We start from the raw sequence: 57,081 nt of genomic DNA, 5'->3' as shown, positions 1-57,081 counted from the left end.
GGCGGCCGCGGTGCACAGGGCGAGGGCGGTCGCGGCCCTGAGGGGGCGGGGGAAGGAGAAGCGTCGCCTACCGGTCATACCCCTGCACCATTCCGCCCCACGGGTAACGCCGACGTGGCGGAGGTTCAACACAGGGTGACATCAAGGTGAATTACGGGGGCCCCGGATCACCCGACTGCGGAGAACGTACGATCGGGACCGCGCGAGCTTCGATACCGACCGTCCGCGGAGCTCGCCGGGATGCTCTGGAGGTGAACCGTCGATGGACTCTTCCCGCCGCGGCCGTCGCTCCACCACCATGGGCGACATGCCGCTCAACGACCTGCCCTGGTGGCGCTGGCGTGCCAACGTGCGCTCGGCGCTGCACATGTTCTCCGATCCCGTCTTCCAGCAGGAGACCTGGCTGGCCGGCCGCGAGGGGTACGGCGACGTCACCGACGCCGTCTACCGCCTCGTCGAGGACACCTGGCTGGACAACTGGTCCGCCGAGAAGTACGTCGGAACGATCTTCCGGGACTCCGGAGAGGCCGCGCTCGTCGACGTGGCCGTGCTGCGGGTGCTGCGGATCATGCACCAGGTCGGCGCGGACGCTCCGGTCTCGGCGTACCTGGAGCACCCCGCCTGGACCGACGCCGTGCAGGCCGCCCGGGACGCCCATGTACGGCTGGCGGCGAACGACGGGGACGACCCCGACGCACCGCCCCGCACCCTGGAAGTGCTGCGGATCATGACCCGTACCGCCTGACGGACGCGGATCGGCGTCGGCGCGGCGCTCCCGCGGCCTGCTGCGGCCCGCCCGCCGGGACCGCACCGCGCACGGCGGACCGCCCGAGGACGGCGCGGACCACGGCGCTCTGTCCGACATGCGGGGACCGCCGGGCCCCGGGCCGAGCACGGAGGTCCGCCTGACGGACGGGGCCCCGCCGCCCGCCCCGGGGTGTGGCACCCTACGGGGATGACCGACCAGTACGTCCTCACGCTCTCCTGCCCGGACAAGCAGGGCATCGTGCACGCGGTGTCCAGCTACCTCTTCATCACCGGCTGCAACATCGAGGACAGTCAGCAGTTCGGAGACCGGGACACCGGCCTGTTCTTCATGCGGGTGCACTTCTCGGCCGAGGAACCGGTGACCGTGGACAAGCTGCGGGCCAGCTTCACCGCGGTCGGCGACTCGTTCTCCATGGACTGGCGGATCCACCGCGCCGACGAGCGCATGCGCGTCGTGCTCATGGTCAGCAAGTTCGGCCACTGCCTGAACGACCTGCTGTTCCGGTCGCGGATCGGGGCCCTGCCGGTCGACATCGCGGCCGTGGTCTCGAACCACACCGACTTCGCGGAACTCGCCGCCTCCTACGACATCCCGTTCCGGCACATCCCCGCCACCAAGGACAACAGGCCGCAGGCGGAGGCGGAGCTGCTGGAACTGGTGCACGAGGAGAACGTCGAACTCATCGTGCTGGCACGCTATATGCAGGTCCTCTCCGACGACCTCTGCAAGCGGCTGAGCGGCCGGATCATCAACATCCACCACTCCTTCCTGCCGAGCTTCAAGGGCGCGAAGCCGTACCACCAGGCACACGCGCGCGGTGTGAAGCTGATCGGCGCCACGGCGCACTATGTGACGGCGGAACTGGACGAGGGCCCGATCATCGAGCAGGAAGTGGAGCGCGTCGGCCACGAGGTGACTCCGGAACAACTGGTCGCGGTCGGCCGCGACGTGGAGTGCCAGGCACTGGCCCGCGCCGTGAAGTGGCACGCCGAGCACCGGATCCTCCTCAACGGCCACCGCACCGTGGTGTTCGGGTAGTTCCTCCGGCCGGCGGCCACCACGCGGTGCGCCCCGGGCCCGCACGCGTTCGCCCCGCACGCATCGGAGCGCCGCTCGGCCGACGACCGATCCGCTCGGCCGGCGACCGATCCGCTCGGAGGTGCCCGCTCGGAGCTGCCCGCTCAGAGCTGCTCCGCGCTGCGCTCCGTCAGCTCGTGCTTGGCAGCGATCCGGTTCCACAGCGCCGCCGCCTCGCGCTTCGCCTTCGTCGCCACCCCGCTCTGTGCGTTTGCCTGGGCCGTCTGACCGGTGCTGCGCGCCTCGCCGCCCTTGCAGCCCTTCTTCTCCTTGACCTGGCCGGCCCAGGCCGCGTAGTGGTCGTCCGCCGAGGCCGACGCCTCCCACGCCTTCTTCAGCGAGGCGGTGAGCGCCTGGTGGTCCGGAAGCTCATCGACGGAGAGCTCCTGCAGGCGGGTCACCAGCCCGCGGCGCTGTTCCGCCGCGCCTCGCAGATCGGCCGCCGCCTGGTCCAGGTTCTCGCAGATTTTGATCGACTCAACGGATCGGATCACCGCGGCACGGCTGTCGTTGCTGTCCGCGAGCAGCTTGTCGAGCTCTGCGGCCTGTGCCCGCACCGGGTCCTCCCCGGCCTCCCCGGCCTCTCCGGCGGCCCCGGTCGCGGGGGAAGCCGCCGCAGCGACACTGGCACTGGCGCCCTGGCCGTCGTCACCGCCACTGCCGCCGAACATCAGCGCACTCGCACCGAGCCCGAGCACGGCGCAGCCGACCACGACCGCGCCGATCATCGGCAGCCGCGAAGTACTCCGTGCGGAGCTCCGCGAGCCGGGGCGGGACTCGGCGGATCGGCGGGCCGCGCGACGGCCCGGGGACGAGGGGGAAGCGTGAGAGGCGTTAGACGGCTGCGGAACGTGAGACGAGTGCGGGACGTGGGACGAGTGCGGGGCGTGGGACGAGTGCGGGGCGTGGGACGGCTGGGCCCCGTACGCCGGCTCCCGAACGGACGGCGGATGCGGCGTCGCCACCCGGCCTGCCGGGCCCGCATCACTGCGGAAGAGGTTGTCGAACTCGGCGGGAGGCTGCCGGTCTCCCGGTGCTCCGGGCCGGATGTCGTACGGGCCGCCGGCCGCCGGCGGGGTCCGCTGCCGCGAGGCGTTCGGGTCGGCCACGGGAGGCAGGTGCTGCGTCGCCTCCACGTCCGCTACAGAAGGCAGATGCTGCGTCGCCTCCACGTCCGCTACAGAAGGCAGATGCTGCGTCGCCTCCACGTCCGCCGCAGAGGGCAGGTGCTGCGTCGCCTCCACGTACCCCGTCGGAGCACCCGGAGCGCCGCCTGCCGGCCCTGCCCACCCTGCCCCGGGGAACGGCGCCGTCCCCGCCGGATTCTCCGGTGGCAACACCCCCGGCCCGGGGACGGCCGGTGTGCCGGACCGCATCGCGGCGGTCGCGTCGCCGGCACCCGGCGGGAGCGGCGCGATGTACTGGGTCGCGTCGGCGTCGGGCCCCGCGGGGGCCTGCCCGCCGGTGTGCCCGTAGCCGTACGGAGTTCGGGTCGGCTGGGGTGCCTGGTGAGGCGTGTGCGGCGGGAGCGGCGGAAGCGGCGGCGGGGTCCCTGCGGACACCGGCCGCGGATACGGATTGCCGGCGCCCGGCGGCGCCTCCTCCGGCAGCGGCTGCGCTCCCCGGCCCGGGTCCCAGGGGGTGCCGCCGGGTGGGACGGCCCGCTGTGCGCCGGCTCCCGGCGGGTAGGGCTCGCTACCGTCCGCGGGCGACCCGGCGCCTTCGTGCGCGGGCCGCGAGGCGGGATGCCACGACTCGTCACCCTGTCCGCTGTGCGTCACCGGGACTCCTACGTGTAAACCTATGGAATCGACGGTTCACGCTACCGGGTGACTCAGGGCGTCCGCACACGCCTGCGGCAGCCGTAACAAGAACGTCCTCGGAGACGCTGCTATGGCCTCCGGTACCGCGTCAGACGGGGTTCGCCCGGACGCGCGTTGCCTGACGCGGCACCGGATCCCCCGTCGGAGGCCGGCCGGCCCACCCGGCGCCGCGCACGCGGCACCGGGCCCCACGGCAACGGGAGGGACTCCCGCGGCGCCGTGACCGGGCCGGGAACACCGGGACATGCCGCCACCACACCGCGGACACCATGAAGTACCGGAGCACAGGGCGACCTCAGAACGTACCGGCGCAGCGAGAGACATCAGGGGCGGAGGTGCGTGTTCCGCCCCACCGGGACGGTCCCGGAAGGCGGACCGTCCCGGCCGGTCTCACGCGGCCTGCAGCTGGAGTCTCGCCCCGAACTCGCGTACCGCCGGCTCCGCCGCGAACGGTTCCAGCCGCTGGTGCAGGTCGTCCAGATACCCGGTGCCCCGGCTCGAGCGCAGAGTCCCGAGGAGTTCGATCGCCCGCGTGCCCGTGCGGCAGGCCTCCTCGACCTCGCGCTGCTGGAGCCGGGCCGTGGCGAGCAGGACGAGGCCGATACCGCGGCGCCGCGCACGCGACTCGGGATGGCCGTCCAGGGACTCCGTCGCCCGTCGTGCCGCCTGGTCGGCCTGGCCGAGGTCGCGGTGGCAGTGGGCCAGCTCGTCGGCGAGGTAGGCGTGGTCGAAGTGGGCGATCCAGTCGGGGTCGTCCCCCGATTCCGGGTCCGCCCGGTCCAGGGCGGCGACGGCCCGGCCGACCGCCTCCTGGCAGCTGCGGACGTCCCCGAGCAGCGCGTGCCCCCGTGCCTCAGCCGCGTGGAACATCGCCTCCGCACGGGGGGTGACCTGACCTCGGGCGCCCTCCTGCGCGGCCCGCGCGAGCTGTGCGATCTCCCGCGGGTTCCCGAGCTCCGCGGCGAGATGGCTCATCGACGCGGCCAGCACATATCCCCCGTACGCCCGGTCGCCGGCGGCCTGGGCGAGCCGCAGCGCCTGGATGTAGTAGCGCTGGGCGAGGCCCGGCTGGCCCGTGTCGACGGCCATGTACCCGGCCAGTTCGGTGAGTCGCGCCACCGCGGCGAAGAGCTGCCGCCCCACGGGTTCCCGGTATGAGCCGGAGACCAGCCCGGACACCACGCTGTTGAGGTAGTGGACGACGACCGGCCGCACATGCCCGGCGCCGAAGCGATGGTCGAGACCGGTGAGCGCCCTGGTCATCGCCCGTACCGCCGCGACGTCCGGGAGCCCCACCCGGGCCCCGGCCTGCCGGGCCACCTGGGCGTCCGCTCCGGTGATCAGCCAGTCCCTGCTGGGCTCGACGAGCGCCGAGGCGGCCACCGTCGAGCCGGTCAGGAAGTCCCGCCGGCCGACATCGCTGCGCCACAGCTCGCAGGCCTGCTCGATCGCTCCGAGCACGGTGGGGGCGAACTGCAGCCCCACACCGGACGCCAGGTTCTTGCCGTTGGCCATCCCGATCTCGTCGATCGTGACCGTGCGGCCGAGCTTGCGGCCCAGCGCCTCGGCGATGACGCCGGGCGCCCGGCCGCGCGGCTGCTGCCCGCGCAGCCAGCGCGCCACCGACGTCTTGTCGTAGCGGAGATCGAGGCCGCGTTCCGCCCCGACCATGTTGACCCTTCGGGCCAGACCGGCATTGGAGCATCCGGCTTCCTGGATCAGCGCCTGCAGCCGTTCGTTCGGCTGGCGGGCGACGAGTGGCCTCGCTGCCATCACTAACCCCCTGTGCCGGACCGCGCCGGTCGTGGTCTCGTGGTCTCGTGGTCTCGTGGTCTCCGCGGTGATCTGCCACCGATCACTTCCCGGCGCCATCCGGAGAATGCCCATGAGCTCGGCTGAACTCTGGTGAATTCGGACGAGTTCATATGAGTCGGGTTGAGTTCGGACGAGTATGGATGAATTGCGATGATTTGTGATGAGTTGGGCTGGGATGGGATGAGTTCGGACGATGACGGGTGAGTGACGCTCACCCGCAACTGGCTACCCGTCCGCCGGGCCCGGCCCTCATGCGCGCCCCCACCCGTGCACCCGTGCGCCCCGCAGGGGGGTTCGATGCTCCGCCGCCCGACTCCGCGCGCCCGTAACCCGTGCTGGTAGGAGGAGTTGTGTTTATCGTGGAAAACACGATCGAAGGTTCATTCGACCTCGCCGAACCAACGCGGATCCCCGCACCGCGCGGCACGCAACTGCTGGACAGCGCGGTCCGGTACGTGGAGGAGCGCCACTGGGAGGTGTTCCCCGGCACCTGGCTGGAGCCCGTCGAGGGCGGTGAACGGTGCTCCTGCGGCGCCTCCGTGTGCGATGCGCCGGGGGCGCACGCGGTCCGTTCGGACTGGTCGAGCCAGGCGACCGGCAGCCCCTCGGCCGTGCGCCGGCTGTGGGGCAGGCAGCCGAAGGCGTCGGTCCTGCTGCCCACCGGGAGGACCTTCGACGCCCTCGAGGTCCCGGAGTCGGCCGGTTTCCTCGCGCTGGCCCGGATGGAGCGGATGCGCACCGCCCTCGGGCCGGTGATGTGCGGCCCGGACCGGCGCATGCTGTTCCTGGTCCTGCCGGGCGCGGCCGCGAAGCTCCCGGAGCTGGTGCGCCGACTCGGCCGGATGCCCGGGGCGCTCGACCTGGCGGCACGCGGAGACGGGCAGTACGTGGCGGCGCCGCCGACCCGCGTCGGCGGCCGGGGCGGCGCCGTGCAGTGGGTACGCAGTCCGACGCCCGTGAACCGCTGGCTGCCGGACGCCGAGGAGCTGCTCAGCGCGCTGGCCTACGCATGCGGAAGGGAAGCCGCCGACGGACGGAGCCGCCGATCGTAGGGTGGTCCCCGTATACGGGGACGACGGAAGGCGGCACGGCATGCCGGACCAGGCATCAGAACAGGTATCGGACGAGGTACCGGACCAGGTATCGGACGAGGTACCGGACCAGGCGTCAGGGCCGGTGTCCGGGGTACCGGGGGACGTACCGGACCGTACCGCGGGCGAGGTCCCTGACCGCAGGGTGAACGCGGTGGACGGTGCGCCCGAGGCGGCGCCGTCCGCCGTCCGTGTCGAGGGGCTGTGGAAGCGGTTCGGTACGCAGGTCGCCGTCGCCGGCGTCGATCTCACCCTGCCCACCGGCAAGTTCATCGGCCTGGTCGGGCCCAACGGCGCCGGCAAGACCACCACGCTGTCGATGATCACCGGACTGCTCCGCCCCGACCAGGGCAGGATCGAGGTGGCCGGCCACGACGTCTGGAAGGACCCGGCCCAGGTGAAGGCCAGGATCGGCGTCCTGCCCGAGGGCCTTCGGCTCTTCGAGCGTCTGTCGGGCGGTGAACTCCTCTCCTACACCGGCCGGCTGCGCGGGCTCCCCGGCGAGGAGGTCGACAGACGGGCCGCCCAGCTGCTGGAGGTGCTCGACCTCTCCGGCGCGCGGCACAAGCTGGTCGTCGACTACTCCACCGGTATGCGCAAGAAGATCGGCCTGGCGGCTGCGCTGCTGCACAATCCGCAGGTGCTGTTCCTGGACGAGCCGTTCGAGGGCGTCGACCCGGTGTCCGCACAATCCATCCGCGGGGTCCTGGAGCGGTACACCGCGTCCGGGGCGACGGTCGTGTTCTCCAGCCATGTGATGGAGCTGGTGGAGTCGCTGTGCGACTGGGTCGCCGTGATGGCCGCGGGCCGGATCAGGGCGCAGGGCCCGCTCTCCGAAGTCCGCGGCGCGGCGGGATCGCTGCAGGACGCCTTCCTGGAACTCGTCGGCGCGCACGGCCGCGACGCAGGCGAGGCGCTGGACTGGCTCGGCGGCGGTGCGCGATGACGGCCTCCGCGCCCGCAACGGCGCCCGCCGCGGGACCCGCCACGGCGCCCGCATCGGGGCCCGCAACGGCGCCCTCGCTCATGTCCGTCTTCGTACGCCTCAAGCTGTCGCTGCTGACGAACGGACTGCGCCAGTCCACAGGCCGCACGGCCGCGTTCGTCGCCTCGGCCGTGCTGGCGCTGCTCGTCGCCGCCGGTCAGCTCATCGGCCTCGCGCTGCTCCGCGGCACGGCGTCCGCGGCCTCCCTGACGGTGCTGCTGATCGCGGTGGTGGCGCTGGGCTGGGCGTTTCTCCCGCTGTTCTTCCCGAGCGGCGACGAGACGCTGGACCCGACCCGGCTGGTGATGCTGCCGCTGCGCCCGGGGCCGATGGTGGCGTCGCTGCTGGTGGCGTCGCTGCTGGGCATCGGCCCGCTGTTCACGCTCTGCCTGGTGACCGGCGCCGCGCTGGCAGTGGCGCACGGGGCCGCCGGTGCGGCGGCAGCGGTGGTGGCGGTGCCGTTGGCGCTGCTGGTGTGCGTGGCACTGGCGCGGGCCGTCGCCGCCGCCAACATCCGGTTGCTGACCAGCCGCAAGGGCCGTGATCTGGCCGTGCTGAGCGGTCTGGTGATCGCGGTGGGGGTGCAGCTCGTGAGCTTCGCGGTGCAGCGCCTCGGTCAGGCGGGCGGCCTGGCGGCGCTGGATCCGGCCGCGGCCGTGCTGCGCTGGATCCCGCCGGCATCGGCGCTCGGCGCCGTCGACTCGGCGAGCAGCGGGGCGTACGGGGCGGCCGCCGTCCAGCTCGCCCTGTCCGCCGGCGCCCTGGCCGGGCTGCTGTACGGCTGGCAGCGCAGCCTGACCCGGCTGATGACCGCCCCGGACGGTTCGACACTCGCGGCGGCCTCGGAGCCGACCCGCCGCGACAGGCCCACAGGCCTGCACCGGATGCTGCCGGGCGGCCGCACCGGCACGGTCATGCAGCGCAGCCTCCGCTACGTCTGGCGTGATCCGAAGACCAAGATGGCGTGGGTGTCGGCCCTCGTGGTCGGGCTGATCGTTCCGCTGTTCAACGCCCTTCAGGGCACCGGCTCGATCTACTTCGCCTGCTTCGCTTCGGGGATGCTCGGCGTCCAGATGTACAACCAGTTCGGCCAGGACACGTCAGCGTTCTGGATGGTCGCGCAGACGATCGCCTCCCCCCGCGACGCGTTCTGCGAACTGCGCGCCCGCGCACTGGCGTTGCTGCTGATCACCCTGCCGTACACGGTGCTGGTGACGGCCGCCACGGCCGCTGTGCTGGGCGACTGGCGGGCGCTGCCCGAGGCGCTCGGGATCGCGCTGGGGCTGCTCGGCGCGCTGATGGCGACCGGTGCGGTGGCGTCGGCGCGCTTCCCCTACTCGATCCCGCAGGACAGCGCGTACAAGAACGTGGCTCCCGGCCAGGGCGGTCTCGCGTGGATCTCCATCTTCGGCGGGATGATCGCCTCGGCAGTGCTGTGCTCCCCGCTGATCGCGCTGACGATCTGGCTGAACGCGGCGAGCGCCGATTCCGCGATATGGGTGCTGCTGCCGCTGGGTGCCGGGTACGGCGCGCTGCTGGTCTGGGGCGGGCTGCGGCTGGCGGCCCCGCAGACGGCGGCGCGGCTGCCGGAGATCCTGGCGGCCGTCAGCAAGGGATGACCGTGGCCTGATCCTCGCGGTACGCCGGGCAATGCGGCCCCTCTCCTGCGGTACGGACCCGTCCGGCGCGGATGCCGAGGACCCCGTCGCCGAGCACCGGAAGCCGCGGTACGGGCCCACGGATGGCGTCCCACCGAGCGGTGTAGCCGATCAGGCTCACGAAATCCCCAGGTCACGGACCGAATCGCTCTCGTCGCAGGCCCTGTGCAGGCCCCCCGGGCCGGGACCGGCGGTGATCGCACGGCGGCTGGCCGCGCCGCGTGCCGGACCCTGCACGGCGGAAGCGACGGGCCGCGATGGCCGCGCCACGACCGGCTGCACCAGGACCGGGGACCCGGCCGGGACCCGACCGGCCGGCGCCCCGGGCGTCCGCGGACCCGCGAACTAGCAGACCCGCGAACCCGCGAACCCGCGAACCGAGCCTCCGGCCCACACCCCGGCCCGAGGCGACGGCCCGAAGCGGCGGCCCGGGGTTCGAGCGGATGGATCTCCGTATCGCGGTCGGCACTTCCCGCGTGCGCGGCGGGGCCGGCCAGTCCGACGGCCCTCTTCCGCTTGTGGGGGTCATGTGCAGGAAGCGCGGGCTCACGGCGACGGGCCGGTGGCGGGGCGGCGACAGGACGGGATCGCTCCGACCGCCGGCCCTTCGCCGTATACAAGCGCGCATGGCAGGACGGCCCGGACACCGGGGAGGCGCCTCCCCGGAGGCGCCGGATTCCGGCCGAAGGACACCCCGGAGCGGCATTCCACCGCCGAACCGTTTCCGCAACGCCACAGGCCAGACGTTCGTTTCGAGTTGGACCACCCATGTCCGTCCATATGGTGGACAGTCGTTCACGCATCCCGCACACCCCCACCGAGCTGCCCGAACGGCCATTCGGTAGGCATACCTTGAACGTACGCGGCCGGAATCAGGTGATGAATGTGCGATCACTGTGCGCATCAGCAAGACTCCCGAGCGCAACCGAACACACCGTCAAAGGGGTTCACTCATGCGTTACATCGTCCACACACTCGGCGCGACAGCCTCCGCCGCGGCGCTCGTGCTCAGCGGCCTGGCCGCAGGCACCGCGCAGGCCGATGCCGCCGGTGACACGGGGCTCTACACCCCGTCCGCCCTGGTGCTGACGGTCGGCAGGGGCGAGGCCGCAGAGACGGCGACCGTCGAGCGCGCGGTGACCCTGAACTGCGCCCCGACACCCGGCGGCACTCACCCGTCCGCCCGCTCCGCCTGCGCGGAAATCACCACCGTGAACGGCGAGTTCGCCAGGCTGACCCATACCTCTGACCGCCCCTGCACCCTGGAGTGGGACCCGGTCACGATCACCGCGGCCGGGGTCTGGGAGGGCAAGCGCGTCGACTGGTCGGCCACGTACGGCAACTCCTGCGAGATGAGGGAGAGCATGAACGGGTCCACGGTCTTCGCGTTCTGAGCGCCCTCGGCAGCGGCGGACCGGGGCACCGACGGCGGTCCCGGTCCGCCACACCACACGGGACCACACGGGACCGCACCGCACCGCACCCCACCGCACCGCACCACCGTGGACCGGATGGCCACCTCCCCGGCCATCCGGTCTGCCGCGGCCTCCGAGGCCGGGCTCCAGGCGCACGCAGGGCCGAGACGGGAGCCGAACACGGAGGCGAGCGCGGGGAGAAGCGAATCCGGAGGCCGAAAGCATGCGGCGGAACAGCGGAGCGCTGCGGAACGGAACGCATAGCGACGAGCAGAAAGCCAGGCGGGCGGGGCGGGCGGGGCGGGCGGGGCGGGCGGGGGGCGGACGCGGAGCCGCCCATGCCCTGTCACTCCGTCAGCACGTCCCTCAGGAAGGGTTCGACGACCGACCGCCAGGCATCAGGCTGGTCGTAGTGGACGAGATGCCCGGCGTCGGCCACTTCCGCGTACCGCCCGCGGGGCAGGACACGGACCATCTCCTGGGCCTCCGCCCGGCCCAGTTCGCCGTCGAGTCCGCGGACCACGAGCGCCGGGCACTCGACCTGGGCCAGCGAGTCCCAGTGCGCGTCGTGCACCCAGGTCGCCCGGGACCTCAGCATCTGGCGGCGCGAGAAGACGGGCCGCCAGCCGTCCGCCCGTTCGGCCATCACCTCGGCGAAGAACGCTCCGCGTGCGGGGCTGGGACGCTCCAGCCGGGGGTCGTCCTCGCCGAACCACCTGCGCACGTCCGCGAGGGTCGCGAAGGGCACCGGCCATGAACGGAACCAGTCCTCCCACTCGCGCTGGGAGGCCGCCCCGAGCGCCGAGGCACGCATATCGCAGATGACCACGGCCCGGACCAGGTCCGGGCGCTCGGCGGCGAGTTGCCAGGCGGTCAGCGCCCCCATCGAGTGGCCGATGAGGACGGCGGGAGCGAGCCCCAACTGCTCCACGGCCGCCGCCGCGTCGTCGATGTACGACTCGCGGGTGAACGCGCCGTCGGAGGGACGCTCGCTGCGGCCGTGCCCGCGCTGGTCGAGGGCGAAGGACCGGTGCCGCTCAGCCAGCCAGCGGGCGGTGGCGGCCCAGTGCGAACCCCGGCCCATCAGCCCGTGCAGGAGTAACACACCCGGGGCGCGGTCCACCTCACCGCACCCCTTGGGCGGGTCGGCGAACTCCCAGGCAGCGAGCCGTACACCGGCCGTACCGGTCACGTCGATGCGCCGCACCATGATCCTGGCACCCCCTTCTGGCCCTCGTGGATCCCCGGGCTCTCCGAAGTGATCGAACCCCGCCAGGCTATCGAACTTTCATTCGAAAACCGGCTTTCGACGAGCAACACCCCTCGTTCGAGTGACCACCTTCAAGGATTGACGGCCGTCGCCGAGGGGAGATCTTCAGCGGGAGGCGGGCCGCTCGGGGAAAACGGTCCGAGGGGAACGACCTTGAGAGCTCGGGGCTCCAGGTCGACAAGGGGGAGGACGGGCCCCGGCGCCCAAGGGCGCCGGGGCCTTTCGCGTGCGACAGGCGCATGGTCCGCTCCCTCCCCTGCGGCCGCCCGGGCCCGCTCCGGGCCGACCCGGTCATATGCCTCAGCCACAGAGTGGCACGCAGAGCGGCCCGGGCGCTGCCGTTCCGGCCGGAAGGCACGCTCACCAAGGGGCGCCACGGCGGGCGGAGGAGTTGCCCTTCGGCCTGGCGCTCGGCTCGGGGGCCCTGGACACCCGCCCCCGCAACCGGGACCGGTCACAAGCGCCTCCCGTGCGCCGCGGACGAACGGAGCGATCGCTCAGCGCTTGGCCACGAAGACATGAGAGGCGATGTCCGCCGCCAGCTCCGCGGCCTCGCCCCCGCTGCCCACCAGCACACCGCCGGCCGACTCGGTCACGCTCACCACCGATCCGGGCTGCACACCGGCACGCCGCAGGGTGTACATCAGCTGGGCGTCCGTCTGGATCGGCTCCCCGATCCGCCGGACGACCACCGTCTTGGCCTCAGCGCCGGCGTCGAGATCGGCCAGACTGACCATGCCTGCGTCGAGGAACGCCTCGGCCCCCGCCTTCTCGCCCAGCTCCTCCAGGCCCGGAATCGGGTTGCCGTACGGCGACTCGGTCGGGTGGCGCAGCAGCTCCAGCACACGCCGCTCCACCGCCTCGCTCATCACATGCTCCCAGCGGCACGCCTCGGCGTGCACCTGCTCCCACTCCAGGCCGATCACGTCGACCAGCAGACACTCGGCGAGCCGGTGCTTGCGCATCACCCGGGTGGCGAGGCGGCGGCCCTCCTCGGTCAGCTCGAGATGACGGTCGCCCGCGACCGTCACCAGCCCGTCGCGCTCCATCCGTGCGACGGTCTGGCTGACCGTGGGCCCGCTCTGGTCGAGCCGCTCCGCGATGCGGGCTCGCATCGGGACCACGCCTTCTTCCTCCAGCTCGAGGATGGTGCGGAGATACATCTCCGTGGTGTCGATCAGTCCGGACATATGTGCCCCTCGAAGAAGTCGTGCCGTGGCCCTGACCCAATTCTGACGCATGCCGCCGACAACCGGGCCGAGACTGCGTGGAACCCCTATTGACAGGGCGATGGTCCACACCTCAACGTGATCCGCGGCATGGCCGGAGCGGACGGACGGGACGGACGGGACGGACGGGACGGACGGACGGGACGGACGGAAGAGACGACCGGGAGGGATGGCGGCGATGGGCGGCGGCGAGCAGGCAGCCAGGTTCCTCGACGCCGCGATCGGCCTGCTGGAGCGCGTACGCGACGAGGAGGCGGCGAACATCGCGGCGGCCGGCAGGGCCATCGCGGACACCGTCGCCGAGGGCGGCCGGCTCTTCGCCTTCGGCGCGGGCCACTCCTCCCTCGCCGCGCAGGACGCGGTCTACCGGGCCGGCGGCCTGGCCGTGATGAACCTGCTCGCCGTCCCCGGCACCGTCGGTGTCGACGTGACGCCCGCGCCCCTCGGCTCCGCACTGGAGCACGTCCACGGACTCGCCGCTGCGGTGCTCGACGCAGGCCCCGCCCGCTCCGGCGACGTGCTGCTCGTCGTCTCCCTGTCCGGGCGCAACGCCCTGCCGGTCGAGATGGCCCTGAGCGCACGGGCTCGCGGTCTGAAGGTGATCGGGATGACGTCCGCGGCGTATGCGAGCGCCACGAAGTCCCGGCACGCCTCGGGCACCCACCTCAGGGACCACTGCGACATCGTCCTCGACTCCAAGATCGCGGTCGGCGACGCCGAGCTGACCTCGGAGGGCGTCGATGCGCCCTTCGCCCCCGCGTCCACCGTCGTCACCAGCGCCCTGATGCAGGCCACCGTCGCCGCGGCGGTCGGTGAACTGGCCGCGCGGGGCCTCCGGCCGCCGCTGCTGCGGTCGGGGAACGCGGACGGCGGCCGCGAGTGGAACGACCGGGTCATGACCGAGAACGCGGACCGGATCTTCTACCGCCGCTGAGACCCGTCGACGTTCTCCCCGCGGCCGCTCCCGGGCGAAGCACGGCCTCAGCACGGGGTCTGCACCGCCGCCGAGAACTGATCGCACTCCGGCGCCCGCCGGACCGAGTGCTGCCCGGGAAGGCCCGGGCCCCGTGGCCGCGTCGCCCTGCCGGGACGCCATCGTTCCCCCGCTCACCCGCCGGCCGGACCCGCCACCCGGGCCCGGCCGCCACCCGGGCCCGGCCACCGCTCGCCCGGACGGCCCGACGCCCCGACGCCCGGTCGTGGCCCCACTGCCCCGCCGGGCGGCCCCGCGCCCCGCCGGGCCGGCGCCGTCTATCCGCCGCGCACCCCTGCCAGGTCCAGAGCCGTGGCCAGGTGCGCCGCGACGCTCTCCGCGTACTCCACGTCGGGGCGCTCGAAGCGTGGGCGGTTCGCGGACCGGAGGAAGGTGACGACCCCGAGCGTGCGGCCGCGGCTGCGGAGCACCGTGCACAGGGCGTGCACCGTGTCGCGCGGCCAGCGGCGTTCCACGGCCCAGCCCTCCGTGCGGTCCGGCCCCCCGCCCGTGCTGGTGCGGACGGAGCCCGCCCGGTCCACCGCCTGGAGCGCCGGGTGCGCCCGGGGGTACCGGATCGGGATGCCGCCGCCCGTCGCCCGGGCGACCGGCCCCGGGGCGCCCTCCGGCGTCGCCGCCGCCCGCACCAGGCGGTCGCCGCCCTCCGGCAGGACGTCGAGGAGGGCATGGTCCGCGAAGCCGGCGAGGGCGAAGTCCAGCCGGGTGGTCGCCGCCTCCATCGGGTCCTCGCACTCGGCCGCCGCCCGGGCGGCCCGGTGCAGCTGGCTGAACCGGAAGCGCAGCCGGTCCGCCCCCTGCTCCGCGAGCCTGGCCTCCGTGACGTCCTGGAACAGCCAGCCGACGCCCAGCGGAACCGGCTCCTCGGCCAGCGGGGACGCGAGCCTGAGGAATCCGCTGCGCAAGCACCTGCGCCGTTCACCCTCCTCGGTACGCACCGTCAGCCAGAGCTCCACCAGCGCGCCCGGCGCACCGTCGGCGAGGACGTGGTGCAGCGCGGCCTCCACCTCCTCGACGCCCTGTACGACCAGTTCCCCGAGCGGGCGCCCGAGCACCGGCGTACGCCCGGCGGAGCCCAGCATCCGGGCCGCGTGCCGGTTCGCCACCGCGGGGCGCAGGTCCACGTCCACCAGTACGACGCCCCACGCCGCGTCCTCGAGCAGCGCCTCGCTCAGGGCGATCGAACGCTCCAGGTCGATCTGGGCGTGTACCTCGCTGAAGGCGCAGTACACCCCGGCGGGCCTGCCGTCGGCACCGCGCACACCGGCGGACTGCGTCCGCACCAGCACCCGCCCGCCGTCCTTGCGCAACAGCGCGAACTCGTGCACGTGACGGCCCGGCGCGGTCATGGCGGCCATCAGCCGGCCCCGTACCTCGTTCGCGTCCGCGGCCCGCGCCGCCCATCCGGCGAATCCCCGCCGCCCGACGGCCTCCCCCGGCGACCAGCCGAGGATCCGCTCGGCCTCGCGGTTCCAGTGCGTGACCACGCCGTCGGCATCGAACGCGCAGAGCGCGGCGTCCATACCGTCCAGCAGCGCCGCGAGCAGATCGGAACCGGGGCCGTCGCGCTCCGGCTCGTCCGGTCCCAGCGCGCTGGTGGCCCCCCTCCTGGAAGCACTCATCCCGGCACCCCCTGCAGGACGTCTCCTCGGCCGGTGCCGCCCTTCGCGAAGCGGCACCCCCGTCATTCAACTGGAACGTGACCCAGGGCACATCGTTTTCCCGGAAATCGTCACCCCTGCAGGTTGCCCCGGCAAGAACCGCCCGGCCGAAAAGGGGTTGATCCGCCCTCGCGCGGTTCCTAGTGTGGGACTCCTCGAGAAGGGAGGTGATTCGGAACATGAAGGCATTCCGGACGCGAGAGGTGGCTGCGGGCTAGGGCCCGTCGTCGCACCTGCGTGCACCTCGGCAGGGCCCCTGCCGAAATCCAAGCAGTCACCGACCCGCGGGCTCGCCGGTACGTCCGGCCGGCTTCCTCCTCGGAGGGACCCGAGCCCGCGGGTTTCCGCTTCCTCCCGGGCGTCGACGCGGCGTCCGGAGTCCCATCCCCGGGTAAACCCCACCTCCGGAGCTCCGACCTGCCGGAGCCCCCTGCCTGCCGGAGCCCCCTGCCTGCCGGAGCTCCGGTCGCCCGGGCCCGGGGCATCAGCGGCCCCGGCCGCCCGGCCCGGTCGTCAGGAGCCCAACCCGGGCAGGGACCCTGCGCGTCCGGCACCCGGCCGCCCGAAGCCCACCCCGGCCAGGGCCCGATCGCCTCGGGCGCACCGGACCCGCAGGACCCGCGGGACCCACCGGCTCAGGGTGCCAGCCGCTCCACGCGCCAGCCACCGGGCTCCCCGGGAACCCTCACGTACCGGAGCCGGTCGTGCAGCCGGTTCTCATGGCCCTGCCAGAACTCCACCGTCTCGGGCGCCACCCGGTAGCCGCCCCACTCGGGCGGCACCGGCACCTGCTCACCCGCCGGGTACCGGCCGGCCAGCTCCTCGTAGCGCCGCAGCAGCTCCCCGCGGGACGCCAGCACCGACGACTGGGGGCTCGCCCAGGCGCCGAGCTGGGAGCCGTGCGGCCGGGTCCGGAAGTACGCGGCCGTCTCGTCCCGGCCGACCCGCGCAGCGGTGCCGGTGACGACGACCTGGCGAGTCAGCGGATGCCAGGGGAAGAGCAGCGAGACATGGGGGTTGGCCTCGATTTCCCGGCCCTTGCGGGAGGCGTAGCTGGTGTAGAAGACGAAGCCGCGGTCGTCGAAGTGCTTCAGCAGCACGGTCCGGGAGGACGGCCGGCCGTCGGGGGTGGCGGTGGAGACGATCATGGCGTTCGGCTCGTGAAGCCGCCCGGACGCGGCGTCCTTGAACCAGTGGACGAACTGCTCCATCGGCTCGGCGGGCAGTTCCGCCTCGTCGAGCGGCGTCGAGCGGTAGTGCTCACGCATGGCGGCGGGGTCGAGGGGGTCGGTCACCAGACTTCTCCCGGAAGGCCCCGGCCTTCAGGGCGGGGAGGAATGGGTCCTTGGCGCGGAGGCGCGGAGCGCCGGAGTTCGCTGCGCATCTGTTCTGACCTGTGCTCTCTTCCGTTGTCAGTGGGGATTGTGAGGTTGCGGTTCATGACGAGGACACCGGTAGCCGCACGGGGGGCCGGTCATGCCCGGTACACCTTCCGGCTCCGTGTGTCGTCCGGCGCCCTCGCCCAGCTCGAAGACGAGTGGGCGCGCTGCCGCTGAACTACACGACCCGTGGTTTGCGGATCCGGGACGGGCGGCTGCACCTGGCCGGCGGGATCGTGCTGGCGGTGGTGTGGTCGCGGGAGCTGCCCGAGCCGCCGTCCTCGGTGCGCGTGTACCGGGACAGTCCCGGGCACTGGTACGCCGGCTTCGTCGTGGCCGCGGTGACCGAGCCGCTGCCGGAGACCGGCGCGGTCATCGGCATCGACTGGGGCGTGAAGGAGACCGCGGCCACGACCTCCGACGCCCACGACCTGCCGCACGCCCGGCATGGCAGGACGGCCGCCCGGAAGCTCGCGCACTATCAGCGGATGATGGCCCGGCGCCGCACCCCGAAGAACCGGCCCGGCACCAAGGGCTACAAGAAGGCGCGCCGGGCGGCGGCGAAGGTGTCGAAGAAGATCACACGGCAGCGGACCGACACCGGCCGCACATGGGCCAAATCGGTTGTCCGTGACTTCGATGCCCTGGCGGTGGAGGACTTCCGACCGAAGCTCCTCGCCAAGTCCACCATGGCCCGCAAGGCCGCCGACGCCGCCATCGGCGCCACCAAGACCGCACTGGTCGAGATGGCCCGCAAGCACGGCCGCACCGTGCACCTGGTCAACCCCGCGCACACCACGACGGACTGCGCGCACTGCGGGGCGAGAGCCAAGCACCGCATCCCCCTCTCCGAAAGAACGTACACGTGCACCGCGTGCGGAACCGTGTCCCCACGGGACAAGAACTCCGCCCGCGTGATGCTCGTCCGGGCTGGTCTCAACCCTGCTAGTGCCGATCTCGTAAGCCCTGCCCGTCGCTGACGGCCAGGCAGAGTGAGCGAGGAATCCCCCTCGTTTACGAGGGGGAGAAGTCAAAGGGTCATCCTGCCGCACGGGCCTCCCGCCTTCCCCTCCCTCCCCGCCCGTCCGAGGCCGCGCCTCGTCGGGCGGGCGGGCGGCCGGGGGCCGCCGTCGGCGTCGGCGTCGGCGTCGGCGGCCATCAACGGAACGGGAGAGTGCGGAGGCCGCTGGGCGCACGGTCCACGGTGGTCGGGCGGCGAGCTGCGGCACTCCCGTGCGGTGCGGTGCGGTGACGCAGCGGTCCCCGACCGTACGCGGAGGCCCGCGCGGGGGCGCGGAAGTCCACGACGGCTCACCGGCAGGGGGAGGGGCACCCGCCACTTGCTCGGGGCGCGGCGAAGTCTTCCCGGCACGGGGTGCCGCCAATCCTCCGGAGCGGATCGGCGACGTGTGCCGGATGTCACGCTTCCCCGCATCGGTGGGACCCGCCAAAATCGTGCGCTGGGCCGCTGTGGCCCTCCCACGACGCGAAGCGGGTGACCACACTCCGCGCGGGGCATCACCGTGTTGGTCGCCCCACCCGGGCCGAAGCCTGTCCCGCCACACATCTGAGGAGCCGCCTGATGTCCGACTTCGTACCCGGACTCGAGGGAGTCGTCGCGTTCGAGACGGAGATCGCCGAACCCGACAAGGAAGGCGGGGCGCTCCGCTACCGCGGTGTCGACATCGAGGACCTCGTCGGCCACGTCTCCTTCGGGAACGTGTGGGGGCTGCTGGTGGACGGGGCGTTCAACCCCGGCCTGCCGCCCGCCGAGCCGTTCCCGATCCCCGTGCACTCCGGCGACATCCGGGTCGACGTCCAGTCGGCGCTCGCCATGCTCGCCCCCGTATGGGGCATGAAACCGCTTCTGGACATCGACGAGACGCAGGCACGGGACGACCTGGCGCGGGCGGCCGTGATGGCACTGTCGTACGTGGCACAGAGTGCCCGGGGGCAGGGCCTGCCGATGGTCCCGCAGCGGGAGATCGACAAGGCCGAGTCGGTCGTCGAGCGCTTTATGATCCGCTGGCGCGGTGAGCCGGACCCCAGGCATGTGAAGGCCGTCGACGCCTACTGGACGTCGGCAGCGGAGCACGGCATGAACGCCTCCACGTTCACCGCCCGGGTCATCGCCTCGACGGGCGCCGACGTGGCGGCCGCGCTCTCCGGCGCCGTCGGCGCCATGTCCGGCCCGCTGCACGGCGGTGCCCCGTCCCGGGTGCTCGGCATGATCGAGGAGATCGAGCGCACCGGCGACGCGGTGTCGTATGTCAGGAAGGCCCTGGACAAGGGCGAGCGGCTGATGGGTTTCGGCCACCGCGTGTACCGGGCGGAGGACCCGCGCGCCCGGGTGCTGCGGCGGACGGCCAAGGAACTGGGCGCGCCCCGCTACGAGATCGCGGAGGCGCTGGAGAGGGCCGCGCTGGAGGAGCTGCACCATCGCCGCCCGGACCGGGTCCTGGCGACGAACGTGGAGTTCTGGGCGGCGATCATGCTGGACTTCGCCGAGGTGCCGGCGCACATGTTCACGTCGATGTTCACCTGTGCGCGTACGGCCGGCTGGTCGGCGCACATCCTGGAGCAGAAGCGCACCGGGCGGCTGGTACGCCCCTCCGCCCGCTACATCGGGCCGGGCCCGCGCGATCCTCGCTCGATCGAGGGCTACGCGGACATCGCGGCCATCGCCGGGCGGTAGGCGGCGGCCGCCGGGCCACCACCGCACCACCGCACCACCGCCGCACGTCGTCCCGGGCCCACCGCGGGGTCCCGGTACGCGCGGCGGTGGCCCCGGCCGACGGGGCCGGAGCCAGGCGACCGGCTCTCCGGGCCCCGCGGCAGTCCGGAGCCGCGGCGGAGCCGGAACCGGGCGGCGGGGCCGGAACCGGGCGGCGGTCCGGAGCCGGAACCTGAGCCGCGGTGTAGCCGGGCGGCGGGCCGGGGCCCGGCCGAGGGCCGTGCCGCCGGTCAGGCCGCCCGCTCCACCAGGTCCGCGTGGTGGCGGGCGGCGACCAGCGGATGCGCCCGCAGCTTGCCCTTCAGCTCGTTGCGCCCGTACTCCGCGAACAGCGGGTTGGCCGGGTCGGAGATGACGCCGGGGGCGTCCGCCGCGTGCGGGAAGGCCAGCGGGGCGACGCGGGCGTCGAGCCGCGGGTTGAAGAAGAACGGCGCGGAGAAGCGCTCGGTGGCACCGGGCGGGCTGACCACACGGTGGTTGGTGGCGACGAGGTAGCCGTTGGTGGCCACCTCCAGCAGCTCGCCGAGGTTGACGACGAACGCCCCGGGCAGCGGCGGTACGTCGTGGAAGAGCCCGTCCTCCCGCTGCACCTGGAGGCCGCCGATCCGGTCCTGGTGGAGCAGGGTGAGGAAGCCGTAGTCCTTGTGGGCGCCGACGCCCTGGTCGGCGCCGTCACCGGCGCTGCCCGGGTAGCGGACCAGCTTCAGGTGCAGATGGGCCCGGTCGCCGAAGATGTCGTCGTAGAAGTCCGGCGGGGCGCCGATGGCCGCCAGCAGCTCGTGGAGCAGCCGGTGCGCGACCGCGCTGAGCCGGTCGATCCAGCCGAGCGCGGCGGTGCGCAGCTCGGGCAGTGCGGCGGGCCACTGGTTGGGGCCTTCCAGCCACCAGTAGGCGGGCTCACCCGGCCCGGGTGTGTGCGCGGGACGCTCGGCGCCGATGTCGAGCTGGTCGCGCCAGTCGCGGCTGCCGCGGGTGCGCTCGTCGCCGACGCGGGTGTAGCCGCGGAAATGGGGCGAGTTGACGTTGTCGATGGCCTGCCGCTCAGCCTCGGGCAGGGCGAAGAACGCGCGTGTCGCGCGCATGAGGGCGTCGGTCTCGGCCGGAGTGACGCCGTGTCCGACGAGCTGGAAGAAGCCCACGTCATGGGCGGCGCTGTGCAGACGGGCGTGCAGACCGGCGCGGGCCTCGGGGCCGCGGCCGGCCTCCGAGAGGTCGATCACCGGGAGCTGGGAGAGGCGCGGGGGGAGTACGCCGCCCGAGGGGACTGAGGCGCGCGGGGCACGCGGAGCGTGCTGCGGGATGTGCTGCGAATGAGACATGGGTGCGTCCGCTTTCGGTGTCCCGGCCTCCGGTCCAGTGGTTGACCAGGGTGGGTGCCGCCGGCGTCCGCCGGGGTGGGGCGGGGCCGGTGGGCCGGGTGAGGTGGAGTCAGGGCGTGGGTCGTTGGTGGGCCCGACAACCCATGCTCGTGACGCGGAGGAAGTCCACGTGGCGACGGCGAACGAGCGGAAGCATGCGGAAAGGGTACGACGCGGAACCGCAGAACGGTCATGATCCAGATCACAGGGCCCGCGGGCAGGTTGATCCGGCGGTCGGCGCCACCGGTCCCGGGGCACGGGTCCAGGGCACGGGGCCAGGGCATGGGCGGACGCCAGCGCACCGGATGACCACTTCCCGGCGGACGCCACGGCTCCACCCCGACCAGACCGCGGCACGGCGCGGCGGACGGACCGTATCCCGGCGGCGCGGGTCACGCCGCCGGCCGCACGACGGCCCCGTCCCGGCCGGGCCGCCCGGCCGGATGCCCGTGAGCCGGATCCGGTCGCCGCGGAGTCCGGCCAGGTCGCAGGGAGCCGCGGGGACTCGCCGGGATCAGACGGCATCAGACGGCATCAGACATCGTCATCACCACGGGACCTCAGCATCTGGCGGCGCAGCGCCGGCTCGCTGACGGTCGCGGGATGCGCGTCGTCCCGGCCTCGGGCCCGCGACGCCCCGCTGCCCCGCATCCGCATCCGCATCCGCATCCGCATCCGCATGCCATCGGTGCGCGGATGCCTTTCCACTCACCCCAGTGCTTCCTCCATCAGCCGCGCCCACTGCCGCACGACCCGCCTCCGCCGGGCCGCGTCGTCCGTCAGCAGGTTCGCGAGCCCCAGGCCGCGGGCCATGTCGAGTAGCCCCTGGACGGTCTCGCGTACCCCCGGCACCGTCTCGTCCGCGCCGAGCAGCTCCACCGCGATGCGGTGGGTCTCCCGGCCGACCCGTGCCTCCAGTTCGGTGACCCGGCCGCGCAGCTGGTCCTCGTTGGAGGCCGCGACCCACAGATGGAGGGCCGCGCGGAACAGCGGGCCGGTGTAGAGGTCGACCAGCGCGGCGACGACGGCAGCCCGGCTCTGCCCGGGGAGGGACCGCAGGGCCGAGGAGCGCTCCTCGGCCACGTACTCCACGGCCGCCGTGAACAGGTCCTCCCTGGTGGGGAAGTGGTGCTGTGCCGCGCCCCGCGAGACCCCGGCCCGCTCGGCGACCACCGAGACGGTGGAGCCCGCCCAGCCGCGTTCGGCGAGGCAGGCCACCGCGGCCTCCAGCAGCCGCTGCCGGGTCGCCCGGCTGCGATCCTGCTTGGGCTCCTTGGCGGAGCCGGCGGGGGAGGTCACCACACCCATGCGGGATCCCGTCGTTCGAGGAAGGCCGTCATGCCCTCGCGCGCCTCCGCCGAAGCGAAGAGCGACGCCGAGCGCTGGACGAGGTCCTCGGCATCGCGGTCGAAGGTCTCCCGCACCCTAGCCGTGAGCAGCTGCTTCGTCGCGTCCAGGGCCCGCGGTGAGGCTCTGCGGAAACCGTCGAGCACCGGTGCGAGGGCCGCGTCGACATCCTCGGCGACGGCCGTCAGCAGTCCCATCCGGGCCGCCTCCGCGGCATCGAAGCGCTCACCGCTCAGGTAGTAGCGGGCGGCCGCACGGGGCTCCAGACGGGGCAGCAGCGGCAGGGAGATCACCGCCGGCGCCACCCCTATCCGCACCTCGGTGAACGCGAAGTCGGACCCGGCGGACGCCGCGGCGATGTCGCAGGCGCCGACGAGTCCGAGCCCGCCGGCCCGCACCCGGCCGGTCACCCGGGCCACCACGGGCTTCGGCAGTTCGACGATCCGCCGCAGCAGGGCGACGAAGGTGTAGGGGCTCGGGGGCTCCTTCAGATCGGCTCCGGCGCTGAAGGTGCCCCCGGTGTGGGTCAGGACGACGGCCCGCACGGCGGGGTTCTTCCCGCACTCGGCGACGGCGTCGCCCAACTCGCCGACGAGCCGCGCCGACAGTGCGTTGCGGTTCGCCGGCGAGTCCAGCGTCAGCGTGGTGATGCCGCGTGCGGTGGCGGCCTTGACGACTGCGCCGCTGCCGGTGCCGGTGCCGGTGGATGTCACGTGGTCCATACCTTTCTTCGTGGGTTGCTTCGGGTCATTTGCAGGATCGGGACACCCAGGGGAGTCTCCTTGTTCGAGTCCTGCCGGGGCGGTTCGGGGCTCCGGGGGCCTTCCGGCCTCCCGGATGCTCCCGGCGCGCCGGACCGCCCCGGGAACGCGGGGAACGCCGGGCTCCCGCCGCTCCGGAGGCTGCCGGTTCTCGCTGGTCTCCGGGAGCCTCCGGGTCTCCCGGTACGTACGATTGCCGGTGCTGCCGGTGCTGCCGGTGCTGCCGGTGCTGCCGGTGCTGCCGGTGCTACCGAGTCTCCCGGTCGCGCAGTTCACGGCGGAGGATCTTCCCCGAGGCGGCCCGGGGTACTCCGTCGACGAACTCGACCCGCCGGATCTTCTTGTACGGGGATACCCGCCCGGCGACATGGGCCAGGACGGCGTCGGCGGTCAGATCCGGCGCGGCGGCCTGCCGTACGACGTACGCCTTGGGCACCTCGTTCCCGTCGTCGTCGTACACGCCGATCACAGCCGCGTCCGCGATGCCCTCGTGGGTGAGCAGCACGGCCTCCAGCTCCGCGGGGGCGACCTGGAAGCCCTTGTACTTGATGAGTTCCTTGACCCGGTCGACGACGAACAGCCAGCCGTCTTCGTCGACTCGGCCGATGTCGCCGGTGTGGAGCCACCCCTCGCCGTCGATCATGGCGGCGGTGGCGTCGGGCCGGTTGAGATAGCCCTTCATCACCTGGGGGCCGCGGATGGCGATCTCGCCCTCCTCACCGGGTGCGGCGTCCCGGCCGGGGTCGTCGAGCGCCAGGATCCGCATCTCGGTGGAGGGCAGCAGCTTGCCCACGGCGCCGGGCGGCGGGTTCACCGCGTCGAGCGGCACGACATGGGTACCGGGCGACAGCTCGGTCATGCCGTACGCCTGGAGCACCGGCGGCAGCCCAAGCCGCTCCGAGCACGCCCGGGCGAGCCCGGCGTCGAGCGGGGCGGCGGCACTGACGACGTACTCGAGCGACGACAGGTCGTAGCGCGCGACCGCCGGGTGCTTGGCGAGGGCCAGCACGATCGGCGGGGCCACGTACAGGGCGCTGATCCGGTGCTTCTCGATCGCCGCGAGGAACTGGTCGAGGTCGAACCGGGGCAGCACGACGACGGTGGCGCCCCTGCGCAGCGGGGCGTTCATCAGCGCGGTGAGGCCGTAGATGTGGAAGAACGGCAGCACGGCGAGGATGCGGTCGCCCGGCTTCATGGGCAGGACGGGGTCCAGCTGCGCCAGGTTGGTGGCGATGGACCGGTGGGTGAGCATGACTCCCTTGGGCACGCCGGTCGTGCCGGAGGAGTACGGCAGGGCGGCGACGTCCTCGGCCGGGTCGATGGCCGCATCGGGTTCGGGGGCGCGGGAGCCCAGCATGCCGAGGACGGACCGGTGGCCCTCGGCCTCGTCGCAGACGAAGACCTCCTCGATCCCACCCGCCAGTTCGGCGGCCCGCCGGGCCGCTTCGAGCAGCGGGGAGACGGTGACGATCCAGCGGGCGCAGGAGTCGCGCAGCTGCTTGGCGAACTCCTCCGCCGTGGCGAGCGGATGGATGGTGGTGACGGACGCCCCGGCGCGGGTGGCGGCGTAGAAGACCACCGGGAAGGCGACCGTGTTGGGGCTGTGCAGGGCCAGCACGTCGCCCTTGCGGACGCCCGCTTCGGCGAACGCCGCGGCGAGCCCGCGGTGGCAGGTATCGAGCTGGGCGTACGTGAGGGTCGTGCTGCCGGTCCCGTCGACCAGGGCGACGGTGTCACCGTACTCGGCAGCCCTGCCCAGGACGGCCTCGTGGATGGGGACGGAGAGGGAGGGAACGTCCGCGTACTCGCTGTGCATCACCATGGCAGCCCCTTCGCGGTCGGTCGCGGTCGGTCGTGGCCGGTGGTGGCCGGTGGCGGTCGGTGGCGGTCGGTGGCGGTCGGTCGTGGCCGGATCACGGCTGGATGACGGCCCGCGGTGGCCGGTGATCGCCGGTGGTCCCCGGTGGTTCCCGGGCCACGGCCCGGCGGTGGCCGGGTCCTGGCCGGTCGCGGGCACTGGCACCGGCACCGGCGACCCGGCCGTGGCCCGGCCACGACCTGCCACGACCTGCCACGACCCGGACACTGCCCGGACACTGCCGTGGTCGCCAGAATGCCCCCGTCAGTACGACTTGGGGAGACCCAGGGACTGATGCGACACGAAATTCAGCACCATCTCGCGGCTGACCGGGGCGATCCTGGCGACCCGCGCGGCGGTGACCAGGGACGCCAGACCGTACTCCCGGGTGAGGCCGTTGCCGCCGAGCGTGTGGACGGCCTGGTCGACTGCCTTGACGCAGGCCTCGCCGGCCGCGTACTTGGCCATGTTGGCGGCCTCGCCCGCGCCCAGGTCGTCACCGGCGTCGTACAGCGCCGCGGCCTTCTGCATCATCAGCCGGGACAGTTCCAGCTCGATGTGCGCCTGGGCGAGCGGGTGGGCGATGGCCTGGTGGGCGCCGATGGGCGCCTTCCACACCTGCCGTTCCTTGGCGTACTCCACGGCCCGGGCCAGCGCGTAGCGGCCCATGCCGATCCCGAACGCGGCCGTCATGACGCGCTCCGGGTTGAGCCCGGCGAACAGCTGGAGGAGGCCGGCGTCCTCCTCGCCCACCAGCGCGTCCCTCGGCAGCTCCACGTCGTCGAGGACCAGCTCGAACTGCTTCTCCTGGGCGAACAGCTCCATGTCGATCCGGGAGCGGCCGAAGCCGGGCGCGTCCCGCGGGACGATGAACAGGCACGGCTTCAGCTTCCCGGTCCTGGCGTCCTCGGTGCGGCCCACGATCAGCGTCGCGTCGGCGATGTCGACGCCGGAGATGAACACCTTGCGGCCGGAGAGGACCCAGCCGTCGTCGGTGCGCCGCGCGGTGGTGGTGATCCGGTGCGAGTTGGAGCCGGCGTCCGGCTCGGTGATGCCGAAGGCCATGGTGCGGGTGCCGTCGGCGAGGGCGGGGAGCCACGCGCGCCGCTGCTCCTCGGTACCGAAGCGGGCGATGACGGTGCCGCAGATCGCGGGCGAGACCACCATCATCAGCAGGGGGCATCCGGCGGCGCCGAGTTCCTCCAGCACGATGGACAGCTCGGACAGTCCGCCGCCCCCGCCGCCGTACTCCTCCGGGAGGTTGACGCCCAGGTAGCCGAGCTTGGCGGCCTCGGCCCACAGCGCCTCGCGGTCGTGGTCGCGGCCGTGGCGCTTCCCGAGGGCGGCCACCGCGGCCCTCAGCGCGGCGCGCTCTTCGCTTTCGATGATCGTGCCCGTGATCGTGCTCATGACGCGTTCTCCTCCTGTGCTGCGGGGTGGACGACGGCGAGAAGGGCACCGACCTCGACCTGGCGGCCGGGGGCGGCGTGGAGCGCGGTGAGGATGCCGGAGGCGGGAGCGGTGATGCGGTGCTCCATCTTCATCGCCTCCAGCCAGACGAGCGGCTGGCCGGCGGTGACGGCGGCGCCGGGGGCGATGCCCTCGGCGACCCGGACGACCGTGCCGGGCATGGGGGCGAGCAGGGAACCGGGCTGGTGCTGTTCGGCGGGGTCGGGAAAGCGGGGCAGCCGAGTGAGGGCGTGGGACGAGGTGGGCGTGTCGACGTGGACCCGGTCGCCGCCGTACACGGATATCCGGAACTCCCGCTCGACGCCGTCGGATTCGAGCCGCACGGTGTCCGGGTCGGCACGGCGGACCCGGACTCCGGGAAAGCCCTCGGCCTGTACGCCGTCGCGGGTGGTGCGGTAGCGGACCTCGTGCTCGGTGTCCCGGCCGCGGTAGCGCTTGACCTGCGGCTGCGAGGGCAGGTTGCGCCAGCCGCCGAGACGGGCGGTGGTGCCGGCCGTGCGGCCGGCGGCCCCCCGGGCGGCGGCGTCCGCCAGGGCCGCGGCGAGCGCGGCGAGTTCCTCGCCGCCCGCCGCCGCGGTCAGTGCGGGCAGATGCCGGTCGTAGAAGCCGGTGTCCATCCGCGCCTCGGTGAACTCGGGGTGCCGCAGGGACCGTACGAGCAGCTCCCGGTTGGTCACCGGACCGTGGATCACCGCCCGCGCCAGGTCGCCGGCGAGCCGGCGTACGGCCTCCCGCCGGGTCGGCGCCCAGACGACGACCTTGGCGATCATCGCGTCGTAGTGCACCCCGATCCGGTCCCCGTCGCCGTAGCCGGCGTCGACCCGGGTCCACGCCCGGGGAGCAGCGGCACCGGAGGCCCCGGCGTCCGTCGCCGGATCCCGGCCGGACGGCGTACCGGAGGCACCGGGACCCCGGCCGGACGGCGTACCGGAGGCACCCTCACCCGGCAGCAGGCCCAGGCCGGCGCCGGACGCCGGGAAGGACAGCGCGTGGAGCGTGCCCGTCTGCGGGGACCAGGAGCGGGACGGGTCCTCGGCGTACAACCGGGCCTCGACCGCGTGGCCGCGCGGGGCGGGCGGGGCGGGCGGCAGCGCGGCGCCCTCGGCGACGCGGATCTGCAGGGCCACCAGGTCGACGCCGAACACCGCCTCGGTGACGGGGTGTTCCACCTGGAGCCGGGTGTTCATCTCCAGGAAGTGGGCCCGGTCGCCGACCACGAGGAACTCCACCGTGCCCGCGCCCCGGTAGCCGGTCGCCCGGGCGGCACGGACGGCCGCCTCCTCCAGCCGCGCCGCCAGTTCCCCGCCGAGCCCCGGCGCCGGCGCCTCCTCCACGACCTTCTGGTGGCGGCGCTGCAGCGAGCAGTCCCGGGTGCCGAGCGCCCACACCGTGCCGTGGGCGTCCGCGAGGATCTGCACCTCCACATGGCGTCCGCCCTCGACGTACGGTTCGACGAAGACCTCGCCGTCCCCGAAGGCGCTCAGCGCCTCGGCCCGCGCGGCCGCCACCTCGCCCTTCAGGGAACCCAGTTCACGGACGACCCGCATCCCGCGGCCGCCGCCGCCCGCCGCCGCCTTCACCAGCAGGGGAAGGTCGGCGCCGGTGACCGCGTCCGCGTCGAGCGGGGCGATCCCCATCAGCTCCTTGGCCCGGGTCTTGGACGCCATCGCCTCGATGGCGTCCGGGGGCGGCCCGATCCAGGTCAGGCCCGCGGCGATGACCTCGCGGGCGAAGTCGGCGTTCTCGGACAGGAACCCGTAGCCGGGGTGGACGGCGTCCGCGCCGGACGCGAGCGCGGCCTTCACGATCAGGTCGCCGCGCAGATAGGTGGCGGCCGGCGCGGCCCCCGGCAGCCGTACGGCGGCGTCGGCCGCCCGGGTGTGCAGGGCGCCCTCGTCCGGGTCGGCGTGGACGGCGACCGTCGCGATGCCGAGTTCCCGGCAGGTGCGGAACACCCGGCAGGCGATCTCACCGCGGTTGGCGACGAGCAGGGTTTCGATCATCGGGGCCTCACATCCTGAAGACGCCGAAGCCGCCGCGCGCGCCTTCGACCGGGGCCGTGTGGATGGCGGACAGGCACAGGCCGAGGACCGTGCGGGTGTCGCGCGGGTCGATGACGCCGTCGTCGTACAGCCGACCGGACAGGAACATCGGCAGCGACTCGGTCTCGATCTGCTGCTCGACCATCGCGCGCAGTCCCGCGTCGGCCTCCTCGTCGTAGTCCCGCCCCTTCGCGGCGGCCGAGGCGCGGGCGACGATCGACAGCACCCCGGCGAGCTGCTGGGGGCCCATCACCGCGGACTTCGCACTGGGCCAGGCGAACAGGAAGCGCGGGTCGTACGCCCGGCCGCACATCCCGTAGTGCCCGGCGCCGTACGAGGCGCCCATCAGCACCGACAGATGCGGGACCTTCGAGTTGGAGACCGCGTTGATCATCATGGCGCCGTGCTTGATGATGCCGCCCTGCTCGTACTCCCTGCCGACCATGTAGCCGGTGGTGTTGTGCAGGAAGAGCAGCGGGATGTCGCGCTGGTTGGCGAGCTGGATGAACTGGGCGGCCTTCTGCGACTCGGCGCTGAACAGCACCCCCTGCGCGTTGGCGAGGACCCCGACGGGGTGGCCGTGCAGCCGTGCCCAGCCGGTGACCAGGCTCGGGCCGTAGAGCGGCTTGAACTCGTCGAAGTCGGAGCCGTCGACGATCCGGGCGATCACCTCCCGGGGGTCGAACGGGGTCTTCAGGTCCTCCGGGACGATGCCGAGCAGTTCCTCCTCGTCGTACACGGGAGCTTCGGCCGGTGCCGCCGGGGCCGCCGGGGAGCCCGGGGCGGGGTGCGCCTTGCGGTGGTTGAGGCGCGCCACGATGCGGCGGGCGTGGCGGAGTGCGTCGTACTCGTCCAGGGCGTAGTGGTCGGCGAGTCCGGACGTACGGGCGTGCATCTCGGCGCCGCCGAGGGACTCGTCGTCGCTCTCCTCGCCGGTGGCCATCTTCACCAGAGGCGGCCCGCCGAGGAAGACCTTCGACCGTTCCTTGATCATGACGGTGTGGTCGGACATGCCGGGGACGTACGCCCCACCGGCGGTGGAGTTGCCGAAGACGACCGCGATCGTGGGGATTCCGGCGGCGGACAGCCGGGTGAGGTCGCGGAAGAGCGCCCCGCCCGGGATGAAGATCTCCTTCTGGGAGGGGAGGTCCGCGCCGCCGGACTCGACGAGGCTGATCAGCGGCAGCCGGTTGGCGAGCGCGATCTCGTTCGCGCGCAGGACCTTCTTCAGCGTCCAGGGGTTGCTCGCTCCGCCGCGCACGGTGGGGTCGTTGGCGGTGACCAGGCACTCGACGCCCTCGACCGTGCCGATGCCGGTGACGACGGAGGCGCCGACGGGGTGGTCGCTGCCCCACGCGGCGAGCGGCGAGAGCTCCAGGAACGGGGTGTCGGGATCGAGCAGCAGCTCGATCCGCTCCCGGGCCAGGAGCTTGCCCCGCTCGCGGTGGCGTGCGGTGTACTTCTCACCGCCGCCGGCGAGGGCCTTGGCGTGCTCGGCGTCGAGCGCGCCGAGCCGGGCGAGCATGGCCTCCCGGTGGGCGGTGTGGTCGGGGGACGCACTGTCGAGCGTGCTGGCGAGGACGGTCACGGGGTCACCTCCGGTGCGGGGGGCGATGCGGAACGCGGGGGCGCGATGCGCCGGGGCGCGGAGCGCGGCGCGGGACCGGGAGCGCGGAACGCAGCGCGGGACCGGGGCGCGGGACCGGGAGCGCGGAACGCGGCATCCGGACGGCGCCGCCCCGCAGCCCGGCGCGGCGCACCGGATGCCCGCCGCGGGGCGGCGGGCGCCGCCGTGGCACGGTCCGGCGCCCCGGTGGCCCGGTGGCCCGGTGGCCCGCCTGTACCGGGCAGCGCGAGCGGGGCGTGGCGGCGGCCCGGACGGCGGGGCGAGGGCCCGGCCGCGTCACAGCAGCCGCTCCGGGATGTCCATGTGCCGGGCCCGCAGCCACTCCCCCAGGCCCTTCGCCTGCGGGTCGAAGCGGGTACGGGCCGCGACGCCCTCGCCCAGCAGGCCCACGACGGTGAAGTTCAGCGCCCGCAGGTTCGGCAGCACATGGCGTATGACGGTCAGCTCCGCCGTCTCCGGGAGGAGTTCGCGCAGCCGCCGCACGGTCAGCTCGTGCGCCAGCCAGCGCCACTCCTCGTCGCCGCGGACCCACACCCCGATGTTCGCGTCGCCGCCCTTGTCGCCGCTGCGGGCCCCGGCGACCAGGCCGAGGGGCGCGCGGCGGGTGCTCACCCCGGCCGGCAGCGGCTCGGGCAGCGGCGGTTCCGGCACGGGCTCCAGGGCGCGGGTGTGCGGGGCCGGGGGCACGGGCAGCCGGCGGCCGTCGTCGAGTACGGCGGTGTGCGCGACGGACCCCGCGTCCACGTAGGCGGCCTCGAAGACCCCGTACGGCACGCCCTTTCCCGGCGGTTCGGTCACATGGAAGCCCGGGTAGCCGCCGAGTGCCGTCTCGACCGCCGCGCCGCTGACGACCCGGCCAACGGCCTCCGCCTCGCGGTCGCGCACCACCAGCCGCAGCAGCGCGCTCGCGGTCTCCTCGGTGGCGGCGTCCGGCCGGTCGGTGCGGGCCAGTTCCCAGCGGACCTCGGCGGGGCGGGACCCGGCGCGGTCGAACGCGTCCTCGATCTGCTCGCGCGCGAGCCGCGCCTTGGCCTCGATGTCGAGGCCGGTCAGCACGAAGACGACCTCGTTGCGCCAGCCGCCGAGGCGGGTGAGTCCGGTCTTGAGCTGCGGGGGCGGGGCCTCGCCCCGCACACCCGTGATCCGGACCCGGTCCGGGCCGTCCCGGGTGAGCCGCAGGGAGTCGAGGCGGGCGGTGGCGTCGGGGCCCGCGTAGCGTGCTCCGCCCGTCTCGTACAGCAGCTGGGCGGTGACGGTGCCGGTGTCCACGAAGCCGCCGGTGCCGGGGTGCTTGGTGATGACGCTGCTGCCGTCGGCGTGGAGTTCGGCGAGGGGGAACCCGGGGCGGCGCAGGTCCCGGCCCGCGTGGCGCTCGCCGGCGAAGAAGGCGTAGTTGCCGCCCGTCGCCTGGGTGCCGCACTCCAGCACATGCCCGGCGACGACGGCCCCCGCGAGGGCGTCGAGGTCGCCTGGCCCCCAGCCGAAGTGCCACTGGGCGGGCCCGGTGACGAGCGCGGCGTCGGTGACCCGGCCGGTGACGACGACGTCGGCGCCCTCCGCCAGGCAGGCGGCGATCCCGCCGCCGCCGAGGTAGGCGTTGGCGGCCAGAGCGCCGGGGAAGCGGTCGGCGAGGTCGTCGCCCTCGACATGGGCGACGCGCACGGGGACCCCGACCCGGGCGGCGAGTTCCCGCACGGCGCCGGCGAGGCCGGACGGGTTGAGCCCGCCGGCGTTGGCGACGATCCGCACACCGCGCTCGTACGCCAGGCCCAGGCCCTCCTCCAGCTGGCGCAGAAAGGTCCTGGCGTAGCCGAGCCCCGGGTCCTTCATCCGGTCCCGGCCGAGGATGAGCATGGTCAGTTCGGCCAGGTAGTCCCCGGTGAGGACGTCCAGTTCACCGCCGGTGAGCATCTCGCGCACGGCGTCGAAGCGGTCGCCGTAGAAGCCGGAGGCGTTGCCGATCCGCAGCGGGGCGGGCTCCGCGGGCGGCATCGGTCAGGCCCCCTCAGGGGCGCGGCCGGTACCCGCAGGGGCGCGGCCGGTACCCGCAGGGGCGCGGCCGGTGCCCGCAGGGCCGGCGAAGGCCTGGGCGATGTCCAGCCAGCGGTCGGCGTCGGCGCCCTCCGCGCGGACCGCGAGATCGTCCCGGTGCGCGCGCTGGGTCACCAGCAGGCAGAAGTCCAGCGCGGGGCCGGTCACCCTCCCCCCGCCCCCGGCGCCGGGCCCACCGGCGGCGCTCTCGGGCCCCCAGGTCCACAGCTCGCCGCCGGGCCCGGTCAGCTCGACCCGGAACTCCGCCTTCGGCGCCTCGAGTCCGCGCACCAGGTAGGCGTAGTCACGGGCCCGTACGCCGATATGGGCGACGTGCCGCAGCCGGGCGGTCGGCTCCCGGACGACGCCGACGGCGTCGGCCACGTCCTGGCCGTGCGCCCAGGTCTCCATCAGCCGGGCGGTGGCCATCGACCTGGCGCTCATCGGCGGCCCGTACCAGGGGATCCGGGCACCCGGGGGCGCTTCGTACAGCGCCTGCCGGAGCCGTTCGCGGACGGTGCGCCAGTGGGCGAGCAGTTCGGCGGGCGGACGGCGGGCCCCGGCCTCCGCTGCCCGGTCGACGAAGGCGTCCGGCTCGGCGAACGCCTTCTCGACCTCCCGGGCGAAGGCGCCGGGGCTGGTGGCGGCGAGCAGCGCGGTCTCGTCGGTCCAGGCAAGGTGGGCGATCTGGTGGGCGACGGTCCAGCCGGCGGCGGGGGTGGCCGCCCCCCACTGCCCGTCGCCCAGACCGGCCACCAGCCGGTCGAGTTCGTCGCTCTCTGCGCGCAGGTCGTCGATGACGGCCGCGGGGTCGGACACGGGGCGCTCCCTCCGGGACACGGCGTGGTGCCCGGAGCATGACAGCGGACCACGAAACAAGCAAGCATGCTTGCTTTACTTTTCACGGCCGGATGCGGACGGGGCCGGGCGCGAGCCGGGCGGGACCAGGCGCGAGCCGCGTCCGCGGACAGCCTGCGGACAGCCTGCAAACAGCCCGTGGACGCCGCCCGCGGGGCGTCCTCACGCCGTACGGCCGCCCGCGCCTACCTGGGTGCGCACCGCGCCCATGCTCGCCGCGACGACCAGAGCGATCGCCAGCGCGTCGGCCGCGGACAGCGCCTGGTGCAGCACGAGGAACCCGGCCGTCGCGGCGATCGCCGGCTCCAGGCTCATCAGCACGGCGAAGGTGGGCGCGGGCAGCCGCCGCAGGGCGAGGAGTTCCAGTGTGTACGGCAGTACGGACGACATCAGCGCGACCAGGAGACCCAGCCCGATCGTGGACGGGACGAGCAGCGTGCCGCCCGCCTCGGCGAGGCCGAACGGCAGACTGAGGACGGCGCCGACCGCCATCGCCAGGGCCAGCCCGTCGGCCTGCGGGAAGCGGCGTCCGGTGCGGGCGCTGAAGACGATGTACGCCGCCCACATGGCACCCGCGCCGAGGGCGAACGCGGCACCGGCCGGATCGAGCCGGTCGAAGCCCCCGCCGCTCAGCAGGACGACGCCGCCGAGCGCGAGGCCCGCCCAGACGAGGTTCACCGGCCGCCGGGAGACGATCACGGACAGCGCCAGCGGGCCGAGCACCTCGAGGGTCACCGCCGCGCCCAGCGGGATGCGGTCGACGGCCTGGTAGAAGAGCATGTTCATCCCGGCCATCGCCGCACCGAAGGCGACGACCGTGCCCCAGCTGCCGCGGGAGTGGCCGCGGAGCCGGGGCCGGCAGACCAGCAGCAGCACGGCGGCGGCGAGGACCAGCCGGAGCGTGACGACTCCGAGCGCTCCCGCGCGGGGCATCAGCAGCACGGCCACGGCGGCGCCGAACTGCACGGAGAGACCCCCGGCGACGACGAGGGCCACCGGCCCGAGCGAACCCCGGGCGCGCCGTGCACCCGGCCCCAGTTCACCCGACCTCAGCTCACCGGCGGCCTCCGGGAGGGCGACCGTGGCGGCGGCCACCCGCTCCGCACCCTCACGGCCGCCGTCGCCTGGGACCGCATCCGCGCCACGGAGCCTGCCCATCGATCCCTCTCCGTCTACTCGAATGAACCAGCAATTCACCATACTGCACCAAACGCCATGGCACAGAACGCGCCCGGCCACCTCTCCCCCTTCACGCCGCGGAAGCGCGCACCACCCGTGAAACACCGATTGGTCTGCGGTGTCGCCTCTCCGGCGAGCACAAGACCGAGGCGGAACCGTCCCGCGCTGCGGGCGTGAAGTTCGTCAGGATGACCAGCGTGTGCGAGGGACCGACCGAGCGTTTCACCATGGCCTCGGCGAAGCGGGGGGCTGACGCGGTCGATGCGGCAACGCAGCGATTCGCCGGGCCGGCCGTGCCGCCCGTCGCGACGCGGCGAACGTCGCCTGACGCGGCACTAGCCTGGGCCGATGCGGCACCCTCGCTCCCGCCCCCGGCTGATCGCGACCGATCTGGACGGCACGCTGCTACGCCGCGACGGCACCGTATCGGAACGCACCCTGCGCGCCCTGCGGGCGGCCGCGGGGCGCGGCGCCGACATCGTCTTCGTCACCGCGCGGCCACCGCGCTACGTGGACGCCCTGGCCACGGCCACGGGACTCGCGGGCACGGCGGTGTGCAGCAACGGCGCCCAGGTGTACGACGTGCGGGCGCATACGGTCATCCGGTCCCGGACCCTGGTACCGGACACCGCCCGCAGGGTGGCGACAGTCCTCGCCGAAGCGGCACCGGGGCTGGGGTTCGCCGTGGAGACGGGCCTGAGGGTGCTGTACGAACCCTCGTATCTGCTGCGTTTCAGCGGCGGGCTCGCCGCGCAGTCGCCGGTCGCGTCGCTGGGCGACCTGTGGCTGCTGGACGTCCCCATCGTCAAACTGCTCGCCCACTCCCACCGGTTCGGCGCGGACGTGCTCATGGCCCTGGCGGAGGAGACGGCGGGCGGGGAGGCGCAGTTCACCCACTCGGGCGGGCGCGGGCTGCTGGAGATCAGCGCACGGGGCGTCACCAAGGCCGCCGCACTGTCCGCGCTCTGCGCGGAACGGGGCATCACCGCGCACGAAGTGGTGGCGTTCGGCGACATGCCGAACGACCTGGCGATCCTGCGATGGGCGGGCAGCGCCTACGCGATGGGCAACGCGCACCCCTCCGTACTCGCCGCGGTCCCCCGGCGGACCGCGTCCAACGAGGACGACGGCGTGGCCCTGGTCCTGGAGCGCCTCTTCGGCGAAGCCCGACCCCGGTGAGCCTGAACATCCCAGGAGGCTGAGAAGTGAGCTGCCCCGAGTTTCGCAGAGTCCGCAATCGTGTGATCAAGCGGTCTGCGGGACTTCGTGCAGTTGCGCCCAGTGCGCCTGTTCTTACGCCTGGAAGCGTAACCCAAGCTTCAGGGACTCCACGAGAACCAGTGCAGCTCACTTCGCCGTTCACCCGACCCCCTGTCCAAGATCCGAGCACGCATCACGCCTGGCGGAACGCCACCATGACGCCGCCTACGTTTGCTCCCACACCAACGAGTACGAACGCCACCCCCAGAATGCGCGACAGGATTCGCGTCTCCTTCTCTCCTCGAGGAGAGAAGCCCGACAGCGAACGGAACCTGTTCACAGCTTCGGGATTGGCCGCGTTGGCCCAGAGCCAGACGCCAACCGCAAGGAAAAAGCCCCCGACACCGAAGAGTAGAAGCAGCTGACCCCCGACCGGGAGCTCCTCCTTGGCGAAATCCGTCACACCTGCTCCTACAATAATAGACATCCGTCTCACCATTCACCGATCCACGCATAGACCGGTCCGCCCGAAATGTCGGCAGCAAAGACGTCACCGCCCACTCCGAGTTCGAGTTCCCCCACCAGAGCTCCGTCGGCGGTCCGCGTACCACCCGTGCCCCCACCAGGGTCTCGGCGTTTGCCCGGATCGCCCCGGCCTGGGCCGGTTGATCATGCTGGCCTGCGACCCTGACCAGGGTGGCCAGGGATGCCGGCGTGGTGGAGTGACAGCGGTAGTAGGCGAGTTCACCGGTGCTGCGGTTGCGGCGGATCAGCAGCTGGTGGCGGCCCGGGGCCGGCTCGGCGAGGTCGATGACGGCCCAGTCGTAGAACCGCTGCCCCTTCGCGCCGCGTCCGGCCGAGAGCTTCTGCCAGGCCCGCTTCGGCACCTTCGCCGCCAGGGCATCCGCGCGGAACTTGCCTGCTCCGGTGGGCACTTCGGCTGAGCAGGCCACCGCGAGGACGTAGCCGATGCCGCGTTCCTGCAGAGCCGTACGGAGTTTCGGGTTGCCGCCGTAGACCTCGTCGCCGGTGACCCAGCCGACGTGGTGTCCGGCGTCCAGGAACCGTTCGATCATCGTGCGGGCCAGGTCCGGCTTGGTCGCGAAGGCGGTGTCCTCGCCGAGGCCGGCGGCCCGGCAGCGGTCCGGGTCGCATGTCCAGGAGCGCGGGATGTGCAGTTCCCGGTCCACCGCCGCGTGCCCGCGTATCCCGGCGTAGACCAGGTAGACCGCTACCTGGGAGTTCTCGATCCGCCCGGCGGTGCCGGTGTACTGGCGCTGGACCCCGACCGTGTGGGTGCCCTTCTTCACGTCGCCGGTCTCGTCGACCACCAGGACCGCGGCCTCGTCATGGAGGTGCTCGACGACGTATTCGCGCACGTCGTCACGGACGCCATCGGCATCCCAGGAGGCCCGGGGCAGTAGATGCTGCATGCCGTGCGGGGCGGCCTCCCCGGCCCACTCCGCGATCGTCCAGCAGTTCTTGCGCGGCAGGTCCGACAGCAGGCCCAGTACCAGCCGCCCGGCCCGCAGCCGGGGTTCGACCCGGGTGAACCGGCCCGCGATCCGGCCCATGGCCACCTCGAACGCCTCCCGCCAACGGACGGGATCTATGCTGTGACCTGCGGCCACCGTCTCATTGTTTCTCCACACAAGTCACGATGATCAACGGTGGCCGCACCCGTCTCCGCACCGGCCCCGACCAGCAAGATCACGAACTACAGCTGGAGTACTAACCAGGTCCGCGACCGGCGCCGCGCCGCGGGCCCGGTTAGGGGAAGCGACCGGCACCGCCGCGGGCTGCCCGTACTCCCGCAACAGCCGGGGCACCCCACGGCGGATCAGCTCATGAGTGACTGAGGTCAGCGAGGCGTGCCGCAGAATGTCGCGGCATGCCTCGCTTGTCATCCGACTGTTATCCGAGCGGGAATGAAGTCGCGACCCAGCCGACTCCCAGGAGGACTGCGAATACTCCCACCAGTCGGAAGGTCCCGGCGGTAGCGCGTCCAGGATTCATGAAATTGACGAAGAAGGCATAGAGACGGGTCGCGGTCCTTCCGAAGTCCCCGATGAGGCAGACACCGAAGACGATCAGGAGGATACCGACGATCAAACTGAACATTTCCACACCATCCCGAATCTCACCGGGTGAACCATGTACCGCTCCACGTCTGATTCAGTCGCGGGGGAACTGCCCGGTCGCGAGGGTGAGATCGACGGGCGTGCCGGTGAGGTCGACGTCCGCGCCGAAGGCGACGGTGGTCTCCACGAGGTAGTCGCCGCCCTTGGGCTGGGTGTACACGTGGCAACGGCCGACGTAGGGGTCGGCGATCAGGTAGACCGGCACCTCGGCGGTCGCGTAGGCCCGCTTCTTGGGGCCGTAGTCGTTGGCCCCGGTGCTCCTCGAGACGACTTCGACCAGGAAGACGACGTCCTCATGACGCCACTGCCCTTTGGCGTTCTTCTCGGCGTCCCCCCTGAGAAGGGTCAGGTCGGTGGCGAACCCGTTCAGGTGGCCGGGGTAGTCGATGCGAACGTCCGACTTGATCCTTTTCCGGGGGTACTGCCCTCGCAACTGGTCGTAGATTTCCGCGATGATGTCCCAATGCGCGTCCCGCTGCGGCGACATGAATACGGTCCCCTCGACGATCTCGACCTTGTACCCCTCGGGGACGGGCATCCGCTCGAGCGCCTCGAACATCTCGTCCAGCGTGCGCTCGTTGTCGCTCTCAGCCATCTCGATCCTGTCGGTCTCCACGACGGTCATCATGGCGCTCCTCCCCGGCCGCCGCGGGTGGCGGCCGGCCGCGCGGTACAACGATACGTACGCCGGCCAGGACACGCCCGGCGTCCACGCGGACGCCTCCGCGATTCCGCCGGCGGGCCGCGCACCACCGGTCCTCCCCTCCCGGTCCTCGCCGAGCCCCCTCCCCGCGCCTCCCCCGCCGCGCACCCTCCCCCCGCCTGTCCCTCTTCGCGGGCTACTCCCCCGAAGTTCTCACCGGCCCTCCGCCGGCCCGTCCTCCCGCCCGTCCGCCGGCCCCACGGCCAGCGCCTCCGGGAGTGCCTCCGCCAGCACCTCCGCCAGATGCCGCCCCCGCCGGCCCGCGAGCTGGTCCAGCTGGGTACGGCAGGAGAAGCCGTCGGCGAGGAGGACGGTGCCGGGTACAGCAGCCCGTACCGAGGGCAGCAGCCGGTCCTCGGCACAGGCCGCCGACACCTCGTAGTGGCCGCGCTCGAAGCCGAAGTTGCCCGCGAGGCCGCAGCAGCCGCCGCTCAGCTCCCCGATGAGGCCGGCCCGTTCGCGCAGTCGGCGCTCCGCGGCGTCGCCGAGTACCGCGTGCTGGTGGCAGTGGGTCTGGCCCGCGGCCGGGCGGTCCAGCCGGGGCGGGCGCCAGTCGGGGGCGTGCTCCTCCAGGGCGGCGGCGAAGGTGGTCACGGAACCGGCGAGCCGGCGGGCCCGCGGGTCGCCGGGCAGCAGTTCCGGGAGGTCGGTGCGCAGCGCGGCCGCGCAGCTCGGTTCGAGGACGACCATCGGGGAACCGCGGTCCTGGACGGGCCCCATCACGTCCAGGGTGCGGCGCATGACGGCGCGGGCGCGGTCCAGCTGGCCGGTGGAGACGTAGGTCAGGCCGCAGCAGACCCGGCCCGGTGGCAGCGAGACTCCCAGGCCCGCCGACTCCAGGACCCGGACGGCGGCGCGGCCGACGGACGGGGAGAGGTACTCGGTGAAGGTGTCGGGCCACAGCACCAGCGGTGAGCCGGGGCTTCCGTGGCGCCGCCACCAGGAGGTGAAGGTGGGCGTGGCCAGGCGCGGGATCCGCCGTTCGGGCGCGATGCCGCCGAGCCGTTTCGCGAGCGACGCGAGGGGCCCCACCCGCGCGGCCGCGTTCAGCGGTCCGGCGAACGGTGCGGCGGCGCGCAGCCAGCGCGGCAGCCACCCCATGGCGTAGTGCGCCGCGGGCCGCCGCCGCCCCGCGTAGTGGTGGTGCAGGAACTCCGCCTTGTAGGTGGCCATGTCGACGCCGACCGGGCAGTCGCTGCGGCAGCCCTTGCAGGACAGGCACAGGTCGAGGGCCTCGTGGACCTCCTGGGAGCGCCAGCCGCCGGTGACCACGTCGCCGGCGAGCATCTCGTGCAGCAGCCGGGCGCGGCCGCGGGTGGAGTGCCGCTCCTCACCGGTCGCGCGGTACGACGGGCACATCACCTCCGGCCCGGGCGAGGGCCCGTCCACCCGGCACTTGGCGACGCCGACGCACCGCAGGACGGCGGCCGTGAAGTCGCCTCCGTCCTGCGGGTAGCCGAAGGCCACGTCCACCGGCTGCCTGGGCAGGACCGCGAAGCGCAGGTTCTCGTCGAGGCGCGCGGGGCGGGCCAGTACGCCGGGGTTCAGTCCGCCCGCCGGGTCCCACAGGTCCTTGAACCGGGCGAACAGCGACACCAGTTCGTCCCCGTACATCCTCGGCAGCAGCTCCGACCGCGCCAGCCCGTCGCCGTGCTCGCCCGACAGCGAACCGCCGTGCGCCACGACCAGCGCGGCCACGTCCTCGGAGAACGCGCGGAAGCGCCGCACGCCCTGCCCGCTCAGCAGGTCGAAGTCGATGCGGACGTGGATGCAGCCGTCGCCGAAGTGGCCGTACGGAGTCCCGCGCAGCCCGTGCTGGGCGAGCAGCGCGCGGAAGTCCCGCAGATAGGCGCCGAGCCGGGCGGGTGGCACCGCGCAGTCCTCCCAGCCGGGCCAGGCCTCTCCCCCGGCGCCTTCGGCCCGGTCGGGGGCGCCCCCGGCGCGGCCGGGGGGAGCGCCCCCGGCGTCCGGGATCCGGGTCGCGGTGCCTGCGGCGTCCTCCCGGACCCGCCAGAGCGCGCGCTGCGCTGCGGGGTCGGTGACGACGGCCCCGTCGAGGGCGTCCGCTCCCCGTACGATCTCCTCCGCGCGGGCCCGCGCCTCGGCGGCGCTCGCCCCGCCCGTCTCGACGAACAGCCAGGCGCCGCCCCTCGGCAGCCCCCGGCCCGCCGCGTCCGGGACGAGGTCCTCCGCCATGCCCTCGACCGTGAGCGGCCGGTACGGCAGCAGTCCGGCGGCGGCCTCGGCGGCCGCGCTCTCGTCCGCGTACCCGAGCAGGGCCAGCGCCCGCGCGGGGGGCGACTCCACCAGCCGCACGGTCGCCTCGGTCAGTACCGCCAGGGTCCCCTCGCTGCCGCAGAAGGCGCGGGCGACGTCGGTGCCGTTCTCGGGAAGCAGCGCGTCCAGCGCGTAGCCGGAGATCCGGCGCGGCATGCCGACGGGGAACCCGGTCCGCAGCAGCGCCAGCCGGTCCGCCACGAGTTCGCGCAGGCCGGGTGGAGCGGCGGCGGGCCCGGCTGCAGCACCACCGGATGGCCCGAGTGCCCCACCGGGTACCCCGCCTGGTGCTCCGCCGAGTACCCCACCGGGTACACCACCTGGTGCTCCGGTGAGGGCGACCCCGGCGCCCGGCCCGTCCCGTCCGGTACCGGTACCGGTACCGGCGCCGGGCGGGTCACTGCCGTGCGGGACTGCGCGGGGCGGCCCCCAGCCCCTCCCCAGCCGCAGCGCCTCGCCCCCGTAGGTCACCACGGACAGCTCGCGGACGTTGTCCGCTGTCGTCCCCCAGGCCACCGAGTGCGAGCCGCAGGCGTTGTTGCCGATCATCCCGCCGAGCGTGCAGCGGCTGTGCGTGGAGGGGTCGGGCCCGAAGGTCAGCCCGTGCCGGCCCGCCTCGTCGCGCAGCCGGTCCAGCACCGCACCGGGCTGGACCACCGCCGTTCGGGCCTCCGGGTCGACGGAGACCACGGACCGCATATGGCGGGTGAAGTCCAGCACGACGCCGGTCCCCGTCGCCTGCCCGGCGATCGACGTCCCGGCTCCCCGGGGCACCACCGGGACCCCGTGGGCGCGGCAGACGGCGAGCGCCGCGGCGACGTCCGCGGCGTCGTACGGGGCGACCACGCCGTCCGGCACCCGGCGGTAGTTGGACGCGTCCATCGTCGTCAGCGCCCGCGCCCCGGTCGAGAAGTCCACCCCGCCGCGGATCTCCGCCCGCAGCGCGCGCTCCAGTCCCCTGCGGTCCGCCACCGTGCGATCAGCCATGGACCCAGCGTGCCCCACGCTCGATCGGGTGACGCCGAGGCGGCGCCGAAAACCGTCCCGACCGGTGGCCGCTTGTCTCATCCGCCGGACATCGGGCCCGGCGGCCTGGTGGGAACGACTAGGCTCCGGCTCGTGCCCGATATCCAGATTCCCGCTGACATCAAGCCCGGCGACGGTCGTTTCGGCGCCGGACCTTCCAAGGTGCGCACGGAGGCGCTCGACGCCCTGGCCGCCACCGGTGCGTCCCTGCTCGGCACCTCCCACCGCCAGGCGCCGGTCAAGAACCTGGTCGGCTCGGTGCGCCAGGGCATCCGCGAGTTGTTCTCCCTCCCCGAGGGCTACGAGGTGATCCTCGGCAACGGCGGCTCCACCGCGTTCTGGGACATCGCGACCCACGGGCTCATCGACGGCAAGTCGCAGCACCTGTCCTTCGGCGAGTTCTCGTCCAAGTTCGCCAAGGCGGCGAAGCTGGCGCCGTGGCTGGCCGAGCCGACCGTGATCTCCTCCGACCCCGGTACGCACCCGCAGCCGCAGGCCGAGGCCGGCGTCGACGTGTACGCCTTCACCCACAACGAGACCTCCACCGGTGTCGCCGCCCCGATCAGGCGCGTCGAAGGGGCCGACGAGGACGCGCTCGTCCTGGTGGACGCCACCTCCGGCGCCGGGGGCCTGCCGGTCGACATCACCGAGACCGACGTCTACTACTTCGCGCCGCAGAAGTCGTTCGCCTCGGACGGCGGGCTGTGGATCGGGGTGTTCTCGCCCGCCGCACTGGAGCGCGCGGCCCGCGTCCACGGCTCCGGCCGGCATGTACCGGAGTTCTTCAGCCTGCCGACGGCGATCGACAACTCGCTGAAGAACCAGACGTACAACACCCCGGCGCTGGCGACCCTCTTCCTGCTCGACCAGCAGCTGAGGTGGTTCAACGGCCAGGGCGGGCTGGACTGGGCGGTCCGGCGGACCGCGGCCTCCGCGGGCAACCTGTACGGCTGGGCTGAGGAGTCGAAGTACGCCGCGCCGTTCGTCGCGGACCCCGCGCAGCGCTCGCAGGTCATCGGCACGATCGACTTCTCTGACGACATCGACGCGGCGGCGGTCGCGAAGGTGCTGCGGGCCAACGGGATCGTGGACACCGAGCCGTACCGCAAGCTGGGCCGCAACCAGCTGCGGATCGCGATGTTCCCGGCGATCGACCCGGCTGACGTCCAGGCGCTGACGGCCTGTGTGGACTACGTGATCGAGAAGCTGTGACCCGCGCGTCGTGAGCGCCGGCCCCCGACCGCGTCCGCAGGGCGTGCCCTGACGCGGAGTCACGGCGTGCCGGGGTGACGGAGAAGAGGTACCGGGGCCCGGCGGCCGCTTCGGCGTCCGCCGGGCCCTCGGCCGTGCGCGGGTGCGGTACGCACCGTCACCGTCCACCGTGCGCACACAAGGTGCTCGGCATGTGGGGGATACGTGCAGCAGGCATGGAGGTACGGCCGATAACCGCCCTACTCGGCCGGTGGGTTGGCCCCTAGGATCCAACCGTCGATGCGATTGACATGTTCACATCTCAACAGTCCAGCACTGTCGGGGTGTGGACACAGGATCGGCCGGACCCCCCGCGGTCCAGGCCCCCGCAAGGCCACCGACCGACTCTCCTCCGACCACAGGAGTGCGCCTCATGCCCCGTGCCTTACGTGCCAGCGCCGCCCTCACCGCGGTCCTCGCCTCCACGCTCGTCGCCGGGAACGCCGGCAGCGCCAACGCGGCCATCATCGCGCCACCCGACAAGATCGCCATCGAGATCGCCACGGTGAACGGCTCGGGCTGCGCGCCCGGGACCGCGGCGGTGGCGGTCTCCCAGGACAACACGGCCTTCACCGTCACCTACAGCAACTACCTCGCCCAGGTCGGCGGAGGCGCCTCGCCCGTCGACTTCCGCAAGAACTGCCAGCTGAACCTGGTCGTCCACGTCCCGCAGGGCTTCACCTACGCCGTCGCCAGCGCGGACTACCGCGGCTTCGCCAGCCTGCAGAGCGGCGCCACCGCCGTGCAGAAGGCGTCCTACTACTTCCAGGGCTCCCCCGACACGGCGGCGAGGGAGCACCCCTACAGCGGCCCGTACAGCGACAACTGGCAGGCCACCGACAACACCGAGTGGGGCCAGCTGGTGTGGGCGCCCTGCGGAGTGCAGCGGAACTTCAACATCAACACCGAACTCCGTGTGAACGCCGGGACGTCCGACCCGTCCACGACCAGCTTCATGACGATGGACTCCACCGACGGCGAGATCAACACGGTCTACCGGCTCGCCTGGAAGGAATGCCCGGCGTAAACCGGATCCCCGGCGCGACCAGGGCGGCCGGCACGACCGGCACAACCGGCACGACCGGCACGACCGGCGCCGGGGCATCACCCCGGCCGGTGCGGACCGCGCCCCGCGCCGGGCAACCGGCGTGACGAAGACCGCCCGGCGCCCGGCCCGGGGACCGCGGCCGGGGACCCGGCGCTCCTGGCCGCAGCGGCGCAGGACTCGCCGGGCCGATGGCGCGTGGCTCCGGTCGACTCCCTCGGACCGGCGCCACGCCGGCCGGGTGGGCCCGCGCCCCCCTCGCGGGCCCACCCTCCGGGCCACACTCCGCAGCAGACCGGGGGCAGCAGACCGGGGGAGACCCGGCGCTCCGGCATCCCCGCCCGAGCGGCCGGAAGCCGGTAGCCGGACGGCCCGACAGCCCGACAGCCCGACAGCCCGACAGCCCGACAGCCCAGCGCCGCGAGAGGCTCGACGACTCAAGGCCCAGCCGTCCAGCGGCCCAGCGGCCCAACCGCTCAACGGCTCAACGGCTCAACCGCTGGAACCTCCGCACCGCCAGCGGCAGGAACACGGCCGTGATGACCAGCGGCCACACCACCGCCATCAGCACCGCGTGCTGTTCGACCCAGGTTCCTCCTCCGGCACCCGGGTTGCCGAACAGTTCCCGCGTCGCCTGGACCGTCGAGGAGACCGGGTTCCAGGCGGCGACCGGCGCCAGCCAGGCCGGCATGAGCGAGGGGGCGACGAACACACTGGAGATCATGGTGAGGGGGAAGACCACGGCGTAGAGGCCGCCGGCGGCCTCCTCGTTCGGCACCACGAGTCCACACCAGACGCCCACCCAGATCAGACTGAACCGCAGCAGCAGCAGGAGCCCGAAGGCGGCCACCGTGTCCACGAGACCGCCGTCGGAACGCCAGCCGATCGCCAGGGCGGTCAGCGCGAGGATCGCCAACTCCGCCACGGCGACCGTCAGATCGGCGAGGCCGCGGCCCGAGCAGACGGCGGAGGAGGACATCGGCATCGAGCGGAAGCGGTCCGTGACGCCCCTCGCCGTGTCCGTGACGACGGCTGTGGCCGTGTTCATGAAGCCGAACGCCATCGTCGAGGCGAACATCCCCGGCATGAGGAACTCCCGGTAGTCCCCACCGCCCGGCACCCGCATGGCACTGCCGAAGACGAACCCGTAGAGCAGCACGGACACCATCGGGAATCCCAGCCGCCACAGGATGAGCACGGGCAGGCGGCGGTAGTGGAGGAGGTCCCGGCGGACGACGTTCCAGCAGTCGGCCAGTACCCAGTACAGCCGCTCGTGCGAACGGTCCACCTGCGGCACGCCCAGGTCGACGGAGGACCTCGCGGCCGTCCCGGTGATCGTTCCGGTCGCCATCACGCCACCTCCGCGCGGTGTCCGGTCAGGCGCAGGAACACGTCGTCGAGGCTCGGTCTGCGCAGCCCGATGTCCTCGACCCGGATGCGCTCGTCCCTCAGTGTGCGGGCGACTTCCGTGAGGGCGGTGACGCGGTCGCTGACGGGTGCGTGAACGCGCCGCCCCTCCTCGTCGGTCTCCGGACCGGCTCCGGGGCCGGCGACCCTGGCGACGATCCCGGCGACCCGCCCCAGGTCCTCCGCCTCGGCGACCACGACCTCGATCCGGTCGCCGCCCACGCGGTTCTTCAGCCCTTCGGGGGTGTCGTCGGCGATGGCCCTGCCGCGGTCGATCACGGTGACCCGTGTGGCCAGCCGGTCGGCCTCGTCCAGGTACTGGGTCGTGAGCAGCACGGTCGTCCCCTCCGAGACCAGGGTGCGGACGGTGTCCCACACTTCGCCGCGCGCCCTGGGGTCGAGTCCGGTCGTCGGCTCGTCCAGGAACAGCACATCGGGGGCGAGGATCAGCGAGGCCGCGAGGTCGAGCCTGCGCCGCATACCGCCGCTGTACTCGGCGACGCCCTTGCCCCCGGCGTCCGCCAGGCCGAAGTGCTCGAGCAGTTCGGCGGCGCGCAGCCGGGCCCGCCGGCCGCCGAGCCGGAAGAGCCGGCCGAACAGCTCGAGGTTCTGCCGGCCGGTGAGCCCCTCGTCGAGGGCCGCGTACTGCCCGGCCAGGCCTATGCGCCGGCGCACGCCGTGCGGGTCGCGCGCGACGTCGAGGCCGGCGACGAGGGCGCGGCCGCCTTCGAAGCGCAGCAGGGTCGCCAGGGCCCGCACCGCGGTGGTCTTGCCCGCGCCGTTCGGCCCGAGGAGCCCGTGGACCGTGCCGCGCGGGATGTGGAGGTCGAGCCCGTCGAGCGCGTTCGTGCCGCCATAGCGCTTGCGCAGGCCCTCGGCGCACACCGCCGGTCCGCCGCGATCGTTCATGCCGTCCGCCTTTCGGGGTCCGTGGGATCGAGCGCCGCCCCGGGGAAGCCGGCACAGGAGTCCGGTTCCGGGAGGGGCACCCAGAAACTGGGTACACCGTACACTATTTCGAGTACGCCGTACTCAGTTTTTGCGGGCGGTGTCGCGCAACGGCTTAGGGTGAGCCCATGACGCGCAGCAGCCTCGACCTCCTCTGGGGGACCGGAGAGCGCCCCAGCCGCGGCCCCAAACCCGGTCTCTCCCTCGACCGGATCACCGGGGCTGCGGTCGCGGTGGCCGACGCGGAGGGCCTGGAGGCCGTGTCCATGCGCCGGGTCGCCGCGGAACTCGGCGTCGGCACGATGTCGCTGTACCGGTATGTCCCCGGCAAGGCGGAACTGCTCGATCTGATGCTCGACAGGGTTCAGGCGGACTCACTCGCCGCGGCACCGCCCCCCGCCGCCGACTGGCGCGACGCCGTCAGGGCCCTGGCCCACGGCCACCGGAACCAGCTCCACAGACACCCCTGGCTGCTCCGGGTCAACGAGGCCCGTTCGGCACTCGGCCCCAACACGCTCCGCGGTCTCGAGGTCTGCCTCTCCGGACTGCGGGACATGGGCCTGACCGACCCCGAGAAGATCGCTGTGATCGTCACCGTCCAGAGCTTCGTCACCGGCACCGTGCGCACGGAGATCCAGGTCGGCGAGGCGGCCGTGGAGACCGGAGCGAGCCACGACGAGTTCTGGGAGCGGCAGCGCCCCTACCTCGAGCGGGCCATGACCAGCGGGGAGTTCCCGCATATGGCCGCCCTGTCCGAGGACGCGTTCGCGCCCGGTCTCGACTCCTTCGGCTTCGGGCTGGACCGGCTGCTCGAGGGCTTCGAGTCCCTGGTGGCGCGGCGCGCCCCGGAGGGGACGCGTACCGCGGAAGCGGACGGCCGCGGCTCCTCCCCGGACGAGGGGAACACCCCCTCGCCTTCGAGGGGGTCCTCCTCCCCCGGACGGGGCAAGGGCTCCCGGCCGGCCGGGAGGAAGGGCTCCGGCGCATAGTGCCGCGCCCGGCCGGTATCAGCCGGTATCAGCCGCAACCAGCCGGCACCGACTGGCACCGACTGGCACCGACCGGGTACGGCGCGTTCAGCCGCGCCGCCGCCGGGACCTGAGCAGGAGGAACGCCAGCACGGCAGCGAGCACGGCACCCGCCGGCACCGCGAACCCCCGGTCGCCGTCGGCGCCGGCACCCGCGGCGGACGGGTCCGCATCCCCGGAACGGGAGGGCGACGCCTCGCCCGGGCCCTCGCCGTCGCCGCGTCCCGCGTCCCGGCGTACGACCTCGCTCTGCTCGCCCTCCGTGCCGAACATCAGCGACGCGCCGTCCGGAGTGAAGGCCACCGACTCGGCCTGGCCCTGGAGCGGCGCGCTGACAGGGCGGTCGGCACCCAGCCGCCCGTCGCGCCAGGCGTAGGCGCGGGCGCTGAAGTAGGAGCGCAGCACCAGTTCCCGGCCGTCGGGCGAGAAGGCGCCGTCCGTCACCCACGGCACCTCGCCGATCCGGCGGAAGACGTTCGTGCCGCCCGTCGCGAGCCGTGCCGGGCCCTCGTAGAGCCCGCCGCCTTCCTCGTTCTTGCTGGCGATGTAGACCCGGCCGGTCTTCGGATGCACCATCATCGCCTCGGCGTTGCGGGGGCCGTCCGCGTACCGGACCGTGTACTGGGTGGCGTCGACGGTGACATCCCGCAGCGTCCGCGGCTCGGGGAAGCGGTAGATCCAGACGTGGTCCCAGCTCCCGTTCAGATTGTCGCCGATGTCACCGACGTAGACGTCTCCGTCGGGTCCGACCGAGATCGCCTCCATGTCCCGCGGCCGCCCCACACCCCTGAGCGTGACGGTGGCCACGGTCTCGCCGGTCCGGGAGTCGACCGCGAAGACCCGCGGCTCGTCCTGGTCGTTGTGCGTCCAGTACACCCCGGGATGGGCACGGCTGGCCGCGAGCCCGCTCGACTCCGTGATCCGCGGATCCTTGATGGTGAAGCCGCCGGTGTCGTCGGCGGCCGCGGGCACGGCGGCCCCCAGGACCGCCACGGCGGCCACGGCGGCCACGGCCGCCCGAGTCGTACGCAGCGAAGGCATGCCCCCAAGTGTCCATCGTCACGTGACCGGCCGGGGCCGCGCCCTGCGAAGGTCGGCCATCATTACCCCATGCGTTTCCTGTTCGTCGGCGATTCCATGACCATCGGACGCGCCGGCGACTACACCTGGCGCTATCGGATGTGGCAGCACCTCAACCGCTCCTTCGGCGGCCCGTACGCGATAGTCGGCCCCCGCACCGAGCTCTACGACACCGCCGCCGACGCGCCCGTCTCCACCGACTACGCCCGCCGGGACTTCCCGGCGCACGCCCGCCGCCACCTGGCGGGCTGGGGCGAGGGCTGGCTGCACATGGCGCCGCTGATCGGCCCGGCGGTGACCGCGGCCAGGGCCGATGTGCTCCTCGTGTCGCTGGGGCTGATCGACCTCGGCTTCTACACGAACAGCACACAGACCGCCGCGAACGCTCGGCGGTTCATCGCCGCGGCCCGCGAGGCCAATCCGCACGTCCGGGCCGTACTGCTGCCGGTCGTCCCCAACATCCGGGCCCTTGCCGACGACCCGTTCGCCGCCGAGTGCGACCGCTTCAACGAACTCCTCGCCAAGGCGGTCGCGGACCTGGACACCGCCGCGTCACCGCTGCTGCTGGCCTCGGCGCCGTACGGGTACGACATCCACACCGACACCTACGACGGCACCCACCCGGGCCCCACCGGGGAGCACAAGCTCGCGGCCGCCTTCGCCGAGGCGATGCACCAGGCCTGGGGGCTCGGCGGCCCGTACGAGCGGGCGGGGGACTGAGGACACCGCCACGGCCCTCGACCGGCGGTCCCCTGCCCGGTGCCCCGACCCCGGCGGCCCGGGCTGCGGGGCCGCCGCGCAGATGCGATCCGCGCAGGAGAGGGCGACCCTGGAGGAGCGGGGGCATACGGCAAGGAGGACTGCCCATGTCCATGATGGACAAGCTCAAGCAGATGCTGAAGGGCCACGAGCACCACGCCTCGAAGGGCGTCGACAAGGCCGGGGACGCGATCGACGACAAGACCCAGGGCAGGTACAGCGGCCATGTGGACACCGCCCAGGACAGGCTCAAGGAGCAGTTGGGCGGCGACCACGGCGACCACGGCCACCAGCCCGGTGGCCAGCCCGGTGGCCGGGACCAGGACAAGCCGCCGCAGCCCTGACAGCGGGCCGGCAGACCGCCCCGAGGAACGGAAGGCCACCATGACCGGGGACAGCAGGCTCACCGCCCGCGACATCATGAGCGGCGGAGTGCAGTGCATCGGTGCGCACCAGTCGCTGCGGGAGGCGGCACGCATGATGCGCGACCTGAACGTCGGCGCCCTCCCCATCTGCGGCGACAACAACAGGCTCACGGGCCTCATCACCGACCGCGACATCGTCGTGCGGTGCTGCGCGGAGGGCATAGACCCGGCGACCGTCCAGGCCGGATCGCTGTCCGGTGACCTCCGCTGGACCGACGCGAGCGCCCCCGCCGAGGAGGCGCTGCACCTGATGGAGAAGCACCGGATCAAACGACTCCCGGTCATCGACGTCGACCACGGGCACCGACTCGTCGGCATCATCGCGGAGGCCGATCTCGCCAGGAACCTCTCGGACGACCAGATCGCGGAGTTCGTCTCCAAGGTGTACGCGAACGCCTGAGGATTGACCGGCCCCGTACGGTCCGGTCGTCCGCCCGCTTCCCCGCGACCGCGGACCCTCCCGGCCCCACGCTGCACCCGGCATGAGGCCGTACTGCCGCGGCGGTTGAACACCTGGGACACCGGGGTGCTTGCGGAGCGGAGGCGGGCGGCCCGAGCCGCCGCCCGGACCGCACCGTGTGCTGGTTCGCGCCGTGTACCCGCCCCGCCTTGCACGGAGTGGGCCCGAAGGGGTTCGCTTGGGTGCCATGGAGTACACGCAGCTGGGACGTACCGGACTCAGGGTCAGCCGTATCGTGCTCGGCACGATGAACTTCGGTCCGCAGACGGACGAGGACACCAGCCACGGCCTCATGGACGCGGCACTCGACGCGGGTCTGAACTTCTTCGACACGGCCAACGTCTACGGGTGGGGCGAGAACAAGGGCCGCACCGAGGAGATCATCGGGAGCTGGTTCGCCAAGGGGGGCGAGCGCCGCGACAAGACGGTCCTCGCCACCAAGGTCTACGGCGGGATGGCCGGCGACGGCAAGCCCTGGCCCAACCACGACCGGCTCTCCGCGCTCAACATCAAGCGCGCCGTCGAGGCCTCGCTGAGGCGGCTTGGGACGGACTACATCGACCTCTACCAGTTCCACCACGTCGACCGCCGTACCCCGTTCGAGGAGATCTGGCAGGCGATCGACGTACTGATCAAGGAAGGGAAGGTCCTCTACGCGGGATCCTCCAACTTCCCCGGCTACAAGATCGCTCAGGCGAACGAGACCGCCGCACGCAGGGGCATGGTCGGTCTGGTCAGCGAGCAGTGCCTGTACAACCTGGCCGAGCGCCGCGCCGAGATGGAGGTCGTTCCGGCCGCACAGGAGTACGGCCTCGGCGTCATCCCGTGGTCCCCGCTGCACGGCGGGCTGCTCGGCGGCGTGATCAGGAAGGAGGCCGAGGGCAGGCGCCGCAGGGACGGCCGCAGCGCGAGCGCCCTGGAGAACACGAAGGTGCGCGAGCAGGTCCGGGCGTACGAGGACCTGCTCGACGAGCACGGCCTGGAGCCCGGCGGGGTGGCGCTGGCGTGGCTGCTGACCCGGCCCGGGGTCACCGGCCCGATCGTCGGCCCGCGCACGGCCGAGCAGCTGGACTCGGCGCTCCGCGCGGTGGAACTGGATCTCCCGGAGGAGCTGCTCGCGTCGCTGGACGAGATCTTCCCCGGCCCGGGCCCGTCACCGGAGGCCTTCGCCTGGTGACCGGGAGCGATTCGGGCGGTCGGCCGGCGATTCGGCGGGGCGGAGCCGCCGCCCTTTCCCCGGGGCGGCGGTCCGCGGGGTTCAGCGCCCGAGCGCGGCCGCCACGGCGACGACGGCGAACATCAGCACAAGCACACCGGCCATGATCCGGTTACGGGTCTTCGGGTCCACCCTTCGAGCGTAACGGGCAGGTCCGGGCCCTCGGTGCCGGGGGCGCCCGCGAGGCGCCGTGCGGTCGCGTGCGCGGCCCGCCCCGCGAGGGCGGCAGGGCATCCCGGGGGCCGGTGGGTGAGGCATCCGCGAGGCACCGGGAAGCGGTCCCTCCCCCAGGCGCCCCGCCGCACCGCGTGGCCCCGCCGCACCGCACGGGGCTCAGTCCGCCGCGCCCAGCGGCCAGGCGCCGGTCTCCTCGTAGCGCGGCCGCTCGCCCGGCCGTCCGCCGCCGGGCAGATCGCTGCGGATCAGCAGCAGCCGGTCCACGGTCCACGGCCGGCCCTCGAACGGAGCCAGGGCGTCGACGTACGGGCGCAGGTCCGTGTCGGCTCGGCTGCGTGCGAGGGTGAGATGGGCGTGGTAGCGACGGTGTTCCTGCATGGCGACGCCGGCCCGGCGCGCAGCCGCGTCCGCCCGCTCGGCGAGCATGCGCATCGCGTCGAGTCCGCCTGCCGCGCCCACCCAGAGCGTCCGCCGGCCGAAGTGCCCGCCGCCGTGCAGCCGCAGCCGGAACCCCTCGCTGCGCCGTGCGGCCCGTCCGAGCCGCACGTGCAGCTCGGGCAGCAGCCCCTCGTCGACCTCCCCCATGAACGCGAGGGTGAAGTGCCACCCCGGCCTCCCGGTCCAGCGCAGGCCCTCGGCCCCCGGCAGCCCGTGCAGGCGGTCTGCGGCCCGCCCGAGTTCCCGCAGGACCTCTTCGGGCGGCACCACTGCGGCGAAGAGTCTCATATGCCGAGTCTCGCAGCGCCGGTCCCTCGTACTTGCGGTGACCGCATAGGGCGCACCGTCTCCGGCAGATCCCGCACCGCTGCCTCCGGCCCCGCGCGGGGCGGGCGTGGACCACGATCACCACACCCTCGGGGCCGGACTCCGCGTCATCGGTCTCCTCGGCCTCGACGGAGTCGATCACCGTGCCTTCGACTCCGAGCAGCCGAGTCTGCTTGCTTTCCGCACGCCGTATCCAGGCCCATCCGTTTCGTACTGTCGCAAGTCGAAACGGAGTCGTCACGGGCGCAACGTGACCTTGAGGCGTATCTCAGGCTTCGGGAGATCGCCGAGGGCAACTGCGTGCAGTGGTGCTACAAGGGCCGCTTGTACGACCTGTCGCGCACCGCGATGACCGGTTCTCCACGGGCCTTGACGCGCTGCTCGCCGAGCGTGAGGCGAGCGAGATCCGCGATCGCGTGTTGCGCGGGCAGCGCGCGTCCGCCGAACAAGGTCTCCCGACCGCAGGGACGTTGTTCGGGTACGAGCGTCAATACGACCCGAAGACGTAGGAGTTCGTTCGTCAGGTGGTTCGCGAGGATCAGGCCGCCGTCGTGCGCGAGGCCGCCGAGCGGATCGCCTCGGGGGAAGCGAAGACAGCGATTATCCGGGACTTCAACCGGCGGGGAATCTGGACAGCCGCGAAGTGCGTGAACCTGCACCGGAGCACGTTCGAGAAGCACGTCACGGCCCTCGTGATCGAGCGCCTGTCACGTCCGGACGCCGCCGAACTGTTCTCCGGCGAGGGGCACGCGGACGCCGCGCGGGAAGCGATGGCGGAGGCCGCGGAAAAGCGGGCACGGGTATCGGGGCGCGGTACCTACGTGGCCGAGCAGAAGCCCGACCAGGCCCCGGAGGAGTCCGCCCCGAGCACATGAGGAAGCCCCGCCCGTCCGCTACGGGGGAACGACGGACGGACGTGGCAGCATGGGGTGTCAGCCCGCGGTCACGCCCAAGTGAGGCGTTGCCCGTCGGGGCCGACGTGCAGCCGCATACGGTCGGCAGGCGGGCGCCCGTCCGCCTGCCACTGCGTGACACGTTCGGTGATCTCGTCCCACAGGCGCGCCGTGCCGTCCTGCCGGACCATCCACCGGCCGCCGTCCTGGAAGACGACCGCCCACGCTTCGGCGTCCACGTCGATCACGACGTGTTCCGTCCGACCGTCACGTTCCAGCGTGAGCCGCTGTGCGCGCGGCGCGGCGAACTGCGCGACGAACCGGGCGGTCCAGTCGTCGAGCGCATCCGCGCCCAGCCCGGAGGGCACCGCGTCGCCCTCGCTCAGGTTCGGCAGGATGCCCAGCGGGGGCGGAAGGTGGGGACGGGCCAGCATGAACGAGACCTGTCCGCCGAGAACCGGGCCGCTGGCCGTGCCGTCGTCAGCGACCATGAGCCGTACGAGTTCGGATGCGTGCATCCATCCGCCGACCGTGACCAGGACCTCACCGCCGGGCCTGGTCTGCGCGAGCCAGTCGGCCGGCACGGTGTGCACGCCGCACGTGGCGATCACGCGGTCATACGGACTGCCCTCCTTGTAACCCGCCAGTCCGTCACCGACCACGCGGGCAGGCCAGTACCCGGCGCCTCCGAGCGCGATCCCGGCGCGGGCGGACACCTCCGCGTCGACCTCCACCGTGGTCACGTTGTCCTCGCCGACGACATGGCAGAGCAGCGCGGTTGAGTAGCCCGTGCCCGTGCCGATCTCCAGAACGCGCGTCCCCTCGGCCGCCCGCAGGTCTTCGAGCATCCGCACGACCAGACTCGGCAGGGTGGACGACGACGAGGGGGCCGCCGCGATGCGCCCCTCGACCTGGTCGGGGAAGACGCCCCCGGCCACCTGCGTCACGAGGGTGTCGTCTTCGTAGATCCGCGCGAGTCCTCCCGCGGAGTCTTGGGCCGCGGGCCGGTACCAGCCGCCGTCTTCGTACTCGAACCAACCGCGCGAGAGGAACGCCTCGCGGGGCACCGACATGACGGCCGCTTCCCATTCCGGGCTATGCAGGGCGCCAGCCTTGGACAGGCGCCGCGCAAGGTCGGACCGTAGGTGTTCCGACGGCAGGGGGTCACTCATGCTGACCCGCTCCGTTCTCCAACAGGTCTGCGATTGCGTGTGTGATCGGCAGTCCGGCCGCGTCTTCCAGCCACGCCCATTGGCCGTTGGGGTTGCACTCCAGAAACCACCAGGCGCCGTCCGCAGTCACGGCGAAGTCGAAGGCGCCGAAGTTCAGCCCGAAAGCGGCGAGGAACCGCACAAGCGCCCCGCGTATCCCGTCCGGGCAGGCGACCGGCTCATAGGTGAGGCTCTGGTACTCGGCTCTCCAGTCCACAACCCCGGGCGGCGCGGTAATCCGGGCGCTGAACACCTGCTCGCCGACGACGACCGCCCGCACGTCCGCCACCTTGGGCACCTGCGCTTGGAACAGGTGCGCACTGTGGCTCACCGCGCCGTCGACCTCGACCGCCTCGACCGGGGCCGCCCAGATTCCGGCGGGCTCGCCCTCAACCTCGTACGCCCCCGCGTGCAAAGGCTTGTAGATGGTCGGCTGTGCGGCGCAGAACGCCTTGGCCTCCATCGGATCGTTCGTGATCAGGGTGGCCGGGACCATGAGCCCTACCCGGGTCCCCGCGTCCAACTGCGCGGGCTTGTACTCCGCCCGTGCGATCGCCTGCGGGTGGCTCAGAAACAGGCACCCCGGCAGCGCGCCCAGCACGCCGCCCAGGCCGCGCCGGTTCTCCTGCGCGGCGAACCGGGCCGCCTGCTCGCCGCTGCCCGTCGGGTAGGGACTCGGCCGACGGTGGTACAGGGCGCGCACGGCGGAAAGGTCGGCCGTACGCTCCCCGACCATCAGCCGCCCGCCCCATCCTCCCCCAGACTTCGTCCGGGAGGCGCCCCCAGCCCCGATGCGCGCGGCCAGCACCACGGGCGCCGGGAAGTCGCGCCCCGGGTCGAACCGGAGGACGGGCACCCGGCGCCGGTTCAACTCCGCGATGACCAGATCAGCGGTTGCGTCCTCGTACTCCGTGCAGACCAGCACCGGGCGTCCGTCCATGGCGCCACCCCCTAGTCCTGCGTCGCGTCGTGGCCGGAGTCGGCATCTACCTTGCCGTCCGGGCGGAGTCATCACAGGTAGATCTGTCGTTTGCAGTTCCGGCAGTAGGTCGTGCCGTCGCGCTTCTCGGTCTGCCGGTGCTCACACGTCCGGGTCGTGGTCATCGCGCCACCCCGACCGGCAGGGCCGCGGGGTACGGGTCGAACGCCCACGTCTGCGGTTCGGTCGGGTCCTCGCTCGCGGGTGACGTTGCGGCGCACTCGGCGTCGTCCTCGGTGAGCGCGAGGCACCGGAACGCGTAGGTGGTGGGCGGGGCGTCGTCGTCCCGATCGGGCCGTAACGTCCAGTCCACGAGGACGAATCTGCGCCGGGCTGTAGTGGTCACAGCCGTTCACCCCGGCTCCGGGCGTTCACACGGGCGGTCTCCGCGCGCAGACGCTCTTTCGGGTCCGCGGGGCGCACGTGCTCGGGCTCGGCGTCCCACTCGGTTCCACCGCCAAGGGGGCGCAGTGACCAGTACGGGCCGGCGACCCCGCGGAACTCCCCGAGCTGGTCCACCCGTGTGTCTACGACCAGCGAGCCAACGGCAGGGGCCGCGCTCATCACGCTTCCCCCGACTTGGGTTCGCACCCCTTCGGCGCCCCGTCGGGGCGGGGCTCGGGGGCGGGGTACGCGTAGCGGAAGGGCCAGAGACCTGACGCGGCGTCCAAGAGCGCGCGTCGGCGGGCACTGTCGGCGCGGGTTCGTCGGGTCATACGGTGACGCTAGAACCGACGGGACAACACTGTCTGTGGCACTTCCATTACCGACAGCGCCGAACTACCCCTTTCAGATCGCCAGTTGCAGCGTGCTTGCCATGGTTCGCATCGCGGGGGTCAACTTGCGTCGCCCGTCAACCACCGACCGGAGTACGTCCCGCGCAGGGGATTGGTTGGGGAACCACTCGGGCGACGACGCCTGTACCTCGGACAGCTTGCCGAACGCTTCGGTGTACTGCCCAAGACGGGCGTATGCCTCGGCTACCGAGAGTCCATGCCGAGCCCGCACGCTCGCGGACGGAAGCACCGCGGACCGTGGTGCCGTCTTACCAAGCGTCCCCGCGAGTCGTAGTGCGTGGTCGGGCTTGTTCCGGACCAAGGCGTCTTCCACGGTCTTCATGCGGACAGATAGCGGACCGAAGGTGCGCATCTGTTCGTGAGCCGGCCGCACCTCCCTGCCGAGCGCTGTTGCAGCGCTGGAAGCGAACTTCAACGCATCTGCGGCGAGCCCCGGTTGGTTGTTGCGGATAGCAGCGGCAGAGACGTTGAGCAGGAGCAAGCCCCAAGCCGACAGCTCGTCGGGAGTGGCTCGGCTGATCCGAGGCTCTAGTTCATCTGCCCAGCGCGAGGCAGTGTGCAACGCTTCGTCCAATCGCCCTTGCCGCATGAGCAGCCAGCACAGGGTGTTGACGGTGGCCGCCGTAACCATGCGGTCCGTTGCATCGTCCATTGCGCGACGCAACACGATCTCGGCAAGGTCGAACTGTCGCGTGTGAGTCAGCGCCCCGGCGACCAGTTGCAGCACCCGCAACCGCTCGGCGCGTCCCTCGCACCCGAGTGCTTCGGCATCGTTGATCAGATGCGGCAGGATCGCCGCAAGTTCGGTGAAGCGGTGCGCGCGGTAGTAGGGGACGGCCGTGGCAACAGCATCGGCAACGCCGTG

At 73.0% G+C, this 57,081-nt stretch carries 46 protein-coding genes and 2 pseudogenes (2 of these 48 running past the window's edge); 18 read left to right on the top strand and 30 right to left on the bottom strand.

Annotated elements, in window-relative coordinates; genetic code table 11:
• Positions 1–78: the 5' end (the start) of an ABC transporter substrate-binding protein gene (locus SCWH03_RS14880; protein WP_173264710.1), read on the bottom strand. It extends 1,203 nt beyond the left edge of the window; 78 of the gene's 1,281 nt are visible here — the first part of the coding sequence; the start codon lies at positions 76–78; its stop codon lies off the left edge, out of view.
• A 184-nt stretch (positions 79–262) separates the two neighbouring features.
• Between SCWH03_RS14880 and SCWH03_RS14875 the strand changes: the two genes are divergently transcribed.
• Both SCWH03_RS14875 and purU read left to right on the top strand, forming a co-directional pair.
• Complete coding sequence (locus tag SCWH03_RS14875; RefSeq protein WP_173264709.1) at positions 263–745, top strand: SCO4402 family protein; 483 nt, start codon at positions 263–265, stop codon at positions 743–745.
• Between the two features lie 210 nt (positions 746–955).
• Positions 956–1,807: a formyltetrahydrofolate deformylase gene (gene purU / locus SCWH03_RS14870; RefSeq protein WP_173264708.1), complete on the top strand. Its 852-nt coding sequence runs from the start codon at positions 956–958 to the stop codon at positions 1,805–1,807.
• Positions 1,808–1,950: 143 nt separating this feature from the next.
• Here the strand turns inward: purU and SCWH03_RS29775 are convergent, their stop codons facing one another.
• The gene (locus SCWH03_RS29775; protein WP_308788873.1) at positions 1,951–2,574 is read right to left on the bottom strand and encodes a hypothetical protein; all 624 of its coding nucleotides are present in this window, start codon (positions 2,572–2,574) and stop codon (positions 1,951–1,953) included.
• Positions 2,575–4,059: 1,485 nt separating this feature from the next.
• Complete coding sequence (locus tag SCWH03_RS14860; RefSeq protein ID WP_173264706.1) at positions 4,060–5,442, bottom strand: NsdA family TPR-like regulatory protein; 1,383 nt, start codon at positions 5,440–5,442, stop codon at positions 4,060–4,062.
• 401 nt (positions 5,443–5,843) lie between these two features.
• Here SCWH03_RS14860 and SCWH03_RS14855 point away from each other — a divergent pair, with 401 nt between their 5' ends.
• The 4 genes from SCWH03_RS14855 (at position 5,844) to SCWH03_RS14840 (ending at position 10,612) form a co-directional block, all read left to right on the top strand.
• Positions 5,844–6,536 (top strand): bifunctional DNA primase/polymerase, encoded by a 693-nt coding sequence (locus SCWH03_RS14855; protein WP_173264705.1) that lies wholly within the window; start codon positions 5,844–5,846, stop codon positions 6,534–6,536.
• A gap of 40 nt (positions 6,537–6,576) precedes the next feature.
• Entirely contained in the window at positions 6,577–7,521 is a 945-nt protein-coding gene (locus SCWH03_RS14850) for an ABC transporter ATP-binding protein (RefSeq protein WP_173264704.1), read from the top strand.
• Between the two features lie 80 nt (positions 7,522–7,601).
• Complete coding sequence (locus SCWH03_RS14845) at positions 7,602–9,179, top strand: transporter (RefSeq protein WP_254076766.1); 1,578 nt, start codon at positions 7,602–7,604, stop codon at positions 9,177–9,179.
• A gap of 992 nt (positions 9,180–10,171) precedes the next feature.
• A complete protein-coding gene (locus SCWH03_RS14840; RefSeq protein ID WP_173264702.1) occupies positions 10,172–10,612 on the top strand; it encodes a subtilase-type protease inhibitor in 441 nt (146 codons plus the stop codon).
• Positions 10,613–10,979: 367 nt separating this feature from the next.
• Here the strand turns inward: SCWH03_RS14840 and SCWH03_RS14835 are convergent, their stop codons facing one another.
• Together SCWH03_RS14835 and SCWH03_RS14830 are read right to left on the bottom strand one after the other, a co-directional pair.
• Positions 10,980–11,843: an alpha/beta fold hydrolase gene (locus tag SCWH03_RS14835; protein ID WP_173264701.1), complete on the bottom strand. Its 864-nt coding sequence runs from the start codon at positions 11,841–11,843 to the stop codon at positions 10,980–10,982.
• A gap of 557 nt (positions 11,844–12,400) precedes the next feature.
• On the bottom strand, positions 12,401–13,093 hold the full coding sequence (locus SCWH03_RS14830) for an iron-dependent transcriptional repressor DtxR (RefSeq protein ID WP_173264700.1): 693 nt from the start codon (positions 13,091–13,093) through the stop codon (positions 12,401–12,403).
• A gap of 217 nt (positions 13,094–13,310) precedes the next feature.
• Here SCWH03_RS14830 and SCWH03_RS14825 point away from each other — a divergent pair, with 217 nt between their 5' ends.
• A complete protein-coding gene (locus SCWH03_RS14825; RefSeq protein WP_173264749.1) occupies positions 13,311–14,066 on the top strand; it encodes an SIS domain-containing protein in 756 nt (251 codons plus the stop codon).
• Positions 14,067–14,383: 317 nt separating this feature from the next.
• On the opposite strand, the gene SCWH03_RS14820 is transcribed toward SCWH03_RS14825, so the two are convergent.
• On the bottom strand, positions 14,384–15,745 hold the full coding sequence (locus tag SCWH03_RS14820) for a PAS domain-containing protein (protein WP_173264699.1): 1,362 nt from the start codon (positions 15,743–15,745) through the stop codon (positions 14,384–14,386).
• 674 nt (positions 15,746–16,419) lie between these two features.
• Positions 16,420–17,079 (bottom strand): pyridoxamine 5'-phosphate oxidase, encoded by a 660-nt coding sequence (gene pdxH, locus SCWH03_RS14815; RefSeq protein WP_173264698.1) that lies wholly within the window; start codon positions 17,077–17,079, stop codon positions 16,420–16,422.
• A 221-nt stretch (positions 17,080–17,300) separates the two neighbouring features.
• Between pdxH and SCWH03_RS14810 the strand changes: the two are divergent.
• Both SCWH03_RS14810 and SCWH03_RS14805 read left to right on the top strand, forming a co-directional pair.
• A pseudogene (locus SCWH03_RS14810) lies at positions 17,301–18,143 on the top strand (RNA-guided endonuclease InsQ/TnpB family protein); the annotation flags it as partial.
• 602 nt (positions 18,144–18,745) lie between these two features.
• Entirely contained in the window at positions 18,746–19,858 is a 1,113-nt protein-coding gene (locus SCWH03_RS14805) for a citrate synthase 2 (protein WP_173264697.1), read from the top strand.
• A 269-nt stretch (positions 19,859–20,127) separates the two neighbouring features.
• Here SCWH03_RS14805 and SCWH03_RS14800 read toward each other — a convergent pair whose 3' ends face one another.
• The 11 genes from SCWH03_RS14800 to SCWH03_RS14750 form a co-directional block, all read right to left on the bottom strand.
• On the bottom strand, positions 20,128–21,216 hold the full coding sequence (locus tag SCWH03_RS14800; RefSeq protein WP_254076765.1) for an isopenicillin N synthase family dioxygenase: 1,089 nt from the start codon (positions 21,214–21,216) through the stop codon (positions 20,128–20,130).
• A 573-nt stretch (positions 21,217–21,789) separates the two neighbouring features.
• Entirely contained in the window at positions 21,790–21,963 is a 174-nt protein-coding gene (locus tag SCWH03_RS14795) for a hypothetical protein (protein WP_173264696.1), read from the bottom strand.
• Positions 21,964–22,563: a TetR/AcrR family transcriptional regulator gene (locus SCWH03_RS14790; RefSeq protein WP_173264695.1), complete on the bottom strand. Its 600-nt coding sequence runs from the start codon at positions 22,561–22,563 to the stop codon at positions 21,964–21,966.
• Positions 22,551–23,324, bottom strand: a complete 774-nt coding sequence (locus SCWH03_RS14785) for an enoyl-CoA hydratase family protein (protein WP_173264694.1) — start codon at positions 23,322–23,324, stop codon at positions 22,551–22,553. Before SCWH03_RS14785 ends, SCWH03_RS14790 begins: the two co-directional genes overlap by 13 nt.
• 286 nt (positions 23,325–23,610) lie before the next feature.
• Complete coding sequence (locus SCWH03_RS14780) at positions 23,611–25,185, bottom strand: 4-coumarate--CoA ligase family protein (protein WP_173264693.1); 1,575 nt, start codon at positions 25,183–25,185, stop codon at positions 23,611–23,613.
• Positions 25,186–25,485: 300 nt separating this feature from the next.
• Positions 25,486–26,631, bottom strand: coding sequence for an acyl-CoA dehydrogenase family protein (locus tag SCWH03_RS14775; RefSeq protein ID WP_173264692.1), 1,146 nt, complete (start codon positions 26,629–26,631; stop codon positions 25,486–25,488).
• Positions 26,628–28,694 (bottom strand): ATP-binding protein, encoded by a 2,067-nt coding sequence (locus SCWH03_RS14770; RefSeq protein WP_173264691.1) that lies wholly within the window; start codon positions 28,692–28,694, stop codon positions 26,628–26,630. The genes SCWH03_RS14775 and SCWH03_RS14770 overlap by 4 nt, the downstream gene beginning before the upstream one ends.
• A 7-nt stretch (positions 28,695–28,701) precedes the next feature.
• The gene (locus SCWH03_RS14765) at positions 28,702–30,321 is read right to left on the bottom strand and encodes an acyl-CoA carboxylase subunit beta (protein WP_173264690.1); all 1,620 of its coding nucleotides are present in this window, start codon (positions 30,319–30,321) and stop codon (positions 28,702–28,704) included.
• A gap of 315 nt (positions 30,322–30,636) precedes the next feature.
• Positions 30,637–32,352 (bottom strand): acyclic terpene utilization AtuA family protein, encoded by a 1,716-nt coding sequence (locus SCWH03_RS14760; RefSeq protein ID WP_173264689.1) that lies wholly within the window; start codon positions 32,350–32,352, stop codon positions 30,637–30,639.
• A gap of 3 nt (positions 32,353–32,355) precedes the next feature.
• The gene (locus tag SCWH03_RS14755; RefSeq protein WP_173264688.1) at positions 32,356–33,210 is read right to left on the bottom strand and encodes a TIGR03084 family metal-binding protein; all 855 of its coding nucleotides are present in this window, start codon (positions 33,208–33,210) and stop codon (positions 32,356–32,358) included.
• Positions 33,211–33,411: 201 nt separating this feature from the next.
• Complete coding sequence (locus tag SCWH03_RS14750; protein ID WP_173264747.1) at positions 33,412–34,344, bottom strand: EamA family transporter; 933 nt, start codon at positions 34,342–34,344, stop codon at positions 33,412–33,414.
• 432 nt (positions 34,345–34,776) lie between these two features.
• Between SCWH03_RS14750 and SCWH03_RS14745 the strand changes: the two genes are divergently transcribed.
• A complete protein-coding gene (locus tag SCWH03_RS14745) occupies positions 34,777–35,607 on the top strand; it encodes an HAD family hydrolase (protein ID WP_173264687.1) in 831 nt (276 codons plus the stop codon).
• Positions 35,608–36,305: 698 nt separating this feature from the next.
• Here the strand turns inward: SCWH03_RS14745 and SCWH03_RS14740 are convergent.
• The 3 genes and pseudogenes from SCWH03_RS14740 to SCWH03_RS14730 all read right to left on the bottom strand — a co-directional run.
• Positions 36,306–37,202 (bottom strand): annotated as a pseudogene (locus SCWH03_RS14740) (IS701 family transposase); the annotation flags it as partial.
• Between the two features lie 601 nt (positions 37,203–37,803).
• On the bottom strand, positions 37,804–38,397 hold the full coding sequence (locus SCWH03_RS14735; RefSeq protein WP_173264686.1) for a Uma2 family endonuclease: 594 nt from the start codon (positions 38,395–38,397) through the stop codon (positions 37,804–37,806).
• A 228-nt stretch (positions 38,398–38,625) separates the two neighbouring features.
• Positions 38,626–41,736, bottom strand: coding sequence for an FAD-binding and (Fe-S)-binding domain-containing protein (locus SCWH03_RS14730; protein ID WP_173264685.1), 3,111 nt, complete (start codon positions 41,734–41,736; stop codon positions 38,626–38,628).
• A 132-nt stretch (positions 41,737–41,868) separates the two neighbouring features.
• Here SCWH03_RS14730 and serC point away from each other — a divergent pair, with 132 nt between their 5' ends.
• Positions 41,869–42,987 carry a phosphoserine transaminase gene (gene serC / locus SCWH03_RS14725; RefSeq protein WP_173264684.1) on the top strand — a complete coding sequence of 373 codons (1,119 nt, stop codon included), beginning with the start codon at positions 41,869–41,871 and terminating at the stop codon, positions 42,985–42,987.
• A 412-nt stretch (positions 42,988–43,399) separates the two neighbouring features.
• Positions 43,400–44,053, top strand: coding sequence for a DUF4360 domain-containing protein (locus SCWH03_RS14720; protein WP_173264683.1), 654 nt, complete (start codon positions 43,400–43,402; stop codon positions 44,051–44,053).
• A 502-nt stretch (positions 44,054–44,555) separates the two neighbouring features.
• Here SCWH03_RS14720 and SCWH03_RS14715 read toward each other — a convergent pair.
• Both SCWH03_RS14715 and SCWH03_RS14710 read right to left on the bottom strand, forming a co-directional pair.
• Positions 44,556–45,422: an ABC transporter permease gene (locus tag SCWH03_RS14715; RefSeq protein WP_254076764.1), complete on the bottom strand. Its 867-nt coding sequence runs from the start codon at positions 45,420–45,422 to the stop codon at positions 44,556–44,558.
• Positions 45,422–46,387: an ATP-binding cassette domain-containing protein gene (locus tag SCWH03_RS14710; protein WP_173264682.1), complete on the bottom strand. Its 966-nt coding sequence runs from the start codon at positions 46,385–46,387 to the stop codon at positions 45,422–45,424. Before SCWH03_RS14710 ends, SCWH03_RS14715 begins: the two co-directional genes overlap by 1 nt.
• Before the next feature lie 167 nt (positions 46,388–46,554).
• Between SCWH03_RS14710 and SCWH03_RS14705 the strand changes: the two genes are divergently transcribed.
• Positions 46,555–47,415: a TetR/AcrR family transcriptional regulator gene (locus SCWH03_RS14705; RefSeq protein WP_173264681.1), complete on the top strand. Its 861-nt coding sequence runs from the start codon at positions 46,555–46,557 to the stop codon at positions 47,413–47,415.
• Between the two features lie 87 nt (positions 47,416–47,502).
• On the opposite strand, the gene SCWH03_RS14700 is transcribed toward SCWH03_RS14705, so the two are convergent.
• A complete protein-coding gene (locus tag SCWH03_RS14700) occupies positions 47,503–48,495 on the bottom strand; it encodes an esterase-like activity of phytase family protein (protein WP_173264680.1) in 993 nt (330 codons plus the stop codon).
• Positions 48,496–48,564: 69 nt separating this feature from the next.
• Between SCWH03_RS14700 and SCWH03_RS14695 the strand changes: the two genes are divergently transcribed.
• The 4 genes from SCWH03_RS14695 to SCWH03_RS14680 all read left to right on the top strand — a co-directional run bounded on the left by SCWH03_RS14695 (position 48,565) and on the right by SCWH03_RS14680 (position 51,355).
• The gene (locus SCWH03_RS14695; RefSeq protein WP_173264679.1) at positions 48,565–49,254 is read left to right on the top strand and encodes a GDSL-type esterase/lipase family protein; all 690 of its coding nucleotides are present in this window, start codon (positions 48,565–48,567) and stop codon (positions 49,252–49,254) included.
• A 146-nt stretch (positions 49,255–49,400) separates the two neighbouring features.
• On the top strand, positions 49,401–49,637 hold the full coding sequence (locus tag SCWH03_RS14690; protein ID WP_173264678.1) for an antitoxin: 237 nt from the start codon (positions 49,401–49,403) through the stop codon (positions 49,635–49,637).
• A 40-nt stretch (positions 49,638–49,677) separates the two neighbouring features.
• The gene (locus tag SCWH03_RS14685) at positions 49,678–50,118 is read left to right on the top strand and encodes a CBS domain-containing protein (RefSeq protein ID WP_173264677.1); all 441 of its coding nucleotides are present in this window, start codon (positions 49,678–49,680) and stop codon (positions 50,116–50,118) included.
• 247 nt (positions 50,119–50,365) lie between these two features.
• On the top strand, positions 50,366–51,355 hold the full coding sequence (locus tag SCWH03_RS14680; RefSeq protein WP_173264676.1) for an aldo/keto reductase: 990 nt from the start codon (positions 50,366–50,368) through the stop codon (positions 51,353–51,355).
• 372 nt (positions 51,356–51,727) lie between these two features.
• Here the strand turns inward: SCWH03_RS14680 and thpR are convergent, their stop codons facing one another.
• Positions 51,728–52,297 (bottom strand): RNA 2',3'-cyclic phosphodiesterase, encoded by a 570-nt coding sequence (gene thpR, locus SCWH03_RS14675; RefSeq protein WP_173264675.1) that lies wholly within the window; start codon positions 52,295–52,297, stop codon positions 51,728–51,730.
• Positions 52,298–52,860: 563 nt separating this feature from the next.
• Between thpR and SCWH03_RS14670 the strand changes: the two genes are divergently transcribed.
• Entirely contained in the window at positions 52,861–53,211 is a 351-nt protein-coding gene (locus tag SCWH03_RS14670; protein ID WP_173264674.1) for a hypothetical protein, read from the top strand.
• Between the two features lie 68 nt (positions 53,212–53,279).
• On the opposite strand, the gene tgmC is transcribed toward SCWH03_RS14670, so the two are convergent.
• From tgmC to SCWH03_RS14645, 5 genes are all read right to left on the bottom strand, one after another.
• On the bottom strand, positions 53,280–54,401 hold the full coding sequence (tgmC, locus tag SCWH03_RS14665) for an ATP-grasp peptide maturase system methyltransferase (RefSeq protein WP_173264673.1): 1,122 nt from the start codon (positions 54,399–54,401) through the stop codon (positions 53,280–53,282).
• Positions 54,394–55,380 carry an ATP-grasp ribosomal peptide maturase gene (gene tgmB / locus SCWH03_RS14660; RefSeq protein ID WP_173264672.1) on the bottom strand — a complete coding sequence of 329 codons (987 nt, stop codon included), beginning with the start codon at positions 55,378–55,380 and terminating at the stop codon, positions 54,394–54,396. The genes tgmC and tgmB overlap by 8 nt, the downstream gene beginning before the upstream one ends.
• A 160-nt stretch (positions 55,381–55,540) precedes the next feature.
• Positions 55,541–55,765, bottom strand: a complete 225-nt coding sequence (locus SCWH03_RS14655; protein WP_173264671.1) for a DUF7848 domain-containing protein — start codon at positions 55,763–55,765, stop codon at positions 55,541–55,543.
• Positions 55,762–55,983, bottom strand: coding sequence for a hypothetical protein (locus SCWH03_RS14650; protein ID WP_173264670.1), 222 nt, complete (start codon positions 55,981–55,983; stop codon positions 55,762–55,764). The genes SCWH03_RS14655 and SCWH03_RS14650 overlap by 4 nt, the downstream gene beginning before the upstream one ends.
• Before the next feature lie 225 nt (positions 55,984–56,208).
• On the bottom strand, positions 56,209–57,081 hold the 3' portion of the coding sequence (locus SCWH03_RS14645; RefSeq protein ID WP_173264669.1) for a helix-turn-helix domain-containing protein. Its footprint extends 303 nt past the window's final position; only the last 873 of its 1,176 coding nucleotides appear in the window; its start codon lies off the right edge, out of view; the stop codon is at positions 56,209–56,211.

The sequence above is a fragment of the Streptomyces pacificus genome, from assembly GCF_011766325.1.
In the GTDB taxonomy this organism is placed as follows: Bacteria; Actinomycetota; Actinomycetes; order Streptomycetales; family Streptomycetaceae; genus Streptomyces; species Streptomyces pacificus.
The sequence above is the reverse complement of the archived record's forward strand: the minus strand, read 5'-3'. Positions and strand labels throughout refer to the sequence as shown.

Bases quoted from the DNA above. Each gene is read 5' to 3' on its own strand.
- SCWH03_RS14875 (WP_173264709.1), top strand. From the start codon at position 263: ATGGACTCTTCCCGCCGCGGCCGTCGCTCCACCACCATGGGCGACATG.
- purU (WP_173264708.1), top strand. From the start codon at position 956: ATGACCGACCAGTACGTCCTCACGCTCTCCTGCCCGGACAAGCAGGGC.
- SCWH03_RS29775 (WP_308788873.1), bottom strand. From the start codon at position 2,574: ATGATCGGCGCGGTCGTGGTCGGCTGCGCCGTGCTCGGGCTCGGTGCG.
- SCWH03_RS14860 (WP_173264706.1), bottom strand. From the start codon at position 5,442: ATGGCAGCGAGGCCACTCGTCGCCCGCCAGCCGAACGAACGGCTGCAG.
- SCWH03_RS14850 (WP_173264704.1), top strand. From the start codon at position 6,577: ATGCCGGACCAGGCATCAGAACAGGTATCGGACGAGGTACCGGACCAG.
- SCWH03_RS14845 (WP_254076766.1), top strand. From the start codon at position 7,602: ATGTCCGTCTTCGTACGCCTCAAGCTGTCGCTGCTGACGAACGGACTG.
- SCWH03_RS14840 (WP_173264702.1), top strand. From the start codon at position 10,172: ATGCGTTACATCGTCCACACACTCGGCGCGACAGCCTCCGCCGCGGCG.
- SCWH03_RS14835 (WP_173264701.1), bottom strand. From the start codon at position 11,843: ATGGTGCGGCGCATCGACGTGACCGGTACGGCCGGTGTACGGCTCGCT.
- SCWH03_RS14830 (WP_173264700.1), bottom strand. From the start codon at position 13,093: ATGTCCGGACTGATCGACACCACGGAGATGTATCTCCGCACCATCCTC.
- SCWH03_RS14825 (WP_173264749.1), top strand. From the start codon at position 13,311: ATGGGCGGCGGCGAGCAGGCAGCCAGGTTCCTCGACGCCGCGATCGGC.
- SCWH03_RS14820 (WP_173264699.1), bottom strand. From the start codon at position 15,745: ATGAGTGCTTCCAGGAGGGGGGCCACCAGCGCGCTGGGACCGGACGAG.
- SCWH03_RS14805 (WP_173264697.1), top strand. From the start codon at position 18,746: ATGTCCGACTTCGTACCCGGACTCGAGGGAGTCGTCGCGTTCGAGACG.
- SCWH03_RS14800 (WP_254076765.1), bottom strand. From the start codon at position 21,216: ATGTCTCATTCGCAGCACATCCCGCAGCACGCTCCGCGTGCCCCGCGC.
- SCWH03_RS14790 (WP_173264695.1), bottom strand. From the start codon at position 22,563: ATGGGTGTGGTGACCTCCCCCGCCGGCTCCGCCAAGGAGCCCAAGCAG.
- SCWH03_RS14785 (WP_173264694.1), bottom strand. From the start codon at position 23,324: ATGGACCACGTGACATCCACCGGCACCGGCACCGGCAGCGGCGCAGTC.
- SCWH03_RS14780 (WP_173264693.1), bottom strand. From the start codon at position 25,185: ATGGTGATGCACAGCGAGTACGCGGACGTTCCCTCCCTCTCCGTCCCC.
- SCWH03_RS14775 (WP_173264692.1), bottom strand. From the start codon at position 26,631: ATGAGCACGATCACGGGCACGATCATCGAAAGCGAAGAGCGCGCCGCG.
- SCWH03_RS14770 (WP_173264691.1), bottom strand. From the start codon at position 28,694: ATGATCGAAACCCTGCTCGTCGCCAACCGCGGTGAGATCGCCTGCCGG.
- SCWH03_RS14760 (WP_173264689.1), bottom strand. From the start codon at position 32,352: ATGCCGCCCGCGGAGCCCGCCCCGCTGCGGATCGGCAACGCCTCCGGC.
- SCWH03_RS14745 (WP_173264687.1), top strand. From the start codon at position 34,777: ATGCGGCACCCTCGCTCCCGCCCCCGGCTGATCGCGACCGATCTGGAC.
- SCWH03_RS14735 (WP_173264686.1), bottom strand. From the start codon at position 38,397: ATGATGACCGTCGTGGAGACCGACAGGATCGAGATGGCTGAGAGCGAC.
- SCWH03_RS14730 (WP_173264685.1), bottom strand. From the start codon at position 41,736: ATGGCTGATCGCACGGTGGCGGACCGCAGGGGACTGGAGCGCGCGCTG.
- SCWH03_RS14720 (WP_173264683.1), top strand. From the start codon at position 43,400: ATGCCCCGTGCCTTACGTGCCAGCGCCGCCCTCACCGCGGTCCTCGCC.
- SCWH03_RS14715 (WP_254076764.1), bottom strand. From the start codon at position 45,422: ATGGCGACCGGAACGATCACCGGGACGGCCGCGAGGTCCTCCGTCGAC.
- SCWH03_RS14710 (WP_173264682.1), bottom strand. From the start codon at position 46,387: ATGAACGATCGCGGCGGACCGGCGGTGTGCGCCGAGGGCCTGCGCAAG.
- SCWH03_RS14705 (WP_173264681.1), top strand. From the start codon at position 46,555: ATGACGCGCAGCAGCCTCGACCTCCTCTGGGGGACCGGAGAGCGCCCC.
- SCWH03_RS14700 (WP_173264680.1), bottom strand. From the start codon at position 48,495: ATGCCTTCGCTGCGTACGACTCGGGCGGCCGTGGCCGCCGTGGCCGCC.
- SCWH03_RS14695 (WP_173264679.1), top strand. From the start codon at position 48,565: ATGCGTTTCCTGTTCGTCGGCGATTCCATGACCATCGGACGCGCCGGC.
- SCWH03_RS14690 (WP_173264678.1), top strand. From the start codon at position 49,401: ATGTCCATGATGGACAAGCTCAAGCAGATGCTGAAGGGCCACGAGCAC.
- SCWH03_RS14685 (WP_173264677.1), top strand. From the start codon at position 49,678: ATGACCGGGGACAGCAGGCTCACCGCCCGCGACATCATGAGCGGCGGA.
- SCWH03_RS14680 (WP_173264676.1), top strand. From the start codon at position 50,366: ATGGAGTACACGCAGCTGGGACGTACCGGACTCAGGGTCAGCCGTATC.
- thpR (WP_173264675.1), bottom strand. From the start codon at position 52,297: ATGAGACTCTTCGCCGCAGTGGTGCCGCCCGAAGAGGTCCTGCGGGAA.
- tgmC (WP_173264673.1), bottom strand. From the start codon at position 54,401: ATGAGTGACCCCCTGCCGTCGGAACACCTACGGTCCGACCTTGCGCGG.
- tgmB (WP_173264672.1), bottom strand. From the start codon at position 55,380: ATGGACGGACGCCCGGTGCTGGTCTGCACGGAGTACGAGGACGCAACC.
- SCWH03_RS14650 (WP_173264670.1), bottom strand. From the start codon at position 55,983: ATGAGCGCGGCCCCTGCCGTTGGCTCGCTGGTCGTAGACACACGGGTG.